51 protein-coding genes, 3 tRNA genes and 1 riboswitch (1 of these 55 only partly in view) are annotated in these 57,671 nt (G+C 40.3%); of the genes, 24 read left to right on the plus strand and 30 right to left on the minus strand.

The window, feature by feature from the left end; translation table 11 throughout:
• Positions 1-62: 62 nt before the first annotated feature.
• Positions 63-464, minus strand: a complete 402-nt coding sequence (locus B5G52_RS11245; RefSeq protein WP_087532740.1) for a thioesterase family protein — start codon at positions 462-464, stop codon at positions 63-65.
• A 23-nt stretch (positions 465-487) separates the two neighbouring features.
• On the opposite strand from B5G52_RS11245, the gene B5G52_RS11250 reads away from it, so the two are divergent.
• Positions 488-1,192: a 2OG-Fe(II) oxygenase gene (locus B5G52_RS11250; protein ID WP_087532741.1), complete on the plus strand. Its 705-nt coding sequence runs from the start codon at positions 488-490 to the stop codon at positions 1,190-1,192.
• A gap of 138 nt (positions 1,193-1,330) precedes the next feature.
• On the opposite strand, the gene B5G52_RS11255 is transcribed toward B5G52_RS11250, so the two are convergent.
• From B5G52_RS11255 to B5G52_RS11290, 8 genes are all read right to left on the minus strand, one after another.
• A complete protein-coding gene (locus B5G52_RS11255) occupies positions 1,331-2,563 on the minus strand; it encodes a cysteine desulfurase-like protein (RefSeq protein WP_087532742.1) in 1,233 nt (410 codons plus the stop codon).
• Between the two features lie 9 nt (positions 2,564-2,572).
• The gene (locus tag B5G52_RS11260; RefSeq protein WP_087532743.1) at positions 2,573-3,205 is read right to left on the minus strand and encodes a 2OG-Fe dioxygenase family protein; all 633 of its coding nucleotides are present in this window, start codon (positions 3,203-3,205) and stop codon (positions 2,573-2,575) included.
• Positions 3,206-3,418: 213 nt separating this feature from the next.
• Positions 3,419-9,091 (minus strand): leucine-rich repeat domain-containing protein, encoded by a 5,673-nt coding sequence (locus tag B5G52_RS11265; RefSeq protein WP_087532744.1) that lies wholly within the window; start codon positions 9,089-9,091, stop codon positions 3,419-3,421.
• 97 nt (positions 9,092-9,188) lie between these two features.
• Positions 9,189-10,187, minus strand: a complete 999-nt coding sequence (locus B5G52_RS11270; RefSeq protein WP_087532745.1) for a hypothetical protein — start codon at positions 10,185-10,187, stop codon at positions 9,189-9,191.
• The gene (locus B5G52_RS11275; RefSeq protein WP_087532746.1) at positions 10,187-11,131 is read right to left on the minus strand and encodes a hypothetical protein; all 945 of its coding nucleotides are present in this window, start codon (positions 11,129-11,131) and stop codon (positions 10,187-10,189) included. The genes B5G52_RS11270 and B5G52_RS11275 overlap by 1 nt, the downstream gene beginning before the upstream one ends.
• Before the next feature lie 489 nt (positions 11,132-11,620).
• Positions 11,621-12,679 carry an OmpA family protein gene (locus B5G52_RS11280; RefSeq protein ID WP_087532747.1) on the minus strand — a complete coding sequence of 353 codons (1,059 nt, stop codon included), beginning with the start codon at positions 12,677-12,679 and terminating at the stop codon, positions 11,621-11,623.
• A gap of 497 nt (positions 12,680-13,176) precedes the next feature.
• On the minus strand, positions 13,177-14,586 hold the full coding sequence (locus B5G52_RS11285; RefSeq protein ID WP_087532748.1) for a YdiU family protein: 1,410 nt from the start codon (positions 14,584-14,586) through the stop codon (positions 13,177-13,179).
• A 17-nt stretch (positions 14,587-14,603) separates the two neighbouring features.
• Positions 14,604-15,308 (minus strand): DNA-3-methyladenine glycosylase I, encoded by a 705-nt coding sequence (locus B5G52_RS11290; RefSeq protein ID WP_087532749.1) that lies wholly within the window; start codon positions 15,306-15,308, stop codon positions 14,604-14,606.
• Between the two features lie 186 nt (positions 15,309-15,494).
• Positions 15,495-15,688: riboswitch (Lysine riboswitch) on the plus strand.
• 135 nt (positions 15,689-15,823) lie between these two features.
• Between B5G52_RS11290 and dapA the strand changes: the two genes are divergently transcribed.
• The 5 genes from dapA (at position 15,824) to B5G52_RS11315 (ending at position 21,069) form a co-directional block, all read left to right on the plus strand.
• Entirely contained in the window at positions 15,824-16,708 is an 885-nt protein-coding gene (gene dapA, locus B5G52_RS11295; protein ID WP_087532750.1) for a 4-hydroxy-tetrahydrodipicolinate synthase, read from the plus strand.
• Positions 16,709-16,723: 15 nt separating this feature from the next.
• On the plus strand, positions 16,724-17,464 hold the full coding sequence (locus B5G52_RS11300) for a 2,3,4,5-tetrahydropyridine-2,6-dicarboxylate N-succinyltransferase (protein ID WP_087532751.1): 741 nt from the start codon (positions 16,724-16,726) through the stop codon (positions 17,462-17,464).
• The gene (locus B5G52_RS11305) at positions 17,464-18,669 is read left to right on the plus strand and encodes a PLP-dependent decarboxylase (RefSeq protein ID WP_087532752.1); all 1,206 of its coding nucleotides are present in this window, start codon (positions 17,464-17,466) and stop codon (positions 18,667-18,669) included. The genes B5G52_RS11300 and B5G52_RS11305 overlap by 1 nt, the downstream gene beginning before the upstream one ends.
• Positions 18,670-18,674: 5 nt before the next feature.
• Complete coding sequence (locus tag B5G52_RS11310) at positions 18,675-19,796, plus strand: succinylglutamate desuccinylase/aspartoacylase family protein (RefSeq protein ID WP_087532753.1); 1,122 nt, start codon at positions 18,675-18,677, stop codon at positions 19,794-19,796.
• A 232-nt stretch (positions 19,797-20,028) separates the two neighbouring features.
• The gene (locus B5G52_RS11315; RefSeq protein WP_087532754.1) at positions 20,029-21,069 is read left to right on the plus strand and encodes a phospholipase A; all 1,041 of its coding nucleotides are present in this window, start codon (positions 20,029-20,031) and stop codon (positions 21,067-21,069) included.
• Positions 21,070-21,132: 63 nt separating this feature from the next.
• Here the strand turns inward: B5G52_RS11315 and B5G52_RS11320 are convergent, their stop codons facing one another.
• Entirely contained in the window at positions 21,133-22,026 is an 894-nt protein-coding gene (locus B5G52_RS11320; RefSeq protein WP_087532755.1) for a bifunctional GNAT family N-acetyltransferase/hotdog fold thioesterase, read from the minus strand.
• A gap of 195 nt (positions 22,027-22,221) precedes the next feature.
• On the opposite strand from B5G52_RS11320, the gene B5G52_RS11325 reads away from it, so the two are divergent.
• Positions 22,222-22,911: a spermidine synthase gene (locus B5G52_RS11325; protein ID WP_087532756.1), complete on the plus strand. Its 690-nt coding sequence runs from the start codon at positions 22,222-22,224 to the stop codon at positions 22,909-22,911.
• Position 22,912: 1 nt separating this feature from the next.
• On the opposite strand, the gene dtd is transcribed toward B5G52_RS11325, so the two are convergent.
• Genes dtd through B5G52_RS11340 form a run of 3 tightly spaced genes read right to left on the minus strand, consistent with a single transcriptional unit; the run spans position 22,913 to position 25,222 of the window.
• Positions 22,913-23,350 (minus strand): D-aminoacyl-tRNA deacylase, encoded by a 438-nt coding sequence (dtd, locus tag B5G52_RS11330; protein WP_087532757.1) that lies wholly within the window; start codon positions 23,348-23,350, stop codon positions 22,913-22,915.
• A complete protein-coding gene (locus tag B5G52_RS11335) occupies positions 23,338-24,291 on the minus strand; it encodes an alpha/beta fold hydrolase (protein ID WP_087532758.1) in 954 nt (317 codons plus the stop codon). Before B5G52_RS11335 ends, dtd begins: the two co-directional genes overlap by 13 nt.
• Before the next feature lie 34 nt (positions 24,292-24,325).
• A complete protein-coding gene (locus B5G52_RS11340; RefSeq protein WP_087532759.1) occupies positions 24,326-25,222 on the minus strand; it encodes a virulence factor BrkB family protein in 897 nt (298 codons plus the stop codon).
• A gap of 88 nt (positions 25,223-25,310) precedes the next feature.
• Between B5G52_RS11340 and B5G52_RS11345 the strand changes: the two genes are divergently transcribed.
• Together B5G52_RS11345 and B5G52_RS11350 are read left to right on the plus strand one after the other, a co-directional pair.
• The gene (locus tag B5G52_RS11345; protein ID WP_087532760.1) at positions 25,311-25,967 is read left to right on the plus strand and encodes a DUF2959 domain-containing protein; all 657 of its coding nucleotides are present in this window, start codon (positions 25,311-25,313) and stop codon (positions 25,965-25,967) included.
• A gap of 173 nt (positions 25,968-26,140) precedes the next feature.
• Entirely contained in the window at positions 26,141-27,232 is a 1,092-nt protein-coding gene (locus B5G52_RS11350) for an MBL fold metallo-hydrolase (RefSeq protein ID WP_087532761.1), read from the plus strand.
• Here the strand turns inward: B5G52_RS11350 and B5G52_RS11355 are convergent.
• A complete protein-coding gene (locus tag B5G52_RS11355; RefSeq protein ID WP_087532796.1) occupies positions 27,227-27,502 on the minus strand; it encodes a hypothetical protein in 276 nt (91 codons plus the stop codon). The two genes, B5G52_RS11350 and B5G52_RS11355, sit on opposite strands and share 6 nt — an antisense overlap.
• 191 nt (positions 27,503-27,693) lie before the next feature.
• Between B5G52_RS11355 and B5G52_RS11360 the strand changes: the two genes are divergently transcribed.
• Complete coding sequence (locus B5G52_RS11360) at positions 27,694-28,422, plus strand: CBM9 family sugar-binding protein (protein WP_087532762.1); 729 nt, start codon at positions 27,694-27,696, stop codon at positions 28,420-28,422.
• A 182-nt stretch (positions 28,423-28,604) separates the two neighbouring features.
• On the opposite strand, the gene B5G52_RS11365 is transcribed toward B5G52_RS11360, so the two are convergent.
• Both B5G52_RS11365 and typA read right to left on the minus strand, forming a co-directional pair.
• A complete protein-coding gene (locus B5G52_RS11365; protein WP_087532763.1) occupies positions 28,605-28,922 on the minus strand; it encodes a hypothetical protein in 318 nt (105 codons plus the stop codon).
• 185 nt (positions 28,923-29,107) lie between these two features.
• Positions 29,108-30,931, minus strand: a complete 1,824-nt coding sequence (typA, locus tag B5G52_RS11370; protein WP_087532764.1) for a translational GTPase TypA — start codon at positions 30,929-30,931, stop codon at positions 29,108-29,110.
• A 505-nt stretch (positions 30,932-31,436) separates the two neighbouring features.
• On the opposite strand from typA, the gene glnA reads away from it, so the two are divergent.
• The 5 genes from glnA to B5G52_RS11395 all read left to right on the plus strand — a co-directional run bounded on the left by glnA (position 31,437) and on the right by B5G52_RS11395 (position 36,538).
• Positions 31,437-32,843: a glutamate--ammonia ligase gene (glnA, locus tag B5G52_RS11375; protein WP_087532765.1), complete on the plus strand. Its 1,407-nt coding sequence runs from the start codon at positions 31,437-31,439 to the stop codon at positions 32,841-32,843.
• 135 nt (positions 32,844-32,978) lie between these two features.
• Positions 32,979-33,491, plus strand: a complete 513-nt coding sequence (locus B5G52_RS11380; RefSeq protein WP_087532766.1) for a DUF4124 domain-containing protein — start codon at positions 32,979-32,981, stop codon at positions 33,489-33,491.
• A gap of 87 nt (positions 33,492-33,578) precedes the next feature.
• Positions 33,579-34,649, plus strand: a complete 1,071-nt coding sequence (gene glnL / locus B5G52_RS11385; RefSeq protein WP_087532767.1) for a nitrogen regulation protein NR(II) — start codon at positions 33,579-33,581, stop codon at positions 34,647-34,649.
• A 16-nt stretch (positions 34,650-34,665) separates the two neighbouring features.
• Positions 34,666-36,051, plus strand: coding sequence for a nitrogen regulation protein NR(I) (ntrC, locus tag B5G52_RS11390; protein WP_087532768.1), 1,386 nt, complete (start codon positions 34,666-34,668; stop codon positions 36,049-36,051).
• Positions 36,052-36,079: 28 nt separating this feature from the next.
• Entirely contained in the window at positions 36,080-36,538 is a 459-nt protein-coding gene (locus B5G52_RS11395; RefSeq protein WP_087532769.1) for a Crp/Fnr family transcriptional regulator, read from the plus strand.
• On the opposite strand, the gene B5G52_RS11400 is transcribed toward B5G52_RS11395, so the two are convergent.
• Both B5G52_RS11400 and B5G52_RS11405 read right to left on the minus strand, forming a co-directional pair.
• Positions 36,535-37,200 (minus strand): hypothetical protein, encoded by a 666-nt coding sequence (locus B5G52_RS11400; RefSeq protein ID WP_087532770.1) that lies wholly within the window; start codon positions 37,198-37,200, stop codon positions 36,535-36,537. The genes B5G52_RS11395 and B5G52_RS11400 overlap by 4 nt on opposite strands.
• 56 nt (positions 37,201-37,256) lie before the next feature.
• Positions 37,257-37,544: a hypothetical protein gene (locus B5G52_RS11405; protein ID WP_087532771.1), complete on the minus strand. Its 288-nt coding sequence runs from the start codon at positions 37,542-37,544 to the stop codon at positions 37,257-37,259.
• 269 nt (positions 37,545-37,813) lie between these two features.
• On the opposite strand from B5G52_RS11405, the gene B5G52_RS11410 reads away from it, so the two are divergent.
• The 4 genes from B5G52_RS11410 (at position 37,814) to B5G52_RS11425 (ending at position 42,050) form a co-directional block, all read left to right on the plus strand.
• Complete coding sequence (locus tag B5G52_RS11410; RefSeq protein WP_087532772.1) at positions 37,814-38,194, plus strand: RNA-binding S4 domain-containing protein; 381 nt, start codon at positions 37,814-37,816, stop codon at positions 38,192-38,194.
• Positions 38,195-38,279: 85 nt separating this feature from the next.
• A complete protein-coding gene (locus B5G52_RS11415; RefSeq protein WP_087532773.1) occupies positions 38,280-38,708 on the plus strand; it encodes a hypothetical protein in 429 nt (142 codons plus the stop codon).
• A gap of 224 nt (positions 38,709-38,932) precedes the next feature.
• On the plus strand, positions 38,933-41,680 hold the full coding sequence (gene acnA, locus B5G52_RS11420; protein WP_087532774.1) for an aconitate hydratase AcnA: 2,748 nt from the start codon (positions 38,933-38,935) through the stop codon (positions 41,678-41,680).
• A 106-nt stretch (positions 41,681-41,786) separates the two neighbouring features.
• Positions 41,787-42,050, plus strand: coding sequence for a hypothetical protein (locus B5G52_RS11425; protein WP_087532775.1), 264 nt, complete (start codon positions 41,787-41,789; stop codon positions 42,048-42,050).
• A gap of 177 nt (positions 42,051-42,227) precedes the next feature.
• On the opposite strand, the gene B5G52_RS11430 is transcribed toward B5G52_RS11425, so the two are convergent.
• The 9 genes from B5G52_RS11430 to nudE form a co-directional block, all read right to left on the minus strand.
• Positions 42,228-42,758 (minus strand): DUF4124 domain-containing protein, encoded by a 531-nt coding sequence (locus B5G52_RS11430; protein ID WP_087532776.1) that lies wholly within the window; start codon positions 42,756-42,758, stop codon positions 42,228-42,230.
• A gap of 183 nt (positions 42,759-42,941) precedes the next feature.
• Positions 42,942-43,682: a phosphoadenylyl-sulfate reductase gene (locus B5G52_RS11435; protein WP_087532777.1), complete on the minus strand. Its 741-nt coding sequence runs from the start codon at positions 43,680-43,682 to the stop codon at positions 42,942-42,944.
• Between the two features lie 43 nt (positions 43,683-43,725).
• Positions 43,726-45,423 (minus strand): assimilatory sulfite reductase (NADPH) hemoprotein subunit, encoded by a 1,698-nt coding sequence (cysI, locus tag B5G52_RS11440; protein ID WP_087532778.1) that lies wholly within the window; start codon positions 45,421-45,423, stop codon positions 43,726-43,728.
• Positions 45,424-45,489: 66 nt separating this feature from the next.
• Complete coding sequence (locus B5G52_RS11445; RefSeq protein WP_087532779.1) at positions 45,490-47,301, minus strand: assimilatory sulfite reductase (NADPH) flavoprotein subunit; 1,812 nt, start codon at positions 47,299-47,301, stop codon at positions 45,490-45,492.
• Positions 47,302-47,957: 656 nt separating this feature from the next.
• A tRNA-Met gene (locus B5G52_RS11450) sits at positions 47,958-48,034 on the minus strand.
• A gap of 149 nt (positions 48,035-48,183) precedes the next feature.
• Positions 48,184-48,260 (minus strand) — tRNA-Met (locus B5G52_RS11455).
• A 160-nt stretch (positions 48,261-48,420) separates the two neighbouring features.
• Positions 48,421-48,497: transfer RNA gene (locus B5G52_RS11460), tRNA-Met, on the minus strand.
• 140 nt (positions 48,498-48,637) lie between these two features.
• Positions 48,638-49,435, minus strand: coding sequence for a 3'(2'),5'-bisphosphate nucleotidase CysQ (cysQ, locus tag B5G52_RS11465; protein ID WP_087532780.1), 798 nt, complete (start codon positions 49,433-49,435; stop codon positions 48,638-48,640).
• A complete protein-coding gene (nudE, locus tag B5G52_RS11470) occupies positions 49,432-50,001 on the minus strand; it encodes an ADP compounds hydrolase NudE (RefSeq protein WP_176372540.1) in 570 nt (189 codons plus the stop codon). The genes cysQ and nudE overlap by 4 nt, the downstream gene beginning before the upstream one ends.
• Before the next feature lie 62 nt (positions 50,002-50,063).
• On the opposite strand from nudE, the gene yrfG reads away from it, so the two are divergent.
• Positions 50,064-50,726 carry a GMP/IMP nucleotidase gene (gene yrfG / locus B5G52_RS11475; RefSeq protein ID WP_087532781.1) on the plus strand — a complete coding sequence of 221 codons (663 nt, stop codon included), beginning with the start codon at positions 50,064-50,066 and terminating at the stop codon, positions 50,724-50,726.
• Here yrfG and B5G52_RS11480 read toward each other — a convergent pair.
• Positions 50,711-51,334, minus strand: a complete 624-nt coding sequence (locus B5G52_RS11480) for a dUTP diphosphatase (RefSeq protein WP_087532782.1) — start codon at positions 51,332-51,334, stop codon at positions 50,711-50,713. The two genes, yrfG and B5G52_RS11480, sit on opposite strands and share 16 nt — an antisense overlap.
• 121 nt (positions 51,335-51,455) lie before the next feature.
• On the opposite strand from B5G52_RS11480, the gene B5G52_RS11485 reads away from it, so the two are divergent.
• Positions 51,456-52,085: a peroxiredoxin-like family protein gene (locus tag B5G52_RS11485; RefSeq protein ID WP_087532783.1), complete on the plus strand. Its 630-nt coding sequence runs from the start codon at positions 51,456-51,458 to the stop codon at positions 52,083-52,085.
• A gap of 39 nt (positions 52,086-52,124) precedes the next feature.
• On the opposite strand, the gene B5G52_RS11490 is transcribed toward B5G52_RS11485, so the two are convergent.
• Both B5G52_RS11490 and B5G52_RS11495 read right to left on the minus strand, forming a co-directional pair.
• Entirely contained in the window at positions 52,125-52,493 is a 369-nt protein-coding gene (locus B5G52_RS11490) for a YacL family protein (RefSeq protein WP_087532784.1), read from the minus strand.
• 96 nt (positions 52,494-52,589) lie between these two features.
• A complete protein-coding gene (locus B5G52_RS11495) occupies positions 52,590-52,814 on the minus strand; it encodes a hypothetical protein (protein ID WP_087532785.1) in 225 nt (74 codons plus the stop codon).
• Positions 52,815-53,123: 309 nt separating this feature from the next.
• On the opposite strand from B5G52_RS11495, the gene uvrD reads away from it, so the two are divergent.
• The 3 genes from uvrD to B5G52_RS11510 form a co-directional block, all read left to right on the plus strand.
• Positions 53,124-55,289 carry a DNA helicase II gene (gene uvrD / locus B5G52_RS11500; RefSeq protein WP_087532786.1) on the plus strand — a complete coding sequence of 722 codons (2,166 nt, stop codon included), beginning with the start codon at positions 53,124-53,126 and terminating at the stop codon, positions 55,287-55,289.
• Complete coding sequence (locus B5G52_RS11505) at positions 55,267-57,357, plus strand: GNAT family N-acetyltransferase (RefSeq protein WP_087532787.1); 2,091 nt, start codon at positions 55,267-55,269, stop codon at positions 57,355-57,357. The genes uvrD and B5G52_RS11505 overlap by 23 nt, the downstream gene beginning before the upstream one ends.
• A 73-nt stretch (positions 57,358-57,430) precedes the next feature.
• On the plus strand, positions 57,431-57,671 hold the start of the coding sequence (locus B5G52_RS11510; RefSeq protein WP_254911191.1) for an ABC transporter substrate-binding protein. The gene runs 773 nt beyond the window's last position; 241 of the gene's 1,014 nt are visible here — the first part of the coding sequence; it begins with the start codon at positions 57,431-57,433; the stop codon falls past the right edge of the window.

Below are 57,671 nucleotides of genomic sequence, written 5' to 3' on the forward strand. Positions count from 1 at the left end.
TGGGCTCTAAACTATTTTTATGATGTTGTTTTTTCAAATGCCAAAATAAAAACTTATAGTTGCTACTTTTGATCAGTAACTAGGTGCTCATTCAGTGCTGATTTTTCCTCACTAGATAACGCCTTCTTTGTTTTCGCTTTAAAGTCATAACGTACTAATACTGTTTTACCTAGTGCACAAAGATTATCTTGCTGATAAGCCTCTTGGCGGATAACAAAAGAGCTAGAACCAATATGTTCTACCACAGTTTTCACTTCAACATCATGACCATAAAAAAGCTCACCCACAAAGTTTACTTCTACTTTGGCGATGATCAACTTCCACTCATGTGGATTTAAGTCAGGGGTAAAAAATCTAAAAATAGGTGCTCTGGCCGCTTCAAACCACACAGGGAGTACGGTATTGTTAATGTGTCCTAGTACATCGGTTTCGCTAAAGCGCGGTGTAATTTTTTCTATAAACATAATAATTCCAATAAAGGCAGCTCATGACGGACTTTATCCGCGTTTACGATAACGCCCTAAGCAATGAATTTTGCGATAACTTTATCACGCTCTTTGAACAAAGCCCGCATCTAAAACAAGGTATGACATCGGGCGGCATTGATTTGGCTAAAAAAGACAGCCATGATCTTTATTTAAATAACCACCCAGAATACACTGAGCAACTAAAACATATCCAACAAACCACCGCTGGTTATATATTTAAATATCTGGAAGAGCATATTTTTATGATGATAGGCGCGTTTGGGCTAAAAGTGTATCATCCAAAAACGGGGGTGCCAACGGACCTAACACAAGCTAACTTTGATGAAATAGGTAAGCCACAACTCCCTTTATTAGTGCAGCAAATCTTTAGGCTGGGGAATATTCAAGCGCAGAAATATCAAACCAATAAAGGTGGCTACCCTTATTGGCATAGCGAAGTTTACCCACAAGCTGGCCATAACGAAGCCCTGCACCGCGTGCTACTCTTTATGTTTTACTTAAATGATGTTGAAGAAGGTGGCGAGACTGAGTTTTACTACCAACAACGTAAAATATCTCCCAAAAAAGGCACAATGGTTGTAGCCCCTGGTTACTTCACCCACACCCATCGCGGCAATAAGCCAGTTTCAAATGATAAATATATCTTAACGTCCTGGATCATGTTTAACCGCGCAGAACAAATATATGGACAGCCTCAATCCTAAGCGGTCAGCGGTCAGCGGTCAGCGGTCAGCGGTCAGCGGTCAGCGGTCAGCGGTCAGCGGTCAGCGGTCAGCGGTCAAAAAAATTGATTAACTGCTGACCACTGTCAAGTATTTACATTAAACACAAAACTGGCAGCTTCAAACCAGTTCATCAAACAAATCAAATAACTTATCAAGCTCTTCGGTAGTGTTGTAGTGCATACAACCAATACGTACAACGCCGCCAGTATTCAATACACCCAATTGCTTGCATAAACCTTGTGCGTAAAAGTTACCATCCCAAACACAGATATGCTGTTTACCTAAAAACGCAGAGACCTGGCGCGGTTCAAGCCCTTCAAATGTCAGTGCGAAGGTAGGTGTACGCTCTGATAAACGCTCTAAATCATCAATACCAAATAGCTTGATTTTAGGATAATTAACCAAACGCGTAAGGAAGTGCTCACTCAACGCCATTTCATACTGTTTCGTTTTAGCAAAAGCCGAAGCTAATTTATCACGGCGTGAATAGCTGCCATCAAGCTCACTAATATCTGCGATATAATCCACAGCAGCAATAAGCCCTGCTAATGCCTCAAAACTTTGCGTACCCGTTTCCCAACGTCCTGGGATCACATCTTTGGCTGGCTCAACTTTGTAAGGCGTAAATCCTTCAAGATGCTCACGCTTACCATAAACCATGCCTAGATGTGGGCCAAAAAACTTATAAGCAGAGCAGGCTAAAAAGTCACAATCTAGCGCTTGTACATCCACCAATTCATGAGGCGCATAATGTACAGCATCAACATAAACTAAAGCACCAACTTCATGAGCCATAGCAACAATACGTTGAATATCGTTAATAGATCCAGTGGTGTTTGATGCGTAAGTTACAGCTACAAGCTTAGTATTGGCATTTAGTAAGCTAGCAAAATGTGCTAAATCTAAGCTGCAATCCGCTTCATTGATACGTGCAGTATTAACCTTCACACCCTTATCTTGTGCTGCTTGCTGCCAAGACGATACATTTGAGAAGTGATCTGCATTGGTCACAATGATCTCATCACCCGCTTGCCAATCACGCGAAATGGCTCGGCTAAAACTAAATGTTAGGCTGGTCATATTAGCGCCAAATACAATTTGGTCGCTCGACGGGGCATTTAATAAATCAGCGGCCGCTTGACGCGCATTTGTCATTAGCTCAACAGTTTTATCACTTGAGAAAAACGCCCCGCCCAAGTTAGAGTTGTAATAGCCTAAATAGGCTGACATCGCACTAAGTACTGATTGTGGCACTTGCGAACCACCTGGACCATCCAAAAATATCGGTGACTTACCCGCCACTTGTTGCATTAATGCCGGAAAATGACGACGAAGTTTAGTTAAATTCATTGCAATTCCTTAAGCCGTCAATACAAAGCAGTCTAGGTAACCGTCTTTACTTGCATCAATTTTATTCATTGGTGTGGCATTGTGCCAAACTTCGCGGTCATTAATAAGTGCAAACATACCGTCTTTAATTTCCATTTTAAAACATGGCTCAGCTTGTTTGTTTTCATATACTAAAAGCTCACCACCTTCTAGATTCTCGTGAGATACACCGCAAATACACACGTGATCAAAACCATCTTGATGAATGCCCTCAGGTGCTGGTGGCGTATCACTTTCGATAGCAAGCATTCTAAATTGATGAATCTCAATATCGCGCTCTTCATCTATCCCTGTAATTGCACGAAACTCATTAACGATACTTTTCATGCCTTCGCTTTGCAGTAAGCTTGACTCTAAGTTCTCATACGTGCGTTCAACATTCCCTTGAAAGGTATTAATTGAATCATCTTGTACAAAGGCTTTAGTGGCTTGTAGTTTTAGTTCGTCACCTTGTGCTTTGATCACTGAATAGCGGCGTTTACGAAAAGCACCATCGGCGTACGGATTAGCCGGAAGATTAGCAAATGATGGCTTTACCGCCTCGATATGAGCTTGGTTTACAAACCGAAGTTGCAATAGGTTCTGGTTGTTTAATGCTGTCATAAAATATCACCTAAAAAATAAGAGACTAACTCATAAATATTGAAAGGGATTTTAATGCAAGTAGAGAGAAATTTTTGCGTCTTTATTTAGTTAAAGGCAAGTAAATGCATAAAATTAAGATCTAAAATCGTGTTTTATTGAATTTTTAATTTAAAAATTAAAACGACCACATGGAGTGGCCGTTTTATCAACTACAAAAGGTATTCAATAAACTTATGGTGTTGTCTCTACAAACTCAACATTTACTTCGCACGACTCTGTGATTGGACCTACCTCATAATAGTCAGTTGAGTCCCAAGTACCATTACAGCCTGTTACGCTTGCAACTTCATAACCACTATCTGGGTATAAATTTATCCCGCGGCTTGCACCATCTGATAATAGAAAGCTAGATTCACTAACACTACCGTTACCAATTACATTCACTGTAACGCTGTAGCTTACTGAATACGAAATATTGTAATAACCTTGGTTATCACGTAAATCATCTAAATAACTAACAGTACCACTGCTTAGCGGATTATTTTCAAAGGACAACACTGCGCTATTAGAAGTAATAGCTTCAACCCCAACCACTGTATGCAGTGGATTATCTATAACACCAGCCCTTTGCAAATTAGCGTTATTAGAAAAGTCCAGATTTGTTACGGCTGTACTTACTAAGATAAGATCCTGTAATGATGTCATTGCGCTTATATCTAACTGGGTTAACGCACTATTTCCCCTGATACTTAACGTCTGTAATTGTTGAGGATTAGCAATTGTTGCAAACTCAGTAATGCTAGAATCAACCACAGAAAGATAGGTTAAGTTGGTAAACGGTGAGAAGTTAAAACTGCTATAACTTTGCCCCCCCATACTAATGCTAGAAACAAGGTAAAGTTGATCCCAAGGCACCAGAGACTCTTCAACTCCCCTTACATTAATAGATGCAAGCGAGTCCAATTTTGAAAAGTCTAAATTGTTAATTAAGGTTTCTCTAATATCTAAACTTACAAGTTCAGTCTGGTTACTCAAATCAATTGAGCTTATACCCATACGACCAATTCTCAACCAGGTAAGTTTTTGTAAATTAGTGATATCAAGTTCAGTTACATTTCCTTGATCCCACAAATATGCATCCCTTAACTCTGTTAAATGACCAATATTAAGCTCAGTTAAGTTACCGCTATTAAGCCTTAAAGACTCTAACTGAGTATTGAACGTTAGGTCTAACTGACTTAACACTGTCCCTTGTAAGTCTAAATTCACTAACTGCGTTTGATTTGATAAGTCGATCTGAATCAACGGAGTATAAAATAAGCTCAAATATTGAAGCGACGTATAAGCAGATAAATCAATAGTTACAATATGTTGATTCCTCAGCTCTAAGCGAGTAATTAAACTAGGATCGTAAAACGTAACATTTTCAATTTGTGCTTGCTGCTCAGAGTCAATATTATAACCGATAGAAAACTCAGTTAACCCCTCTAGACTACTTAAATCCAGATCTGTGCCAACATTGATATTCTCCAGTTCTAGCACTTGTAAGTTAGGTAAAACCTCAAGACCTGATAAAGAAGTGATCTCACCATTATACTGATTGTGACAACGTAACTCTGTCACATCCTCTAAGCTAGTTTGATCAGAGCTATCAACACACATTGCCAGTGCAGGATCTGTAATATTTGCTTGAGCAGATAACGGGATAAACTCTTTAAAGGTTACATCGATTTGGCAGCTTTCTTTCACATAAGGGATTCTATAATCACTGCCATCTTCATAGCCATCACAACCAGAAATCTCATCAAGCTCATAACCTGAGTTTGGATTAATAGATGTCGACCAATTTGAGCCATGAGTAACATTACTATCATCTCCTACAGCTAATGAGCCATTCCCATCGCTATTTACTGTTATCGTGTGCTCTGGCGCATCAAATGATAAATACACTTCATCACCGGGCTGGCAAGTATTACCCTTTAAGTATTTACAGAAGGTAACATCACGACGATTGTTATCCATAAGCTCTATGACGGTATCTTGGCCATCAAGTATTAACTCAAGCTTGCCATCAAAGAGCGTAACATTTACAGGCTCAGTATCATCAATTTGGAAAGTATAATATTGTTTATCTTGCGCTTCGTCGTAATCACCATAAGTAACAAACCAGCGGGCAATGCCATTGCTATCATTTTGATAAAGGCCAATATAATCTAAATCATACTCATAAAATTGATTAACCTCTGTTGAAGGGCTGTAATCATGGATATATAGGTGTGCTGTAGTGCCTTCATCAAAGGAACCATCTCCCAAGGTGCGCTCTATAAAATAACGCTGACCATCAACAGCAACTAAGGTATAGATAAATTCTCCCTCTAGAGTGCAGCTATCTAAAGTGACATCACACCAATCAACTCTTTGTGAACGACCATCAACATACTCAGTATATAGGTCACGCTTTAAATGACCATCTTCAAATCCTCTTTGATAAGCGCTTGTAGTAAAGGTAAAGAAAATCTCGCCATCATCATAAACTTGAATTTCAGACCAATGAGTATCAATGCCATGACCATCTCTAAATTGATGGCGACCAGCAAAATTATCTGCCGTAATAGCTTGCTGATTACGGCGTACCATGATGCCCGAGTCTGTATAATGCTCACCTTCAAACACACCTTGAGTAACCACCTGATAACCGACGTTTAGATCTTTAGTGATATAAAGTGACTCTGTTCCGCCATCCTCAGGAAAGTTAAGCACCATAGTGTTATCGGTTACTTGCCAAGTAAAACTCTCATCAGATAAATCGCTGATATTGTGAGATACACCAGTACCATCGTCACTAAAAGTTACTTTATAAACAGTATCCTCACCTACAAGGTCAACAGACCATTCACCTACAATATCATCGTCGTTAATGACTAAACGTTGGTCTAGATTTGTTTTGTTCACCTCATATGAACTTGTATATTCGTCAACAAGCACATCATCTTGGAATTGCTCAATGTCTCGCGCTAATTCAAACCAATTACTGCCTTTCTCAGGGAGTGGAGTTAAAGTCAGTTTTATTGCAATATCTTTAGTCGCAACATTCATCCCTGTGCTATTAGAGTAGCTTTCATATTCTTGTAAAACAAAATCACTTAAAGGAGTAATCTCTATAACCCCCTCAGCACTTCGACTCCACGTTATATCAACTTTACCGTTGTAAGTTAAAGAGCCAGTATTATCTTCAAGCAACTCTACTGTATAAGCACTTGCATAATAGAGATCTTGGTTCCCAATTATGAAGGAACCAATCGACTCTTGCTGCTCTTTAAACGTAGTATTAATTTCGCAATCTACATTACTAGCAAACGCGATATAATACTCGCCTTCAATATAACCTTCACAGCCTTCGATAGAATCTACAACATAACCATCTGCTGGGATTATTTCAAAGCCTACATTTTGATAAATAAATGACTCTTGAATTACCGGTGATAATTCTCCATTATCGTTCGAATTTGCAGTCAGGGTTACTTTAGGGCGCTTAGCTAAGTAGCTAATCTGTGTTGCAGCTGAACACTCAGTACCTTGCTGGTAATGACAAACAATAATCTCATTCTCATCAGCTGAAACAAGTTCTAGAAACCATGTTATGCCATCAACTTCATAGCTCAATACTCCATCAACAAAAGTTAAGCCTGTAAATTGCTCTCCATTTAGCTCTAATGTGTATCCTTCACTCGTAGGATACAAGAAATCAGTTCCACCATTTTCTCTATATAACTCAGTCCATTGACTCAGCAGTTCCTCTGTAAATTCAGTATAATCAAAACTTTTACTATATTGATATACTAAAACACTTTCAATACTCGATGTAATCTTACCTTCAGGATCAAAGTATTCAAATGTTCTTAAAACATAGTAATAATCATCTTTGACATTCAAAAACTCATGACGCATCTGCGCACTTAAATAGCAGCTATCATCAAACCCAGTACAACTAGTAACTGCATTATTATCATAAAGATATAGCTTTCGAGTAAATTTACCGTCACTAATCTCGCCTTGATATGAAGTATGTCCCAATCCAATCATTACAGTACCATCAGGGTAAACATTCATATCAAATGATTGAGCGGTACCAATATAGCCATGCCAACGACCTATGAAGTCTTCATTTGTTAATGAGACAGGCTCTTTTTTGATCAGCAGTCCCGCCGTAGAGTTAGCTGCTTCATCTGAGTTTGCATCTAGAGTGACTAATTGGTAGCCAGCTCTGAGTGCTTTTGTAAACCAAAAGTCTGTTACTCCAACGTCCCCATCATTGTCATACATAACTGACAACTTAGTGCCTGATAATGACCAAGTGAACGGCTCATTATTATCAGTGACTACTTCACCAGTCCCATCATTATTAAAAATAATAGTTTCAGGGTCGTCTGCATGAAAACCCAAATTCACGGTATCTAAAACCCAGGTTCCGATTAAGTCACCTTCGGTAAGCGTTAATGTTTTTGATTTATGAATTAAATTAGACGTATAAACATAAGGCACTTCAGGTGTCAGTGTTTCTTCACCGGTTACAGTGTTAACTGTTTTACGTGATGTAGTCTCTGTAACATCAAGGGTTCGAAATACATCATTTTCAGCTAGAACTTCAAAACTCAAGGTATTGAGGAAAATGGTATTACTCGTATTTTCCTCAGTATTTGTGTATTCATTATTTACTACAGGGTTTTCGAAACTTAACTTAATAACACCATCTACACTTTCCCAAGTTAATTCACTTTGTGTAATCGAATTAAAAGTACCGCTGCCATCTTCATTTAATAGCAAATGATAAGCTCGGCTGTTGTGATAACGTGGAGAGTTAATAATGTAATCACCCACTAGTGAGGTTTTAGAACCGGTTACCAAATCATCATCTTGCTTGATTTCTTCTTTGGTTTTTTCGATAATTTCAGGGTCTTTTTCATTTACTTCATTTTCAAACTTTTGTGCAACAGCTTCATCTGTAACCAACTCTAGAGTACTGTTAACACCTTCAGGTAATTGGTAATCTGGGTTATCTACAACAATTTTGATTAATGTCGCTAATTGAATTTTTTCATCGGCATCAACGTTCAGCAGTGCAGTATCAAGTTCTTCTTCATTACTTGGTTCAACACCGCCACGAGTTAACAATGCATATTCAGCCGTAGTAACATTAGTAATGTTTACGCCAAAGTTATCCGTGCTATCAAGCGTATTATCATCGCCAGCTTGTGCCAAAAGCTTTTCAACCGAGCTTAATTGAGAAACAAATTCAACACCAGGATTTGAAGCATCTAGACCTTTGGCCTTAACTCTTACCAACTTTTTGCTTGATGATTCATCTATATCTAACAATATATTGTAGCGTCCACTTGCATCCGCTTGAGTAGGAAAAGACTCATCACCAACAACAATTTCAAGCATTGCATTGGCAATAGGTTCATCGGTAACCAGGCCTGTAATAGTCACATTCGACACTTTACGCTTAATAACTATTTCTTGTGTTTTTGAAGCCGTAGCACCTTTATCATCGGTTACTGTAACAGTAAAGTTAACTGTTATATCTTCTGTTATATCAGGGGAAGTAAATGTCGCATTGGCCGCTGACAGGCTATCACTTGTCAACTCGATACCAGCATCATGACTCCAGCTATAAGATGCAATGCTACCATCGTTATCAGTTGCATCAGCTTTGAGTGTAAATGCTTCTTGTTCTATCGCTTCAGTGGGAGCGACTAAACTAATAGTTGGGCTTTGATTTGTTGGATCGACTGGTGTAACTGGTGTTGTCCCACCACTGTCATCACCACCGCCTCCACAGCCAGTTAAAAGTAGTGCACTCGTAAATAAACCAATGCGTAGTTTGCTGTTGCAAAAATCCATTCTATTCCCCTCTTAAATGGATAAAGTTCTGTATATTATTTCGCTCATTAGAAATAGAAAAGCCATAGCTGTACTATGGCTTGTATGTATTTCATTGTTATAACTTTTCTTTGACCTTGTTCAATTGTTCTGAAAACGTTAAATTTCTTAAATCTCCTAACCCTACTTTCTCTGTAAGTTCAGCTAATTCGTTTTCAAATTTAAGCAGCTCATTCTCAATTTCTTTATCATCTAACGCTGTTTTTAAGTTTGTATACTCACTATACAAACTATTAATACGAGCAATCTGGTGCGCGACAAGATCGGCTTTTAGCTTTATACCATCGTATTCACGGTAATTTTGCTGTGCATAAACTTGTCCTTGTTCTAAATGTATTTTTACATCACGGTAAACAGCAGGAAAGACGCTAGCTTTATCTGAATTAGCTAATTTATAAATTTTGTGAATATACTCAGAGAAATAAAACTGCACTACGGCATCTTTTTCTAATGCTGTTAGCTGCTCTAAAAGCTGAGGTACATACTGCTCTACTTGTGCTTCTTTACCATCTATAAGTAACTGTTTTAGTTCTTGGTGTTGCTCATTCAATGTAGAATAGCGTTTTTCAAAATGAATCTTTGCGTCAATTTGAGTCAATACAGCAAACTCTTCTCTAACAGGCTTAAGCACTGCTGTAATACGCTCTTTTGAAACTGTAGCCCCTTCAACCAAGATAATAACTTGCTGACTTTGTTCCATAATTTCATCTGCTACTGTATCTGATGAAAACAATGACGCACTATCAAGGGCGTGACCTGGCGATAGTCTTAATTCAGCAAATTCACTTTCAAGCACTTGCCATACTTCTTTAGCCTCATATACTTTTTCTGTGTCGAAGTCAGCGAGCGCTTCCGAATCTATTAAATTATATGCTGTAAGAGCTTCTTGAAAAGCTTGTTCAGCCTTCTCATAAGCTAACTGTACTTGCTCTGGTGTTGCTTCATCACCAGTAAGCCCTGAGGTAATACTACCTAAATCTTTTTGTACTGATTCAATGGTTTTACAGCCCGTTAAACTCACACTTGCTATAATTGTTGCTAGCAATATTTTTTTCATTAGTAGCTCCATTGCATACCAAGTGTATAAGCGATGTTAGTGTACTCAACTTCAGGTACTCTCAAGCGCTGTCCATTTTCTAAATTTTCAGTTACCACATCTCTAGTTTTATAATTTGCGTCTATACCCGCAACAACTGCAACATGCTGAAGCACCTGGTAGCGCATACCCGCTCTTGCAAAGACCCCCCAACCGTTAAAACTATCAGTCAGTGTCGTAGTTTCAAACTGAGTATTCTGGATTTGCGAATACATCGGCGAGCTTACTTCTCCTTCAATGTACCAACTATATTTGTTGAAGCTATCTTGTAATCGGCTATCATAGCGAGCACCTAAACTTAGCAATATGCCCATTTGATCTTCTGAGACTGAAATAACAGGGCTTAAATTTGAGGTATAGTTTTGCTGTTCACCAGTATGCCCACCATCCATGCCAGGTAAGGTATAACGAGCAGGGTTGTCAGGATCATCAGAGATTGCAATTAATGCTTGGTCAAATGCATCTGCGCCCGGCTGCACAAAAGAAAAGTTTGAACGAGTGAAACTTGAAGTAAAGAATCTAACACCGGCGGTAAACTGAACGGCTTGACTGAAATTATACGCAGCTTTTGCGCCGACTTCGGTCGAACGAATTTTAAACGCATTTTCTTGTACAGCGCCAAACTCCCCCATGCTCCAAGTCTCAGTTTCAATTTCAGGGATAAAAGTACTAGCTGAGTCAATATAATAACCCCAGTCGTCATTTAGGCCACTATAAGAAATCTGACGAATAGTTGTATTAGTTACATCAATAGACTGACTTAGCTGACCAAAACCAGCAACATCCCCTAAGGTTTCACTATAGCCAACACTTTCGAAACCAATTCGGATTTCACTGAATGAGGGGTTAGGGGTTGCATACACTGATGCACTAAATAGGACTGTTGTTAGTAAAGGTAGTTTCATTATGACGCCTTCTCACTGCTATCAAGTCACCTTAATAGGAAAGAGTGAGATGCTCACCGTACCCTCCGTGGTAACAAAAAATAACATATGTTAATTTTATATGCGAAAGAGTTTAGACGATCAGAAGTCATCGTCAAGCGAAAATGAATGAAAACTTAATAAAACCCCGCATAAAGCGGTTTTTTGCAATAATTTGATGCTAAAAAGAAACTAGGCGGCTTGTTGAATAATGATACTATCGGCCTTTTGAGTGTATACGTTGGCATGCGATGGAAGTTTAAATATCGATACGTACCTGCCGTTGTCGCATTGATTTTAGCTGCATACTCTTGATATTTTGCTGGCGTAGGTATTTTATTGCAGCTCTTTTGAAACTAGTATAATAACCATAAATAGCAGTAAGCTACATAAAATCAATGTGTATGAACTTTATTCACTTCAGGCATAAAAAAACCCAGCATATGCTGGGTTTTAACATTTTACTATATATTAACGCTTTACTTTTACACGTTCAATAACAGTTACATGTGCTTCAACACGACGGTTTTCAGCATGAGCTGAAGCCGTGTTAGCTTCATTTTTAAGACGCTCTTCACCTAAACCAACAGTGATGATGCGCTCTTTATCAATACCGTCTTCGATTAAACGAGCCGCAACAGCGTCAGCACGCTTTTTCGATAACCATTTATTGTAATCAGCTTTACCTACAGATGAAGTATGACCTTCAAGAAGTACTTCAGTACCTGGGTGCTCATTTAAGAAAGCAACTGCTTTATCAATATCATCTAAATATTGTTCAGATACTTTTGAAGTATTGTTAGGGAAAGTAATTAGTAAGCTCTTAGTTACTTCACGATCTTCATATAATGTACAGCCAGTACCATCTACAGCATCAGTCATAGGTGTGTTAGCACATTGATCGTCAGCATCAGGGATGTTGTCATTATCGCTATCAGTCGGAGCTACTGCAACAGGTACTACTGCAGCTGTTGGCGCCGCTTCAACCGGTGCTGATGAACCTTGCTTACCAAAAATGTAGCTAAGACCTAATTTACCAGCAACATCGGTGTAACCACGATCAAGACCTTGGTATAAAGCTGCTTCAGCATTAAACGCGAAGTTGTCTGTGAAATAATGCTGGTAACCAGCACCTACATTAGCGAATGTAAGATTTTCAGAAACATCTAATTGCTTAAGACCAAAAAGACCATAAAAAGGACCGCCATTAATATGGTAAAGACCATCAATACCTAAACGATCTCCGTCCATGCTGGTTGCAGTCATAGCTGGATCTGAACTCGAAATATCAAAATCCATATCAGCGTATTCTAAACGTGCGCTCCAGTAATCGTTGAAACGGTAACCTAATTCAGCACCCCAACCTGTTGAATCATCAACATTCATGCCATTAGTACCACGGATATTTTCCCATGATGCGTCGTAATAGTCACCAAATGCACCGATAAAGAAGCCTTCTTTTTCGGCTGCAAAACTTGAAGCGCTAGTTGCAGCTAGTGCTATAGCAATAGTAAGTGATTTTAATTTCATTGTTTCCTTCCCATTTTCACAATTAAATTGTAGCTAAGTGACCCTAGCTTAATAAGTTTGACCAGAGTACAAAATCATTTGTTAATCATTACTTAACGAAAACACTTAAATTGTATTTTTATCAATTAAAGCAGTTTTAATAATAAATCGCAGATTTAGTATAGACTAGATAAAAAACTTTATCTAATCAGCATAGTAATTGCATATTGTAATTACTATGAGTAAAAAAGTAGTTACATAGAGTATTAGCGATTTATCGACTAAGTAATGCAAATTTTAAAGTCCATGAGGGCATTATATTGGTTAATTTTAAATCAACAAGTAGAAACCGTATTTATTTTTCAAAAAAATTAATAAATAACAGTCATTAACTAGCCCGCAGTAAAAAAACATCATCAAAACTCATGAGAGTTGCTGCTTTTTATAGCAATGTCTCCTATTCCCTGCTGTGAATCAAAAAATAATTAAAAGCAAGTTAACAGCCAGCTATGACAAAATTAAGTACCGCAAAAAGTTTTGTAAAGCGCATCGTCTTTAGCTTCTGTATACCAGGTTTCTTTGATTTGCGCTTGATACGGTTTTTGCAACACCTTTAAATACTCTCTCAGAGTAGCGCTTTGGCCTGATTGTACAAAGTCATTTAAGATATTTTCTATAATATGATTGCGCGGGATCAATTTAGGATTGTTTTTACGCATAACTTCATAACTGCTCCTATTGGTGCGCTGCAACCATAACTTCGACCATTGAGTTAAGGTTATTGGTATTTCAGCATTATCTTGTAGTGATTCAGTTAATACATCAAAGGTATTGGTGTAATCAAGCTTATGGTCTTTTAATAAAGCCAATAACTGCGCCACCAGCTCACTATCTGAATCCTGATTTCCATCAAGGCCCAATTTTTCTGCCCACATCTGAGTAAACGCGTAGTTAAATTGCTCAGCGAAGCTATTAATTAAAGGGCTTAATAAAGCAATTGCCTGTTCATCATCTTCGCTTATTAACGGCATTAAACTCTCAGCTAGTCGCGCGCAATTCCAGTTTGCAATATTAGGCTGATTGCCAAAGGCATAACGGCCTTGGCGGTCAATGGAGCTAAACACAGTCTCAAAATCGAAATGATTCATCATCGCACACGGGCCATAATCAATAGTCTCACCGCTAATAAGAGTGTTATCAGTATTCATTACACCGTGAATAAACCCCACCCGCATCCAGCTGATCACAAGTGCGATTTGTTTTTTTATTACTTCACTTAAGAAAGCTAAATAACGCTCAGGGCCTGCGCTTTGTATATAAGGATAGTGTCGCTCAATCGCCAGATCTGCTAAGGCTTTTAAACCAGCAACATCACCTTGCGTGGCTAAGTATTGAAATGAACCAACACGAATGTGGCTTGATGCAACACGAGTCACAATTGCGCCACGTTGTGGTGGTTGCCTGTACACGGTTTCGCCCGTTGCGACGACCGCTAAACATCGGGTTGTCGGCACGCCTAGCGCATGCATTGCTTCACTCATTATGTATTCACGTACTGCTGGGCCAATAGCACAACGGCCATCACCACCACGAGAAAACGGTGTCGCACCAGAGCCTTTTAGCTGAATATCCCAAAGTAATCCTTGTTGATCAGCAACAGCCCCAAGTAAATGCGCGCGCCCATCACCTAAGCGAGGCGAAAAGTGACCAAATTGATGGCCAGAATAGCCCAGTGCAACAGGCGCTATATTTGATGTGAGTTGGTTTCCACTAAACACGCCAGCTTGTTGTTCAGAGGCAACATCAATATTCAATTGCTTAGCCACAGCGTCGTTAAATAACAGTAGCGAAGGTGCGCCTACTGGGCTTGGTCTATCGGCTATAGCAAACTGCTCTGCGATGTCGGTATAGCGTGATACTAATTTCATGAAATTACCTTTCGCCGCTATTGCGGTTCAGTTGTTTGAATACCCACACGATTATCACCCACACTGTAGGCTACAATTAAGCTTAGCTCCTGCAAACTTAAGCCACTTTGTTTGTGCAGTTCATTAAAAAAAGCTTGTGCGGCGGTGAGGGATTTTTTAGTTTGTAAGCCACCGTCTATAATTTTATGCGCGCGTAAGTAACTTTCTACGTCGCGAGAAAGTAAAAACGTATCTTTACCTAAAGTGCGTAATGCATAAGGCCCTGTATTACCACCTAAACGTGCGCCATGCTTTTTTAAATACGCCCATAAGCCAATGATGTCGTCTGTAGGCCAATTGGCAATAAACGCACTAAAGCTCCCGTGCTCTTTAGCGACTTCATGGATCATATACGTGTTTTCAGGAATCGTTTGTACTTTTTTAAAGTTACGAATAATACGTTCATCACTGGCTTTTTGTTCCAACATCTCAGGTGGCATCATCAGTAGCTTTTCTACATTAAAATCCCAAAACACTTCTCTAAAGCCAGCCCACTTACTATTAATAACAGACCAATAAAAGCCACTTTGAAAAACCTTGCGGGTAAACTCTTCAAGCCAAGCATCATCGGGCAACTTTTTAAGCTGTGCCTGTGAAAGTGGCGCATGCAGCAATTGCGCTAACATCGCTTTACCGCCTTTTCGCTGTGCTGCTCGTTGATAAATATCCTGAAACTTTTCCATTAATTAACTACCCTTGCTTTGTCTATTTGCTAGTGTACGAAAAAAGCAGTTAATACGTAACCTCTCACCAACAAAGATCAATACATACTGACATAGTTAGCCTTGACACCTAGACGGCTAAAATGCTTTAATCATTGCCATTACCCCTATTTAAGGTGAGAGTTTACTCGTTTTAAACTCTCTCTATGGGCTAGAAGAGGTGCGTTATTCAGGTAACGTATGTGAGGAGCACACACTCCAATGATCATACGTGAGGGGAATTAACGCCGAGAAATAACACTTTTTGTGAAGGGTTATTTCGGGCGACTGGGTTGAATCCCAGCGACTGTCACCAACAACAGCAATGCTGTTGATATGTTTGGTGGAGAGCTTCTGGTCTTAGTATAATAAGGCCTGTGTGCCTTATTATTTAAGCCCATTCGCTCTTCGAATTTTAATGTTCGACTGATGTAAATGCGGCGTATTTTTAATTCTCCTTCATTTTACTCACCGAACACCTGATAAGTTCGTTGCAGATGAAAAACAACTTTAATTTAAACGACTACCCGTTATGGACCGCTCTCATCACGCCTTTTACTGATGACGGCGAAGTAGATTATGTGGTACTTGAACAACTTGTTGCACAACAACAAGCTGCTAATAATGGCATTTTACTACTCGGTAGTACGGGCGAAGGCCTAGCACTTAGCTTGAAAGAGCAACAAGCCATTGTTGAACATGTATGTCAGTTAAAACCTAGTGTGCCATTAATGGTTGCCGTTGGCGGTATGAACCTAGCACAACAAATTGCGTGGGTAGAGTACTGTAATCAACTGCCTATTCACGGTTATTTACTGGGCTCACCACTGTATGCTAAACCGGGCATTGTGGGTCAAACTCACTGGTTCGAAAGTCTGCTCAACGCAAGCAATCACCCCTGCATGCTTTATAACGTCCCTGGGCGCAGTGCGGTAGATATTCCACCAGCCGTTGTTAGCAATTTAAAAAATCATAAAAATTTATGGGCACTTAAAGAAGCAAGCGGCGATATTGCTAAATTTGAAGGTTTTAGAAAAGCCTCGCCAGAGTTAGCAATATTCAGTGGCGATGATGCCCTTATGCCTTATTTTGCTCAAGCAGGAGCAAAAGGTTTAGTTTCTGTAGCAGCTAATGCATGGCCAGAACAAACCCATGAGTTTGTTAAACGCAGCCTCAGCGGTCAGCACCCAAATTTATTTGCCGATTGGTCACAAGCAATCCAAAGCTTGTTTGCCGTAGCGAACCCTATTCCCGTAAAAGTTTTGATGCATCTACAAGGGAGACTAAACAGCCCGCATTTGCGTCCACCATTAACTCACTTAGAGTTAACCCAAACAGATTGCATTAACAATGCAAATAACACCATTTTATCTTGGCATTAAACACAGGTTTTTATAATGAGCTGGTTAGAACTATTAAATAATTTAGAATCAGGCGCTGTTCGCGCTGCAACACAAGACGACAATGGCCAATGGCATGCAAACGTTGAAGTAAAACAAGGTATTTTAGAAGCGTTCAAAAACGGCACTAACACCGAGTTTTCAGGTGGTTTTGTTGATAAGCATAACTTGGCACCGCAAGAGTTTACTGCCGAAAACGGCGTTCGTATGGTACCAGGTGGCTCAAGTGTTCGCCGTGGTGCTCACGTAGCTCAAGGCACGATTATCATGCCACCAGCGTACGTAAACATTGGTGCTTTTATTGACGAAGGGACTATGGTTGATAGCCACGCTTTAGTTGGTTCGTGTGCACAAGTTGGTAAAAACGTGCATTTAAGTGCTGCTGTGCAATTAGGTGGCGTACTTGAGCCTATTGGTGCAAGCCCTGTTGTGGTAGAAGACGATGCATTCATCGGCGCTGGCTGCGTAATCGTTGAAGGGGTTGTAGTTAAAAAAGGTGCTGTACTTGCACCAGGCGTACGTTTGTCAGCCACTATCCCTGTGTATGACTGCGTTAACGAGCGTCAACTTGATAAAGGTGAGCCAATTCCTGAATATGCCATTGTAATTCCAGGCTCTCGTCCGGCTTCTAACGAGTGGGCACGTGAGCAAGGTCTAAGCATGTCATGCGCGTTAATTGTAAAATACCGTGATGAACAAAGTGATGCGTCATTACTGTTAGAAGAGGTTTTACGTTAATGACCTTTTTGAGCACGCCAGTTAAAACCGCCATTGATGAGTTATCAACAAAGCTCGATACCCCATTTTTTGTCTACGACCTTGATTCACTCAATGCACACCTTAAGCGTTTAGTGGCACAAACCGAAGTGAAACTTTGGTATGCGGTTAAAGCCAACCCCCTATCTAAAGTGATACAAAGCTTAGATGGTGCTGGTTTTAACTTTGATGTGGCAAGTAAAGGCGAACTTGAGCAAGTGCTTGCTCAAGGCATTAACAGCGAGCGCGTGCTCAACACCGGGCCTGCTAAAAGCCCAAAACAAATTAAACATTTTATTGAGCGAGGCGTACGTATTTTTGTCGCCGAAAGTCTCAATCAAGTGCGTTGGCTCAATGAGCAAGCAATTGCAAAACAGTGCCAACTACAAGTGTTATTGCGTGTGCAATTACGTTGGCCTGAAGGTGAAAAAAATCCACTAGGGGGCGACAGCCTTACACCATTTGGCTTAGGCTGCGATGAATGGCAAGCACTTAACACGAGTGATTACTCTGCACTGAACTTTGACGGCCTGCATATTTTTCAATGGGGCAATATGCTTAGTAGCGATAAACTCGCACAGCTTTGGTCACAAATGGTCGCGCCACTGCAACAACTTGCTAGTGATTTAGGTATTCTTTTAAAAGTGCTCGATTTAGGCGGTGGTTTAGGTATTCCTTATACACTTGATGCACCTACCCTAAGATGGGATGCGTTAATAACAGCTCTTGCAAAAATCAAACGTGATGCTGGCGTAGAAGAGTTATGGATGGAACTTGGCCGTTATGCAGTCGGCGAATGTGGTCATTATGCAACTCCTGTTGTCGAGTGCAAATTAAACTACGGACAACAACAAGTTATTCTTAGTGGTGGCATTAATCATTTATTGCGCCCAGCGGTTACGAGCCAAGATTTCCCTGTGCAATTACTCCGTGACTCAACGGCTGAAAACCAAGCGATGAGTTTATATGGGCCATTGTGTACAGCATTGGATTGTTTAGGTGAGCATCAATTACCCAATGATTTAAACGAGCAGGACTGGCTCGCGTTTAGTCAATGCGGTGCTTATGGTTTTACTGAAAGTATGCCGTACTTTTTATGCCATGAATTAGCTGCTGAATATGTTTTACAAAATGGTGAATTAAGCTGTATTCGTCAAGCAGAAGATGCCAGCCACTACTTAAGGTAATTGAGATGAGTAATACAACACCAATCAGCCAAGAAAACATCGTCGTAGGTGAAGTTGCAAATGGCTTACCGCTAACAATTCCTGTGTACCGTTTAAAAGGCGATGGCACCGGGCCAAGCGTGTATGTTCAAGCAAATATGCATGGCGCTGAAGTACAAGGCAACGCGGTCATTTATCAATTGCTCGAACAATTAAAGCAACTTAACTTAAAAGGCGATATCACTTTAGTGCCCTACGCCAATCCCATTGGTTGTAATCAAAAGTCAGGGGAGTTTACCCTTGGCCGCTTTGATCCCATTACTGGCATTAACTGGAACCGCATGTATCATTGTAACAGTGAACTGGCGGCTAAGTTTGCAGAGCAATACAGTGATGCCGATGATCAAACATTAAAAGCTGCTTTCAAAGCGGCTCTTATAGACAACGTTGAACAACAGTTATCAGGTCCTGCTTATCGCTTAACTACCGGTAAACGTATTGCACTTAATTTACAAAAGCTCGCACACCAAGCTGATATTGTGCTGGACTTACACACAGGCCCGATTTCTAGCCAGCATTTATACTGCCCTGACTACGCCAAACAAAGCGCTAGCTATTTTAATATTCCTCATGTACTGCTTATTCCAAATGATTTTGATGGCGCAATGGATGAAGCCAGCTTTTGCCCTTGGTGGCAATTAACTGAACAGTTAGCAAAGCAAGGCCGTGAATTTAACGTGCAAGTAGAAGCGTTTACTGTTGAGCTGGGTAGCCAAGAAAAAATCGATTTAAGCGCAGCACTGGATGACGCCAATAGTATTTTAAGCTACTTAAACTATAAGCACGTTTTTGTTGATGCCCCATTTCAACCAAAACAAATGAAACGCTACGGCTGTAACTTAGATGACTACTTTGCTTACTATGCCCCTATGGGCGGTATGGTCGAATATATTGCCCCTCTGGGCGGCCATATTAAAGCTGGTGACCCGATTGCTAAAGTACTGCGAATGGAGTGCTACCTCAGTGAGCAGCCATTACAAACTCTAACACTTGATTGCGATGCAATCGCAATTTTGCACTTTGCCTCAGCAAGTGTGAATCAAGGTACTGAACTCTACAAATTCTTCACTAACGTATTTGAGCTTTAAATTATTTTAGAGCTCACTCCTTCTCATTGCGTGAGAGTAATATAAGCACAAAGTGCTAATATTGCATTGAATAAGCGGCTAAGGCCGCTTTTTCTCTATAAATATGATCAAAGCCAGTAAATCTGTCGTACCATTAGGAGTATTCTCTTATTAGTTAAGTAAAAGTTCACAGTTACTAAGCTATAAAACTCTGTATACTTTTTTAACATATACGTTTCTCAAAGGAATAATAATGACTTGGCGCAACGGGATCTTACTAACGACTTTGTTATCAACAAGTGTGTTAGCACAACAAGCTGACACTGAAAAGGCAAATGAGCAAAACAGCGACATTGAATTAGTTAAACAATGTATTTTGAATGAAGCCATTGCCGGCGATGGTGAACAAACGCTAGCTCAGCTACGCGAAAAGTGTTCTGCACTTGATGAAAGCAAACAAATTACAGCACTCGATAAGCGCAAAGCGCGTGAAGAAGTTAGCCAAAAAAACCGTAATGTAATTACTCCACACAAGCGTAATTACATATTGCCTTTATCTTATGTGTCAAATCCTAATGTTCGTCCATTTGATGGTCTAAACGAACTAGTTCAAGAAAGTGATGGTGAACCACTTGATAACCTTGAAGCAAAATACCAATTATCAATTAAAGTTCCTATTTTCAATGATTTTGACGATAAAGATCAAGCAGTCTATTTTGGTTTCACATTACAATCTTTTTGGCAAATTTATAATAAAGATATATCCTCTCCTTTTCGTGAAACCAACTACGAACCAGAGATTTTTTGGGTAAATTACCTCGATCCTGACAATGTTCTTTGGGGTGATGAGATGGCGATTGCAATTGGTTTAGTACACCAATCAAATGGTCGCAGCCAACCAAACTCACGTTCATGGAATCGTATTTATGCCGATTTTATTTGGGAGAATGAAGGTTTTGTATTTAGCTTTAAACCTTGGTACCGCATTCCTGAAGATAAAAAAGAAGATCCAATGGAAGCCAAAGGTGATGATAACCCTGACATTTATAAATACATGGGCTATTTTGAATTTAGTGGAGCTTATCGCTATGAAGAGCATGAGTTTAGTTTTATGACGCGCAATAACTTAAACTCTGATAACCGTGGTGCTATTCAGCTAGATTGGTCTTTCCCATTGTGGGGGCGATTACGAGGTTACGCACAGTATTTTAACGGATATGGTGAAAGCTTAATTGATTATAATGCAGATATAGAACGTATTGGTGTAGGTATATTACTAACCGACCTGCTCTGACACTTATAATTTTATATAGCAAAAAGCCAAGCACTGCTTGGCTTTTTTAGTCTGAGTTATAACTTATTTTTTTACAACAAATGTACCTTCAAACTCAGCGACTAATGCTTCACCATCATAGATTTCTACAGGCACTTGATAACTCGCTTTACCTTCTGTTTCGAGCTCGCTCAATTTACCTTTGCAACCACTTAAATCGACACTGCCGCGAGGGTCGTTATTAAGTGGTTTTAGGTATTTTATGTTTGCATCCGCAAGCACAATATTGCCTTCAAAACCCGCTTCTCTAAGCGCTAAGTAAGTCGCCCCCCAACCTGTTAACGTCGCTAAACTATAAATAGAACCCGCAAACATGGTGTTATGTAAATTCAAATTAGCATCTAAATCGGCAGTAGTGGTAAATTGCCAATCAGTATAACTTTCAACTTTTATACCCATTGCATCACTAATTGGAATTGATTCACGCCAAATATTTTGTAGCACTTGGGTCCAATTAGGGTGGCGGAACCAACCTGGTTCTGATGGCTTTTGCTTGATCATTTTAAAGTGCTGCACATCATCGTAAGCTAAATGTGCTTTTTCTTTTAGCTCATAGCCATGACGCTGGTAAAATTCTAATGCACGTTCACGAGCAAATAACACAAGTTCATCTGCATCTTGTGTCCATGCTATTTTTTCAAGTTCGTGTAGTAGTCGGCTGCCAATGTGTTGATTACGATTTCCTTCTGCAACCGCCATATAGCGTACTTGCGCTTGTTGTTGGTTATTAAAATGTAAACGCGCGACGCCTAAGACTTCGCCGACCTTGTTTTTAATAAAGCGGTGTTCAGCATCTTGTTCTAAATCATCTTGCTCAGAACCTCTGGGCTGATCCCAAGGTGCGCGCAATACTTGCCAACGTAATTGATAATAAGCTTGCCAATCTTCACTACTTTGCGGGGTAGTTACCTGAAACATACTCTCTCCTGCCGTACAAATACCACGTTACTTTAATGCGCAGTGGTTAAATAAAACAATTTGGTTCTTTATAATTGCAAACTACCATACGCTATCTTTTAAAAACTTGGAATACGACTTTGGTGAGCCTCTGTTTTTACTGTAAAATTTGCACAACAGACTGGCGCTTTATGTTGACTCGTCTAAGCTACTTATATGGAAAATTTAATTGCAGGCTCCGGCGCCGTAAAGCATAGCTTTATTGAAGATTGCCACCGCATCGGACAGCTTATATATTGGCATAAACATGGCTCTGACAGCATTCAAGTACGCCAGCACAAGCAATTTCGCTGGCTACTGATCAATGAGACGTTACAATCTGTGGTTGAAAAAAGCCGCCCGAGCCATCTATTATTTCCACATTTACAGTATTTAGCTTGTTTGTGGCAGCCTTTACCTGCGCCCAAAACAGTACTAGAACTTGGTCTGGGCGCAGGGGCTATTCGTAACTATCTGCAACATGTTTATCCTGACAGCCAACTCATATCGGTGGAGAAAAACCCAAGTATTATTCATTGCTATAAGCGTTTTTTTGGCGGCGATCATGCTACTAATTTACGCTGTTTTGACGCACAAGAAATATTAGAGCAAGGCCAAGAGTATGATTGGATTATCCTTGACCTATTCAGTCAACTCGATGCACCGGGCTTTTTATATAAACATCTTTTTTATCAAAAAGTGCGTAACGCGCTGTCAGCAGATGGCTATTTATTTATTAACTTCTTATCTGCCCATGAGTCCCAACTTAAACAATTGGAGCATTTACTTATCACAACCTTTGGTAAAATACCCAGTATCGAAAAAATATCGGGATACACCAATCATATTGTCATGATCAAAAAATAGTTTATACGTTTAAATTAAAGGTTACAGGCCCATCGTTGCATAAACTTACTTGCATATCAGATGCAAACTGGCCTGTTGCCACCTTTAATCCCTGTTCTTTCGCTTGACTCACAAAGTACTCATATAATTCATTTGCTTGCTGGGGAGCCGCGGCTGATGAGAAACTTGGGCGCATACCTTTTTTGGTATCGGCAGCAAGCGTAAATTGTGATACGACTAGTAACTCGCCTTTGATATCACGCAAGCTCAAATTCATTTTGTCGTTTTCATCACTAAAAATACGGTAATTACTCACCTTGTGTAATAGTTTTTCCGCGCTTGCAGTATCATCTTGCTTTTCAACACCGAGTAACAATAAAATACCTTGCCCTATTTGCCCTATTACTTGCCCATTAACTTCGACTTTAGCGTGCTTAACCCGTTGTATTAGCCCTTGCATTGATCCCTCGATAATTTGATATACATATGATCGGCAGCTCGCCGTACTGCTGATAAATATACCTGACTATCAACACCATGCCCAATTTCATCCAGCACTAATAACTGTGCATGTAGTTGCTTAGCAAACTTTTGTATCGCGCTAAAGCGGCACACTAAGTCATGTCTACCGTGAATAAACCAAATAGGAATGTGTGCCAATTTCTGGCTATTGTTCAATATAAACTGCTCTTCTATAAAACATTGAGCGCTAAAATAATGCACCATCAGCCGCGCCATATTTAAACCATGTTGCGGACAGTTTAACGTCCAATCGGGACAATCTCGGCTCTGCGATAAAACAGACTCCCACTGACACCATAACTTTGCATAATGGCTCGCTCTAATCTGATCATCAACATTAAGTTGCTGTTGATAGAGCGCGAATATACTTTTAACGTCAGCTTGCTTTTGTGCAAACTGCTCATACAGCTCAGGGTAAAATTGTGCCCCCGCACCGTCAGCGCCATATATCCATTGCAGATCAGAGTTTGTTGCTAAAAACGTACCTCGTAATAATAAACTAGCCACGTTTCTATGATGTTTTATCGCGTAGAGTAAACAAATAGTCGCGCCCCATGATGCGCCACATAGCGACCATTTTTCAAGTCCTAATGATTGCCTTAAGTACTCTAAGTCAGCAATTAAATAATCAGTATTATTGCTTGTTAATTGATGAGGGGTTGATAAACCGCATCCGCGTTGACTATATAAAATAATACGATAACGATTAGGATCAAAAAAGCGGCAGTTATCACTGTGTAGACCAAGCCCGGGCCCGCCATGGCAAATTACAACAGGCAAACCAGAAGGCTCGCCGTATTCTTGTACATGAAGCTGATGACCTTCACCCACACTTAGATGAAAGTCACTATAGGGGGCAATACTTAGGTACAACTGCATAACACTGACTCCTGCCTATCAGTGGTGCTGCTATTTACTGTTTTAAAGTCTCTTCACTATCTAAGATATTATCTGGCATATCTTCAACAACATGAGGGCTTATACATACAGTAAACTCTGCACCTAGTAATACCACTGTCCAAGAAAGGTACACCCAAACAAATAAAATGGGAATTGTTGCCACCGCTCCATAAATTAATTCATAAGATGGAAAGTGACTAATATACAAAGCAAACCCTTTTTTGGTTAGCTCAAACAAAACAGCTGCAAAAATAGCTCCAGGGATTGCCGCCTTAAATGGAACGCGTGTGTTTGGAACTAAAGTATAGAGCAAAATAAAGCCGGCCATTGAAATTATAAAGGGTAAAAGTTTTATCAAAAAGCCACTAAAACCAGGAATGCCTTGATCTGCAAATGAAACTAAAGACACAATATACGAAGATATACCGATACTCGCCCCTAATAAAACGGGACCGAGTGTCAGAATCATCCAATATACAGATAAAGAAATCATCAAAGGACGTTTCTTCTTAATCCGCCAAATACGGTTAAGTGTCGCATCAACATTTTTCATCAATAAAAGCGCTATTGCTGCTAAAAAGCTAACCCCCACCGCAGTCATTTGGTTCGCATTACCAGCAAATGAGCTAATATGCTCTTTAATTACATCGGATGATGTTGGCACAAAGTTGGTAAATAAAAAGTTTTCAATCGCAATTCGCGTTTCTTCAAAACCAGGAAAAGCGGAAAAAATAGCAACCGCTACGGCGATTAATGGCACCAATGAAAGTAACGTAACATAAGCTAAATAACCAGCGTTAACAGTGATTTGATCATCAATACAACGATTAAAATATTGCATCCACCAGCTTGGTTGTTGGCGTAAAAATGAGTCAGCCTGTTGCTTAAAATATGCTACCTTTTCATTCATGGTTTTAACTTTCTGCTAAAATTGTTTTGATTATCATAGCAATCCACCACATAATTTAAAAACTAAACGGGAAGAAAAAGGGATCTCAATGAAAAAAATTACTGCACTAAGCGCACCATTGCTCGCACTCACAATGGCGCTATCTGGCTGCCAATCGGCCTACTATTCTGCCATGGAATCCGTTGGCGTTCATAAACGCGATATTTTGGTGGACCGTGTTGAAGAAACAAAAGAATCACAAGAAGAGTCTCAAGAAGAATTTCAATCGGCTTTAGATCGCTTATCTACACTCATTAACTTTGATGGCGGTGATCTAAAAGAGGCGTACGACCAACTTAATAGTGATTACGAGTCAAGCCTTTCAGCTGCCAATGACGTAACTACTAATATAAACAAAGTTGAAGACGTTGCTGAAGCCCTTTTTGAAGAGTGGGCAGATGAGCTGGAACAGTATTCTAATCCCTCTTTAAAGCGTGAAAGTAATAAAAAGTTAACGTCAACCACACGTGATTTTGACAAATTACTACGTTCAATGCGTAACGCAGAAAGTAAAATGGAGCCGGTATTATCATCACTACGAGATAATGTTTTATACTTAAAACATAATCTTAATGCCCAAGCTGTAACCGCAATACAGGGTGAATTTACTAACCTTAAGCGAGATATTAAAGTGTTGATGGATGACATGAATAAGTCTATCGCTGATTCTAATAAGTTCATTGAGCAAATGAATAAAGCAGGATAAGTTGGCGAGTTGGCGAGTTGGCGAGTTGGCGAGTTGGCGAGTTGGCGAGAAAATCATACATTAAGCCTGCATTTTGCAGGCTTTTTATTGTTATTTTTTGTTACTTTTTAAATATTTATTAAGCACTTCTTTTTGGTACACTTTTATCAAAATAAAATTAAAAAGTTACAATAATGAAGTTAAACATCCTTAGTCTAATCACCCTAACTGGCTTTTTAACAGCGTGCGCGGCCGCTAATCATGTGCAGATCATTGCTGGCCCAGATACAGTTGTACCACTTCATAAAGATGGTGAACGGGCTGGTCGCTATCATAACCTTTACCCTGGCAAAAAGACTTACCCTGTTAGTTGTGAAAGTGACTGCTACCCCAGCAATACCAACTTACAATGTGAAGAAGAAAATGAAAATTGCCAGTATCTTGCTGAACAAATAAAACCACAATCAAATACTGGTTTCGTTGTTCGCTGGCTTGGTCACGCAGGATTTATGGTTAAAACGCCAAACGGACAACAAGTGGTGTTCGATCCAGTCAAAGAGCAATTCGACTCCCCCGTTGATTTAGCCTTTAGACTGGCCTCTGGGTTTTATCGTCAACCTGGTGACTGGCTTACAAAAAGCGAACTAAAGAACTTAGATGCAGTGATGTATTCACACATTCATTATGACCACTTCAATAAAGCAGATATTGAAGAAATAGGTAATAAGCCTCGCTACTTAACCCCACTGGGAATGGCTGATAATTTTCCAACAGGTGCCTTTTATATAAGCGAAATGGCTTGGTATGCCAAAACCACTATTGATGATTTAACCATTCATGCACTGCCTGCTCATCACTTTAGTAGCCGTGTTTTAGTGCCTTTTATTTATGAAGATCACGATAAAGACTTATGGAATGGCTGGCTGCTTGAGCAAAATGGTAAGACACTATTTTTTGCCGGAGATACCGGCTACTCGCAGCATTTTAGCGATATTGGGCAGAAATATGGCGAAATTGATATTTGTTTAATGCCAATTGCCTCGTATTATCATGAAGAAGATGGTGATTGGTATAGATATGTTCATACCACACCAGAAGATGCGCTTACAGCTGCGCAAGATCTCAACTGCAAAGTGATGATCCCATGGGGTTATGGTAATTCAAGTTGGAAAATGGGCGACCACAGTAGTCATTCGGCATTACTTCGCTTATTGCATATGTACGATGAAATGGAGTCAACCATTCCTCTGTATATCTTAAATGAAGGAGAAAGTGTCGCTTTATAAAGCGGCACTTGGGTACTCATGCAATTGCTCCTGCGCCTTACATTCATCATCACCCAGCGAGCGACTTATTGGCCCAAGTAACATTTGCAAGACACCGTTAATTACGTTCATTTCTTGGTTTGTGTCAGAACTATCGAGTGAACTATTTTGCACTTGCCGTTGCTGACTTTGCGCGTTACCAACAACAAAATCACAACCTGATTCCATCACTTGTGAAGAAGTGCAACCTGATAACGACACAGCCATAACTAAAAGTAATGCTTTAGCCAAAATAACTCCTTGAATATGTATTAATGTAAACAACGCAGTTACTTTACCTGTTTTTAACACTCAAGAATGTAAAAATTTGTTTTCCCACCTAAACGTTGCTGCACCTGTTATTTAGCATCTGTACCTCTCTACCTATTGTTTTCAAATAATGTTTCAGACAGTATTAATAAAAATGAATATTTGAGAGTTACATGAAAATACACGCACTAACCTTAAGCATTTTAATGAGCAATGCCGCCTTGGCTATCGATGTAGAGCATACAACAACACCTATAGTTATTGATGGTGTTGCTGAAAGCGCATGGGACAAAACAACATGGCAGCCTATGCCATACCTTATGGATGGATCCTTGCCTAATTCAGATAAAGACTTTAAAGGCCGCTACAAATTACTTTGGGATGAAAACACCCTTTATTTACAGGCCGATATTACTGATGATGTACTGATTGATACGCACCCAGATCCAACGGAAAAATACTGGGATGACGACGCACTAGAAATATTTATTGACAGTGATGCATCAGGTGGTAACCATCAATTTAACCATACTGCATTTGCCTACCATATAGGCCTTGATAACCAAGCTGCCGATTTTGGGTCTGATAAAAAGCCCCATTTATACACAGAGCACTTAGTAAGTAACTGGAAACGAAATACCGTAGCACCTTATAACATTACTTGGGAAGTGGCGATAAAACTCTACCCGAATGATTACCAAGAAGGCGCTAAAAATACACCGCTTAAATTAACGGCAAAACAAGTTATCGGGTTTATGCTCGCCTACTGTGATAACGATGGCAGCAAAGTACGCGAACACTTTATGGGCTCACACGAAGTCCAACCTGTAAACGGCGATAGAAACCGTGGATTTATAGACGCAGATGTATTTGGCAAAATTACTTTGCTATCAAGGAAGTGAAAAAGTTGGCGAGTAAGCTAGAGTAAAGTTAGCGAGTTAAACAAGGTTGGGTTGAGCGCAGCGAAGCCCAACGAAAAAACACCCTTCCAACAAAAGCAGGGGCTTTACATTATCAATTATATAATTCTCACACACGTTTATGCTTAGATAAAGAAACGCTGCACCCTGATAAAAAGCGGATTTTAGCCGCTCTTTTGCTCGTGCTTAATAATTTTAACAAGCAAATCAATCCTGCGATTTGTTTTCTTAGTTCCCTCCCTAATCATGCCCTGCACCATGGCAGAAACCACAAAAATAAAACATATAATTTGAAATAATTCAGTTTCAATATCATAGAAGCTATTAGCGATTGACAACAAAACAAATGGTAAAAGAATTGATATGAGATCTTTCAAGCCCCAATCATTTTTGCCTAGTTTTTCAAATTCATCTTTATACTTTTGTAGCTCAGCAAGATGCTCTATCTCTAGTTTTGCCATAACTTCATTTTCGGTATTCACAATAGCTCACGCACTTTTCTCAAATATAACTTCGATAATAACTCAATACCTTTTTCAGGTTCAACGTTTAAAGGGGTTTAGCAGTATCGAGCTGACTGCCCTTCTCTTGCTCACTAATATCCACTAAAAAGCCGCTGTATCTTTCAATACAGCGGCTTTTAAAATCATTGTTCTAAATTAATAGATTATGATTTAGGAGCACGACCCGCACGTTTACGCTCATTTTCAGTTAAATGACGTTTACGAATACGAATGTTCTCAGGTGTTACTTCTACTAGCTCATCATCAGCAATAAACTCAAGCGCTTGCTCAAGTGAATAGTTAAGTGCTGGTGTAAGGGTTTGTGCTTCATCAGTACCAGATGCACGAACGTTAGTAAGTTGCTTACCTTTAAGCGCATTAACTGTAAGGTCGTTATCGCGGCTGTGAATACCGATAACCATACCTTCATATACTTCAACACCGTGACCGATAAATAAACGGCCGCGCTCTTGTAAGTTAAATAATGCGTTAGTCAGTGCTTTACCTGTTGCATTTGCAATCATTACGCCGTTCTTACGCACACCTAGCTCGCCACCTTTATGTGGACCGTAGTGATCGAACGTATGATAAAGTAAGCCAGAACCTGAAGTTAATGTCATGAACTCAGTTTGGAAACCGATTAAGCCACGGCTTGGGATCATAAAGTCCATACGCATACGGCCTTTACCATCTGGTGCCATATCAGTAAGTTCACCTTTACGAAGACCAATTTGCTCCATGATAGAACCTTGGTGCTCTTCTTCACAGTCAATAGTTAGTGTTTCATATGGTTCTTCTAACACGCCATCAACAGTGCGTAAGATTACTTCTGGACGAGATACAGCAAGCTCGTAACCTTCACGACGCATGTTCTCGATTAAGATACCTAGGTGTAATTCACCACGACCCGATACACGGAAGCTATCTGGGTTATCAGTATCTGCAACACGAAGTGCAACGTTGTGTACTAATTCTTTGTCTAAACGCTCACGTATATTACGTGATGTAACAAACTTACCTTCTTTACCACAGAACGGAGAGTTATTTACAGAGAACGTCATTGTTACTGTTGGCTCATCAACACTTAGTGGTGGTAACGCTTCAACATTGTTAGGACAACAAACAGTATCTGAAATCTTAAGTTCGCCAAGACCAGTAACGGTTACGATGTTACCAGCGTAAGCTTTATCTGTGTCAATACGCTCAAGACCTAGGTAGCTTTGAACTGAACCAATTTTACCGTTACGAGTAGTACCGTCAGCACCAATAATTGTTACTTGCTGGTTAGGCGCAACAGAACCACGTTTGATACGGCCTATACCGATTACACCTTTATAAGAGTTGTAATCAAGCTGTGAGATCTGCATTTGGAAGTCACCTTCAGGATCTGCATCCGGTGGTGATACTTCGTCAACGATCATCTTGAACATAGGTTCCATGTTGTCTGATGGCTCGTCTAAATCTAATGTTGCCCAGCCGTTGATAGCTGATGCATAGATTACTTTAAAGTCTAACTGTTCGTCAGTTGCGCCAAGGTTATCGAATAAATCAAAGATTTGATCCATAACCCAATCTGGACGTGCGCCTGGTTTATCAATTTTATTGATAACAACGATTGGTTTTAAGCCTTGCGCGAATGCTTTTTGCGTTACGAAACGCGTTTGCGGCATTGGACCTTCTTGAGCATCAACAAGTAGTAATACTGAGTCAGCCATCGAAAGTACGCGTTCAACTTCACCACCGAAATCGGCGTGTCCCGGGGTATCTACGATATTGATATGGTAGTCTTTCCAAGAAATAGCTGTGTTTTTAGCTAAAATGGTAATACCACGTTCTTTCTCAATGTCGTTTGAGTCCATCACGCGCTCTTCGTTACCGCCGCGTGTTTCTAATGTACCTGATTGCTCAAGTAGTTTGTCAACCAAAGTGGTTTTACCGTGGTCAACGTGCGCGATAATCGCTATATTTCTTAACTGTTCGATGCTCATATATTTACTCAGAGAAGTTTATTCTCATTGATCCTGCAAGATCTACGCACTCATCTGCGTTTTCACCAGATGTCCCAGCATAGGATTTAAAAGGGCGCATATTATCCCTCATTAATGACATGGATGAAAGTTTATCCAATATAAATTTGAAAACTTTCTCAATACTTTTACTAAGTATCTGTTTTATATATGACAAATAAATGAATTAAATTTCATTTATTTCCTAAAAATCAATTTTTGAGCTATTTTGAGGATATTTTTGGCACTATTTTGCAATTGGGTTATGCTGATTTGAGCGTTTAAAATATCAGCTAAATGAAACCTGTAAAGATTGCACCAATATGAAAATACTTCGCACCAAAATGGTGCTTTAATGTATATTTATTTACTTTGCTTATATTTTTTAACAGTGCAAACAGCTAGTTACAAACATGGCACAGAATCAGCTTGCTAGAGAACAAAAGCAATTATGCAGCAATAATAAAACCCAACAGTTGGAGGACACATGTCACAATCGGTTTTAGATTTTATTAAAGAAAATGACGTTAAGTTCATTGATTTACGCTTTACTGATACAAAAGGTAAAGAGCAACATGTTTCTATTCCTCATCACCAAGTTGATGAAGACTTTTTTGAAGACGGTAAGATGTTCGACGGTTCTTCAATCGCGGGCTGGAAAGGCATTAACGAATCAGACATGGTATTAATGCCAGTTCCTGAATCAGTAAAACTAGACCCTTTCACAGAAGAAGCAACACTAATCGTACGTTGTGACGTGGTAGAGCCTTCTACACTACAAGGTTATGAGCGTGACCCACGCTCTGTTGCTAAGCGCGCTGAAGAATACATGCGCTCTACTGGTATCGCTGACACTGTATTATTTGGTCCAGAGCCAGAGTTCTTCCTATTTGATGACGTGAAATACAAATCAGATATGTCTGGTTCAATGTATAAAATTGATGCAGAAGAAGCGTCATGGAACTCAGATAAAGAATACGAAGGCGGTAATACAGGTCACCGTCCAGGTGTTAAAGGTGGCTATTTCCCATGTTCACCAGTTGATTCTTCACAAGATTGGCGTTCAGCAACGTGTTTAGTTCTTGAAGAACTAGGTCAAGTTGTAGAAGCACATCACCACGAAGTTGCAACAGCAGGTCAAAACGAAATCGCTACTCGCTTTAATACTATGGTAATAAAGGCAGATGAGATCCAAGAAATGAAATATGTTATCCATAACATGGCTCACTTATATGGAAAAACAGCGACGTTTATGCCGAAGCCAATCGTTGGTGATAATGGTTCTGGTATGCACTGTCACCAGTCTTTAGCTAAAGACGGTGTTAACTTATTCGCAGGCGACAAGTACGGCGGTCTTTCTGAAGATGCACTTTACTACATCGGTGGTATCATCAAACATGCTAAAGCAATCAATGCATTTGCTAATGCATCAACTAACTCGTACAAGCGTTTAGTTCCAGGCTTTGAAGCGCCAGTAATGCTAGCCTACTCAGCACGTAACCGCTCTGCTTCTATCCGTATTCCAGTAGTACCATCTGAAAAAGGTCGTCGTATTGAAGTACGCTTCCCAGATCCAACTGCTAACCCTTATCTTGCATTTGCATCAATGCTTATGGCTGGTCTTGACGGTATCAAAAACAAGATCCACCCTGGCGATGCAATGGATAAAGATTTATACGATTTACCAGCAGAAGAAGCAGCTGAAATTCCAACAGTTGCAGCGTCACTAGACGAAGCACTAGCAGCACTAAGTGCTGACCGTGAGTTCTTAACTCAAGGTGGTGTATTCACTGACGACCTAATCGATGCTTATATCTCGCTTAAGTCTCAAGAAGTTGAAAAGCTTAACATGACAACTCACCCTGTTGAGTTTGAAATGTACTACAGCGTTTAATACGTTGTAGCTAAAATTGTCTAGTTATAGATAATATATGTGTGTTCTCAAGGCCCGTTTTACGGGCTTTTTTTATGGCAAAATGTTTCATTCTCCACTAAAGTTTAATTAGTGCAAAAAACACAGGGTTCAAGAGTGAAAACAAAGATTTTGGTATTGCTAACGATAATTTTATTCAGCTTTTATGGTTATTCAGGTGATAAAAAAATTTATACTTGGAAGGATAAAAATGGCGCTGTTGTTTTTTCTGACACACCTAAAGTGGGTGCGCAGGAAGTTAAACTAACAAGTCAAATTCTTGCTATGCCTACCACTGACACCAGTATCTTAAATGAAGCCAAACCTGCCGCCGCCAAAAGCTTTAAAATTGTCGTCGCATCTCCAGCCCATGAAGAAACTGTTAGAGAAAATACCGGCTCAGTGTATGTGACCAGCCGAATTTCACCACGCTTTGAGAATGGCTTTACAATTCAATTATTCGTTGATGGCGTAGCCTACGCAGAGCCAAGCAACACTAGCACCTTTGCACTTCGTAACGTTGACCGCGGCGAACATTCCTTACAAGTTAAATTATTTGACCCAAAAGGCAATGTACTATCGGCTAGCCCCAAGAGTGTATTCTTTATGCATCGGCAGTCATCATTATAGCCTACGCTATTTTTTATAATGACGCTCTGATTATAAATATATGTGCTAAGCTGCTAGCTATCATCAACGCACTAAAATGGTGCAACAATGTCCAATAATAAAAAATTCAGCCCTGAACTATTAACCAGTATTTGGAAAAATCTAACAACTGCGGTTATTTTACTCGATAAAAATTTCACTTTAGTTTATGTCAATGACAGTGCAAGTGAACTATTAGGGCTCGGCCCCAAACGCATTCTTAATCAGCCTTTTGATAACCTGTTTAACTACCATTCCGTAGACTTAGAACGCATTGCTAAATACGCTTTAATGGACGGTGTAGATTGCCATCAACATAGAGCTGACGTGGTTTTCGTCGATTCTCGCCATGCAAAACTCGCTATTAGTGCAAGGCGGGTAAAACTCGATGATGAGTATTATATTTTATTTGAGTGTCGACAAACAGACGATGAAATTCGCCATGATCAAGCATCCAATCAAATGCATCAATATCAAGCTGCACGAAACCTCATTCGTGGGCTTGCACACGAAATTAAAAATCCCCTTGGCGGAATTCGCGGAGCGGCGCAATTATTGCAGTATGAGGTTGATCAGCAAGAGCGCGATCAATGTGCAGAGCTAATTATTGAGCAAGCAGACCGTTTAAGAGAGCTTGTGGATAGGCTTCTTGGCCCGAATCAATTACCACAGAAGTCACACGGTAATATTCACCAAACATTAGAATCTGTTGTAAAGCTTAGTATGCTCGACAGCAATGCCAATATTAGCCTAGAAAAAGATTACGACCCAAGTATACCTGACGTATTTATAGACCAAGGTAAAATTCAGCAAGTCGTATTAAATATTATTCGTAATGCACAACAAGCACTAGTCGATGGCGGGGTAATTAAGCTCAAAACACGTATTAGCCATCAACAGCGCCGCCCAGGTAAAGCACCTAAGAAAGCTTTGCTGATCCAAATATCAGATAACGGACCAGGTATTGATAGCAATATTAAAGAAACCTTATTTTATCCAATGATCACCAATAAAGAAGGTGGCTCAGGTTTAGGGCTCTCAATAGCGCAAACGTTGATAGATCAACACAATGGCTATATCGAATGCGATAGCTGGCCTGGTCATACAGAATTTAATATATATCTGCCTTTTGTGGATTAATTAATGTGGAGTGCCCATGAAAACAGTTTGGCTTGTTGATGACGATGCATCTATTCGCTTCGTATTAGAAAAAGCGCTTTCTCGTGCCGGGTTTAATACAGAAAGTTTTGCCAATGCACAAGATGTATTGAGCGCACTAAAATTTAGCCAACCAACGGTACTTGTCTCTGACGTACGTATGCCTGGCATGGATGGTATGGCATTACTAGAGTTAATCGCAGAGCAAAACCCTGGCTTACCTGTGATTATAATGACCGCTCATTCAGATTTAGACTCTGCGGTTAATGCCTTTCAAAAAGGGGCGTTCGAATATCTGGCCAAACCGTTTGACTTAAATGAAGCCGTTGCTTTAGTTGAAAGTGCCTGTCGTGCAAATTCTGCGAAGAAGACTAAACGCAAGGCTGCTCCGCCTAAAAGTGCACATATCATTGGTGAAGCCCCCGCAATGCAAGAGGTGTTTCGTGCTATTGGTAAGTTATCAGCTTCGAGTATGAGTGTATTGATTAATGGAGAGTCAGGCACAGGTAAAGAGCTTGTCGCAAGTGCCTTACATAATCACAGCCCGCGTAAAGAAAATCAATTTATCGCGCTTAACATGGCCGCCATACCTAAAGAACTAGTTGAGTCTGAGTTGTTCGGACATGAAAAAGGCGCTTTCACTGGGGCAGATAGTGTTCGCAAAGGTCGCTTCGAGCAGGCTAACGGCGGTACTCTATTTTTAGATGAAATAGGCGATATGCCATTAGATGTACAAACTCGCTTATTACGCGTATTAGCGGATGGTGAATTTTATCGTGTGGGTGGCCATCAAAGCATTAAGGTTGATGTACGTATCATAGCCGCAACACACCAAAACCTTGAAGACCTAGTTAAACAAGGTAAATTTAGGGATGATTTATTTCATCGTTTGAATGTTGTTCGCCTTCGACTCCCTGCTTTACGTGAACGTACCGAAGATATTGAACGGTTAGCACAGCACTTTTTACACAAAAGCGCTAAAGATTTACAAGTAGAAAGCAAAATACTGAGTCCTAAAGCAACTGAACAGCTACGCCTATTCGGCTGGCCAGGCAATGTGCGTCAATTAGAAAACACCTGCCGCTGGTTAACTGTAATGGCTCCGGGTGAGCTTATAAGTGAGCAAGATTTACCACCCGAAATTCTCGAAGCCGAAGTTTCTCAACAAGAGGGTGACTGGTTAGATTCGTTCCAACAATGGTTAAATCAAGAGCTGAAACAAGGTAAACAGAACATTTGGCCAAACGTACAGGCACAACTAGAAACCCGCTTAATTAAAACGGCTTTAGCTAACTGTGCTGGACACAAGCAAGAAGCGGCAGTTAAGATTGGCTGGGGGCGCAATACATTGACCCGTAAATTAAAAGAGCGCAATATTAGTTAAACAAGATGACTAACGGTATTGATGCGCCATGAAGCTGATCGAGCACATTCCATTAATAAAACAGATGGAAATTATCAATAGACTGAATTTTTTTAAAGAGTTTACCCTTAATGAGCGGCAGGTATTACTTGAATCATTCAGTCATTTATATTTAGTTCATCAAAATCGGTTTCTATTTAAACAATACGATAACGATAAGCAACTCTATATTGTTCTTAGTGGCGCCATTATGGTCTTTAAACATAGCCATCTAGTGGATTTAGGTACTATAGAACCTGGTGAGTTTATTGGCGAAGGTGCATTTATTAATAACCGAGAGCGCAGCACCAGTGCCCGGGCAAAAAGCGACACCATTGTACTTGCCATTACGGCTGAGGCACTGACACGCTTACCTAACGTCATCCGCGAGAAAATTAAAGACCGCATTATTGAAGGTATGAGCGAGCGTATTGCTAAGCTTAGTGCGCATATTGAAAACCACCCTTAATCCATATACACGACCTGCAACGAACAGTTTAGCCAACTTGGCTTATTAACATGCGCTGTGATTGTGTATGTATCTGATGACTTAAGGCCAAAAGGAGTCGCAACCAATGGCTTTGAATGAGTATAAGTTTGTGAGTAATTACTGTAATAGATAACCAAATAACCATATAAGTACTCCCACTGCAAAATCACCTTTGCTCCGCTGGCTAACGTGAACTGGGCATGTTGAGAAGTAAAACTCACCGCTAAATCGTTATCCTCATCCTTTTCACATTCGCTGGTACGTACAGTTTTCGGCATAGTAAATGTTTTATCTGGATCTACATTTTTTAGATAAAAACCAATATTACCATCACCATAAAAATGATTTGCGCGTGTTGTATAACTTATTTCAGGTTGGTATCCCAGCGCTTGCATAATGGCCGCTAACTGCTGCGTTTGTGTGCGTAAAATCTTGTCATTTGCTAACATCAATGTCGCAGCACCAAACTCTCTTGGCACCTCAAGCTCGACATACTCATAAGGTAGTGATTGTGCTTTTAGAGCCACATCAAGCTGCTGACGTTGTTCATCCTGCAAGTTTTCGCTAAAAATATAAACGGTGGGTTGTTGGCATGCAGCCAAAAATGCGAGCAAAATAAATATTAAAAGTCCATTTTTCATGATCACCTCCAAATGATTACACTTGTAGTCTATTGGAGGTGATTATTAAAAGCAACTTAATTCATTTGACTGTTTAACCACGCATCGACACTTTGGCGGGTGTATAACACATCTTTAAACAAGCGATGACGTTCGAACTTAAGCAAACGCTCTTTGTTATTATCCCCACTTACTAATTGACTATGGTTATCGTTAAATTTTGAAATAACCGAAAAGCCCTTTTGTGTACTTTGCGGTTGTTGCTTCACTATTTTTGTAAGGTGTGTCCTGACATCATCGGCAGTTAACATATCCGAGTTATTTAAACCCATTAACTCTTTTCGCATTGCTAATCTTACGCCCATTTTCTACTCCATTTCAATGTAATAGCACTTACATTTGGTTACTGCTATCTAGCGTTGATAAAATTTGAATCATGTATTGGCAAATAACCGGCCAGATTTAAGAGCTGCAGCTTAACCTTCAATTACTGCAGTTTTTTTAAAGACCCAGAAAAAACTAAAAAAGTTTAAAATAAAATTCAGCTTAATTTTTTTCACTGCACAAGGTGTGATGCAAAATTCGCTCTAAGTCTTTATAATAAAGGCTATGCCCTACCTCACTGAGACCAAATATGAACGATGAATACATTGAAATAGAATTAGAAGAAGAACCCATTGAACTATGCAAGTTACTCAAAGTTCTTGATTTAGTTGAAGGTGGTGGCCAAGCAAAGAACCTAATTAGTGAAGGCTACGTGGGTGTTAACCATGAAATATGTACAATAAAGCGGAAAAAATTATACAGTGGCGATGTACTTGAGTTTGATGGTGAATGGTTTCAATTAACGTTAAGTGAAGATGCTACTCCGGCTCAAAGACCAGTACAAAATACGCAACCTGAGGTAACAAAAACAAGCACTACAGAAGCAACACCGGCTAAAAGTAAGCGCAAACGCACTAAAAAGCCAAAAGTAGATGAAAAAACAGGTCGTCGGCCTATTTCATTTGGTTAATTGATTTAAGCCCACGCCTTAGCTTGTAAATTAACTCACCGTCGTCTTTAATTACCTTTTTAAAATAATAATTAAGAAGGTAATTATGGCGAACCCTCCCCCGCCAAACTGGCTAAAAAGCACCGCTTGGGCAGCGCTTGTTTGGAATTTATTAGGTGTTATTGCCTTTATCATACAGATGCTGATGACACCTGAAATGATAAATAAACTTCCTGTAGAACAACAAGCTGCATATTCTAACATTCCTCTTTGGTCAACAGTTGCATTCGCAATTGCGGTATTTGGAGGCACCTTTGGCTCGATACTTTTAATTCTTAAGCGCTCCCTTGCTCGCAGTGTATTTGCATCATCGTTGGCGGCTATTGCCGTACAGCAATTTTATAACTTTATTATCATCAACAGTATAGAACTGCTTGGCGCAAGTGCCGTTTTTATGCCTATGTTTGTCATTATCATCGCGATATTACTTCTGTTAGTCAGTCATAAAGGCGTTAAACAAGGCTGGTTAAAATAATTTTATTGAGAGTCTCCTTCCTGATACTGACTACTTGAAATATGAAAATTAAGGACCAGATCAATTAAATAAAGTGTATTAAAATAATACAATTTTATTTTGGTATGCACTTTGCAATTGATTAAATAATGAAGAGGTTACGCTATTAAGTAAGCGAGTAAGCGATTAAATTTACAATTTAAGGATATTCACCATACCTAACCGGTACCATAAAGGGGCATATAATGAGCAATAGTTTTGACACCCAAAAACAACTCACAATTAACGGTGAGCAATTTCACATTCATTCATTACAAGGACTCGGGGATAAAGCCAAGCGACTACCTTTTTCGCTCAAGATTTTGCTTGAAAACTTGTTACGTAATGAAGATGACGTCAATATAAAAAAGCAAGACATTGAAGCTTTACTTGATTGGGACCCTCAGGCTAAACCCAGCGCCGAAGTGGCATTTACTCCCGCGCGTGTGGTAATGCAGGATTTTACAGGTGTGCCAGCAATTGTTGATTTAGCCGCAATGCGTGATGCCATGGAAAAACTCGGTGGTGATCCGGCGAAAATAAATCCGCTTTCTCCTGCGGAACTTGTTATCGATCACTCAGTACAAGTTGATGGTTACGGCGATGATGGCGCATTTGATTTAAATGCCAAACTCGAATATGAACGCAATAAAGAACGTTATGAATTTTTACGTTGGGGCCAAACTGCTTTTGATAATTTAAAAGTAGTGCCACCAGCTACAGGTATCGTTCACCAAGTAAACTTAGAGTATTTAGCCCGTGTCGTATTTAATGAAGAGCGCAACGGCCAAAAGTTTGCCTACCCTGACACGCTCGTTGGTACCGACTCCCACACGACTATGATCAATGGCTTAGGCGTGCTTGGCTGGGGGGTAGGTGGCATAGAAGCCGAAGCGGCTATGCTTGGTCAGCCTATAAGCTTATTGATCCCACAAGTGGTCGGTATGAAGCTTGACGGTCGCCTACCTGAGGGAACCACAGCAACTGATTTAGTGTTGACTGTGACTGAAATGCTGCGCAACCATGGCGTTGTAGGTAAATTTGTTGAATTCTATGGTGATGGCCTTGCTGATTTACCATTAGCTGATCGCGCGACGATCGCTAACATGGCACCGGAGTATGGTGCTACCTGCGGTATATTCCCAATTGATGACGAAACAATTAATTATTTACGCTTAACTAACCGTGATGAAACGCAATTAAAGCTCATTGAAGATTACGCCAAGCACCAAGGTTTATGGCGTAATGCTGGTGACGAAGCTAATTACACCGATAAGCTAGAATTAAAACTTGATGACGTAGTGCCGAGTTTAGCTGGCCCTAAACGCCCACAAGACAGAATCGCTCTTGATAAAGCTGGCGATATAATTGGCGAGCACTTAAAAGGCTTTCAAGATGAGCGAATAGCCTCTCGAGATAAAAGCGATGAACAACAGGCTCGTATCGAAAGTGAAGGGCCAACTACAAACCCAGATGAACCGGTTGATGAAGCGCAATTTATGGGTGCTGCAAAAGTTAGTTTTAAAGGCCAAGAATTTGAGCTGAATGATGGTGCATGTGTAATTGCAGCCATAACTAGCTGTACTAACACCTCTAATCCAAGTGTAATTTTAGCTGCCGGTTTAGTCGCACAAAAAGCACGCCAATTAGGCATTAATGTAAAACCTTGGGTCAAAACCTCACTAGCACCGGGCTCACAAGTAGTCACAGACTACTTGAAAAGCGCTGAGCTAATGGATGATTTAGAAGCATTAGGGTTTAACCTTGTTGGCTATGGCTGTACTACATGTATTGGTAATTCAGGGCCACTACCTGATGAAATTTCTGAAGCAATTCAAAAACACAAGTTAGTGGTAAGCTCTATACTATCGGGTAACAGGAACTTTGAAGGACGGATTCACCAAGATGTAAAGATGAACTTTTTAGCGTCTCCACCTTTAGTAGTTGCTTATGCAATTGCAGGGCGTACCAATATCGATGTATACAATGAGCCTTTAGCGCAAGATAGCAACGGCAATGACATTTATCTTAAAAATATTTGGCCAAGTGTCAGTGAAGTAAACGAGCTTGTGAAGAAGACAGTTACAAAAGAAATGTTTGCTAGCAGCTACGGTAATGTTTACAAAGGTGATGAACGCTGGCAACAAATTAAAATACCTGATGGCAAATTATATGACTGGAATGATGCTTCTACCTACATCAAAAAAGCGCCATTTTTTGATGGTATGAGTGTTGAACCACCGGGTATTCCAAACATTAGCGGCGCACGCTGTTTGGCTAAACTAGGTGACTCAGTGACCACCGATCATATTTCACCTGCTGGTGCGATTAAAGCTAGTGCACCTGCTGGCGAATACTTACAACGCCATGGAGTTGAAAAATCACAGTTCAATTCCTACGGTTCTCGCCGTGGTAACCATGAAGTGATGATGCGCGGCACTTTTGCCAATGTAAGATTAAAGAACTTACTTGCACCAGGTACTGAAGGAGGCGTTACACGCACGCAACCCGATAATGAACTTGCTAGTATTTTCGACGCAGCAATGGCATACCAAAAACAAGGTATACCTTTAGTCGTTCTTGCTGGGGCTGAGTATGGCACGGGCTCATCGCGAGATTGGGCTGCTAAGGGCTCTTTATTATTAGGTGTTAAAGCCGTGATTGCACAGAGTTACGAGCGCATTCACCGCTCTAATTTAATAGGTATGGGCGTATTACCTTTACAATTTAAAGATGGTGAAAGTCATGAGTCACTGGAGCTTACAGGTCAAGAGCAGTTTGATATTGAAGGCTTGTATGACAAAACGGATGAAGTAAGCGTTATTGTCACCAATAGTGAAGGTAAGCAAGTGAGCTTTAGCGCCGATGTGCGTATTGATACACCAAAAGAGTGGGACTACTACAAGCATGGCGGCATCTTACAATATGTATTAAGAAATATGCTGCAAGAGTAAATAAACAAATGGGGTTGCCTAAAATCAACCCCAGTTTGATTCAAAACAAATCACATTTCATATTATTGGCTACACTGAGTTACATAAAAGCTAGGATAACGAGTGTATGCCTGATCTATCCATCATCAAAATACTTAAAGTATTTATCATCTCAGGGCTGTGCCTAATATTATTAGGTCACTACTTGCTTATGTCTGACTTGTTTGATGCTATTAATAGCGTCCAAAGAATTACAATCAGTGCAATATGTATCGCTATCGGGATTTTATTCTCATTACCAACAAAGATTTACTTAACTATTTACCTTATGCACCTTGAAGCTAAGCATAAGAAACTGAAAAAGATTGAGCTCACCGTTAAAGATAATTAAACACTTTAGGGTCTTTATTCAGCTATTGCTATGTGTGTATTACATCTTAAGTCATATTAAACAAAGTATTACTTATCGCTTCGGACAACAGAAAGCCTCCATCAAAAATTAGCACAAAGTATGATATTAAGCACCTATGAAATGCTGAGCTATGCACCTTAAGGTCGTTTAGGTATATTAACGCGATTGTTCGAGGGCGTTATTACGCAGTTCTAATTGTGACTTTACTTGCTCTGCGTCGTCAAACAGCTTTTTAATAACGATGGGATCATAAGCACTTGTCGGCGCTTTTTTCAGTGGTGTACCGCCCGATTTAGCACTACCTTTAAGTATTGATGTGTCTTCAGCCGCAACCATGGTGACATCATTTGGGTCTAATACCATTTGCTCACTATTACCATTGGGGTTGGGTTGATCTGAATAATGCCATTGCCCAGTCTCATCTTGCCATTTATATATGACAGTTGTAGAAGGCTTTGCACTAGATGTAACCTTTTCCACTACCTTACTACTAGTGTCCGTAACTAACTTTACAGCTTGATCAAGCGTATCACTTGAAAGCGCAACCATTTGTTCTTTTAAAGCGCCAGACTTATTTGTTACTTGCTCTGTAGTTAGCCACGCTTGCCCATCCGGACGCTTCAAGTAAAATAGTGCTACAACACTTATAAGCAATACCATCACAGCTAGATATGCAAAGTACTTCATTTTCAATCCTTTGAGATAAGTTGATATGAACTAAAAAACTACCGTCATTGGTAGCGAGTAATAATTCTACCAAGCTCATCACTATCTTTCAGCTTTTTTAAAAAAATATTAAATGCACCGGCGTTAATAAAATGAAAAACGCAGCCAGGCTGCGTTTTAGAATATTCAGAGAGCTATTTAGGATTAAATCCCATCACCATCAATATGTAGTCCACATTCACGGTTTAAACCAAAGAAGCGCGTTTCTTCTTCCGTCATACCAGGTTCTAGTTTTCGGGTTGTATGGACATCGCCCATAGACACATACCCTTGCTCCCAAAGTGGATGGTAGGGTAAATCATGCTTAGTTAAATATTGATACACATCGCGGTTAGTCCATTCAATAATTGGATAAACCTTCACTGTTCCTCGGCTGATTTCAACAATTTGTTTATCTGCACGAGTAGACGCCTGATCACGGCGCAGGCCACTAAACCAAGTACCAGCATCAATCTCTTTTAAAGCACGGGTCATCGGCTCGACTTTATTAAGCTGATTATATTGCTTAATGCCCGCCTCGCCTTGCTCCCACAATTTACCAAATTTAGCTTCTTGCCATGCAGGACTTAGCGTTGATTTATACACTTTTAAATTAAGTGATAAACGCTCCGTCATCTGCTCAATAAACTGGTAAGTCTCAGGGAATAAATACCCTGTATCAGTCAGTACTACAGGTATATTTGGGCGCTGTGTTGTTACTAAGTGCAACATCACAGCAGCTTGAATACCAAAGCTTGATGATAAAAACTGTGTATCGGGCAAATTATCCAGCGCCCATACAACACGCTGCTCAGCGCTCATATCTTTCAATATACCGTTAGCATCAGCAAGTAAAGCAACTTGGCTTTCTTTATCGAGCTGTAATATGTTTTTAAATTCACTCATAGTAAATTCCAAACCTCAGCAAGCGTTACCGCTTGCTTTTAAATTAAGCGTGAAAATCGGTGACTGACACTTTAACTTCAGCAACAATGCCTTTACGAATCACAAAGTCACCAAAACATTCGCCGTCGTTACGCTCACTTGCCCATTGACCAATTAGCTTGTCAAAGGCATCTAGGTACACGTCTTCGCCGACATTTTCTAAATACAATTTAGGAATACGTGTGCCTTCAAGGTTACCCCCTAAGTACACGTTATATTTTCCAGGTCCTTTACCCACTAAACCAGCTTCAGCCAACATTGCACGACCACAACCATTTGGACAACCGACAACACGCATTATAATGCTGTCATCAGGGATACCATGCTTGGCTAGCAGTGCTTCGGTCTTTTCAACTAAGTTTGGTAAGTAACGCTCAGCTTCTGCCATTGCAAGCGGACAAGTTGGCAATGCTACACACGCCATCGAGTTTTTGCGTTGCTCAGTGTCTTTGTCGTCAATTAATCCGTGATTACGGGCAATTTCTTCGATCACTGCTTTTTGATCGGCTGGCACACCGGCAATAATTAAATTTTGGTTCGCCGTCATGCGCATATCACCTTGGTGAACTTCGGCAATTTTACGACAACCTGTCTTCAGTGGCTTATCTGGGTAATCTAAAATACGGCCACTTTGAATAAATAGCGTTAAGTGATGTTTGCCATCAATCCCTTCAACCCAGCCAATACGATCGCCACGGTGAGTGAATTCAAATGGGCGGCTAGGAGCAAAGGTAACACCTGCACGTTTTTCTACTTCAGCTTTAAATACATCTGAACCAACACGGTCTAAAGTGTATTTAGTTTTTGCATTTTTACGGTTTGAACGATTACCCCAATCACGTTGTACTGATACCACATGCTCAGCAATTTTTAACGTGTCTTCTATGGCAATAAAACCAAAGTCATCCGCTTTACGTGGATACGTAGCAGTATCACCGTGAGTCATAGCAAGACCGCCACCGACTAACACATTAAAACCAACTAGCTTTCCATTTTCTGCAATTGCCACAAAGTTTAAATCATTTGCATGAACGTCCACTTCATTATTAGGTGGGATCGTCACAGTTGTTTTAAACTTACGCGGTAAGTAATTAGACCCTAAAATCGGCTCTTCAGTGGTTTCTGCTTTTTCGCCATTTAACCAAATTTCTGCATACGCTTTGGTTTTTGGTAACAAATGCTCTGAAATTTTTGCTGCCCAATCGTATGCTTCTTGATGAAGCTCAGACTCAACTGGGTTCGTGGTACATAGTACGTTACGGTTCACATCACCTGCTGTTGCAATTGAGTCGATACCCACGCTATTAAGCATTTGGTGCATGCCTTTGATATTTGGCTTTAATACACCATGAAACTGAAACGTTTGACGCGTTGTTAAACGGATACTGCCGTAGCTGGTTTTCTCATCGGCAAATTTATCAATCGCAAGCCACTGTTCAGGTTTGATAATACCGCCAGGCATACGTGCACGCAGCATTACATTGTGTAGTGGCTCAAGCTTTTGCTTAGCACGCTCACCACGAATATCGCGGTCATCTTGTTGATACATACCGTGGAAACGAATTAACTGAAAGTTATCCGCGGTAAAACCACCGGTGATCTCGTCTTTTAAATCTTGCTCTATAGTGCCACGTAAAAAGTTACTTTCTCTTTTCAAACGCTCGTTATCAGAAAGCTTTACGTTTTTATCTTGTTCGCTCATGTTTAATCCTAAATTTGTTACAGTGACGGCTGTTAGCGTTGCTTTTATAAAGTAAGCAATGTGTACTTAGTACACGTCTTTCTGATAGCGATTTGCGCTACGTAAGTCTTTTAAATACTGATCTGCATCTTCAAAGCTCTTACCTGTATTTTCGCTGATGATATCAATCAAAGCATTGTGTACGTCTTTCGCCATACGGTTTGCATCACCACAAATGTAGATGTGTGCGCCCGCTTCTAACCATGCAAAAACGTCTTTACTGTTTTGGCGAAGCTTATCTTGTACATAGACTTTATCAGCTTGGTCGCGACTAAATGCCACATCAACTTTGTTCAATAGGCCTGATTTTAAATAACCTTGAATCTCTACTTGATACAAAAAGTCTTGAGTAAAGTGTGGATTACCGAAGAACAACCAGTTTTTACCCGATGCTTCTCGCGAATCACGCTCTTGTAAAAATGCACGGAACGGCGCGATACCCGTACCAGGGCCGACCATAATCACTGGTGTTTCGTCATTGCTTGGTAAACGGAAATTATCGTTGTGCTCACTAAATACTTTTACTTTGCAGCCTTCTTCAGCACGACGTGCTAAATAACCAGAGCAACCACCTAAATGTTCGCTGCCAAAGGCGTCAAATTCAACAAGGCCAATCGTTAAATGAACTTCGTCTTCAACCTCAGCTTGGCTTGACGCAATTGAATACAAACGTGCTTGTAATTTACGTAGGCAATCAACGAGTGTTTGTGCTTCAATTTTTGCTGGATTTTGGCGGATCACATCAAATATTTGGCGTGGTTCAATGTATTCACGCATTGCCGCTTTATCTTCCACCAGCTTTAATAACTCAGGTGTCCCCGTTGCTACTGCGTACTTTTCAACAAAGCCTGGGTAAGATTGCGTTAGCTCTAATTTTTCAATTAATGCATCACGGATGCTTAGCTCTTCATCACCAATCTTAACTAGGCTTGCAGCATCTATTTGTGTCAGTTCAAGTACTTCGTCGACCAATGCTTCATCATTTAAGAAATACACACCCAGAGAGTCACCAGGCGTATAAGTAATATCGGAGCCCTCAAGAGAGATTTCAACGTGACGAACATCTTTGGTTGAATCACGACCGGTAATCTTTTGCACTGTGCTAAGCTCTGCCGCAAATGGCTTTTGCTTAGTGTATTGACTAGCAGCCGCTGCTGGTGCGCCAAATGGCATAGAAACAACTTGGCCACCTGTATCTTGCTGTGCTTTTAAATCCGGTTCAAAGGCATCTAATGCGCCAGTGATCCAAGTAGCTGCTTCATCATCGTAATCAACATCTAAATCAGCGCGCTGATAGATAGTCTCTGCGCCAAGCTTAGTTAAGCGCTCTTCAAAGTCTTTAGCTGTCTGGCAGAAAAACTCATAGCTTGAGTCACCTAAACCAATTACCGCAATTTTAACGCCATCAAGTTTAGGAGCTTTCTTGGTGGTTAAGAATTCATGTAGTGTTTCTGCATCTTCAGGCGGCTCACCTTCACCGTACGTAGACACAACAACAGTTAAGAACTTTTCTTTTTTCAACGCCGTTGGTTTGTAGTCGGCCATGCTCACTAATTTAACAGCCAAACCGCGTGACTCAGCTTGCTCTTTCAGCTTAGTTGCTACACCTTTTGAGTTACCGGTTTGCGAACCATATAAAATAGTTAATGCAGCTGCTTCACCTGCACTCGGTGCTGCCCCCACAACACCACCTAGGGCTGCAGTATTTGCATTCGCAGCAAGGTAACCACTCACCCAAGCTTGCTGAATTGGATTAAGCTCAGCCACTAAACCTTGTAGCTTTTGTACTTGCTCTTGCGATAGCGGGCTTGCCGCTGCATTGAGTTGACCTAACAACATGAATTCGTCCCCGTAACCCTAAAAATTAACTACAAAATGATTACTTTTATGAGTAAATCAGTTTGCCTAAAATTTATTTCTACTTTAAAGCGTAAATGCCCACTCCAAAGATTTCTCTGAGAGTGAAGAATAACGGGGTATTGGCGAATAAAAAAAGAATAGAATCTGCTTTGTTATTCCATTTAGTTATGGAATTAGATTATTTCCTTCAAAAACAGATTAAAGAGGAGTTTTGAGTTTCTGTATTACACTTGCTCTTCAGCTTGCCTATTAAAACATCTCGCTAATTGATTCCACTGAATTTCAGGCATACAAAACACGCTTTAGGCGTATCGATTTAATAGAACTTGTTATTTCAGTGGTTGCGGGAGCCAGAGTTTATGAAGAGTGAGTGCCTCACGCAGTGATGACGACCTTCGGGTTATGAGTAGCATCAACAAGATATTCACTGAATTTTAGGCACAAAAAAACACTCGTATAGAGTGTCGATTCATTATTACATTTTATTTCAGTTGGTTGCGGGAGCCAGTGTTTATGAAGAGCGAACCGACGACCTTCGGGTTATGAGCAGCATCAACAAGATATTCACTGAATTTCAGACATAAAAAAACACGCTTTAGGCGTGTCTGTTTAATATTCTATATTGTAATTTCAGTTGGTTGCGGGAGCCGGATTTGAACCGACGACCTTCGGGTTATGAGCCCGACGAGCTACCAGGCTGCTCCATCCCGCGCCTGAAATTGTAGATTTATTTATAGTTGCTATACATGACAACTTGGCTTTCAACTCTGATAAGAATTGGTTGCGGGAGCTGTGAAAGGTGAAGAGTGAAGCGACGACCTTTGAAAACTACCAACAGTAACCTAAATTCTCTTAGAATATTGGTTGCGGGAGCCGGATTTGAACCGACGACCTTCGGGTTATGAGCCCGACGAGCTACCAGGCTGCTCCATCCCGCGCCTGTATATTTTAAGTCTATCGACTAGTTAATTTTCACTCTAACCAAGAGTTTACAGTAACCGTTTCTTTAAAAGAATTGGTTTCGGGAGCTGTGAAAGGTGAAGAGTGAACCGACGACCTTTTAAACTACCTGTTGCACCAAATCCTAACTAAAAGAAATGGTTGCGGGAGCCGGATTTGAACCGACGACCTTCGGGTTATGAGCCCGACGAGCTACCAGGCTGCTCCATCCCGCGCCTGTAATTTCCTCTTAACAGTTTCGTATTATTTACGAGCCTGTTTCGAAGAGAGCGCTATAATATAGGAATAAAATTAGAATGCAAGGCCTAAACTACTTAAAGCTGTTCAACCGAACAAAAAGCAGGCAAAGCGCTGATTAAAGCGCTCTTTGGTGCGGACTTATCATTTTCTGGAACTCCCAATCTGGGTGCCCCATCACGATAAAGTCAGGGTTTTCTGTACTCTCTCGTTGATTATATGTAAGCGGATTAAATTCAGCATCTGTTATACATCCTCCCGCTTCTTCAACAATAATTTGTGAAGCACCGGTATCCCACTCACCCGTTGGGCCAATACGTAAAAAGCAATCGGCTTTACCTTCAGCAACAATACATGCTTTTAAAGAACAAGAACCCACAGCAACCGTAGTAAACTGCGTATTTAAATATTGGCTCACCGCCTCTATCTTCTGGCGACGACTAACGGCTAACGTAAGACTGTCTGGGGTAGCAACATTAATCTGTTCATCAATGTCATTGCTACGCTTAAATGCGCCGTTCTGATAACTAGCAAAGTAAGTAACCCCTTTGGCAGGCCAATAAATAACACCCAATACTGGGCGGTTATTTTCTACTAGGGCAATATTTACGGCGAAGTCACCACTTTCAAGAATAAACTCGCCGGTACCATCCATTGGATCAAGTAGCCAGTAACGCTGCCAATCTTGTCTATCTGCAAGCGCTGGTATCGGTGTTTCTTCAGACATAATAGGTATATCAGGAGCAAGTGCTTTTAACCCAGCCACCAATACATCATTGGCGGCTAAATCTGCCTTTGTCACTGGTGTATGGTCGGACTTTTGTTGCTGGCCAATATCATCTTTTTTATAAATTGCCATAATTGCTGCACCTGCACTTTGTGCAAGTTCAATACATGGCTCAAGTAAATTATTCATTCGCAGCTCCCCGATTCAATGCGCTTCATTAATAATAGCAAAGCTGCAACGCTTCGTGCTTCAGTAAAGTCATCTTGTTGTAATAATGACTGCCATTGGGTTAATGGCCACTTAACCACCACTAAAGGTTCTGGTTCGTCACCTTCAAGTGTTTGTGGGTAAAGCTGCTGGGCAAATAGGATATGCATTGTGGCGTTAAAGTAACTGGGCGCCATAGAGACCTTTTTGAGTGGCTCTAATTGCTCAGCACCAAAGCCAACCTCTTCTTTAAGCTCACGGTTTGCCGCTTGCTCTGGAGTTTCACCGGGATCAATTAAGCCTTTAGGAAAACCAAGTTGATAATCGTTTGTGCCTGCACAGTACTCACGTACAAGCAGTAATTCATTATCAACTGTTAATGGCACTATCATCACAGCACCTCGGCCGCCACCGCGGATCCGTTCGTACTGACGTTGTTCATTATTTGAGAACTTTAAATCTAAAGACTCAACTGTAAATAAACGACTTTTAGCAACAACATTGTTGCTAAGTATCTGCGGTGGTGTTGGGTGCTTTTTCTGTGTCATTGGCATTAATTTGCTATCATGGCTTCTTACTACAATCATAAATCTTTTATAGAGAAATGCCTATGCTAAATTGGTCAAAAATCGATACTGTACTATTAGATATGGATGGTACTTTACTTGATCTGCATTTTGATAATCACTTTTGGCTTAATGTTATCCCAGAGCAACTTGCGATTGCGCAAAATATTAGTTTAGCCGATGCCAAAGCTGATATACATAACCGATATCAAGCTGTCCATGGGCAAATTCAGTGGTACTGTTTAGACTATTGGCAGCAACAGCTTAATTTACCTATTATGGAACTTAAACGCCAAACTCAGCATTTAATTAAAGTACGCGAAGATGTACCTGCTTTTTTAACTGCCATGCGTAAAGCAAACAAAGAGCTAATATTACTAACCAATGCGCACCCAGGAAGTGTGATGCTGAAGTTTGAACAAACAGATATAGATAACTATTTAGATGGTGTGGTCTCTACCCACCAATATGGTGTGAGTAAAGAAAGCCAAAGCCTTTGGCAGCAAGTGCAAGCTGATTTAGGGTTTGATAAGCAGCGCACCTTATTTATTGATGACAGTTTGAGCGTATTAAACGCTGCAAAAGAGTTTGGCATAGGCCACTTATTGGCGGTTGCTAACCCTGATAGCAAGCAACCACACAATGAAATCAACGACTATTTAAGTATCACCGATTTTAGCAACGTACACCCTCAACCTTTAGGGTAACGTGCCTCAAGGCCTTGGTATACTAGCTTAGCAAAGTCTGCTTGCTCAGTATCAATGCTTTTTACTACTTCAACTAAGTGCTCGTTGTCTTCTTTACCATGCCATACTTTAATATAACTGCCATCTTTATAGCCATGATCTTGGCGAAAGAAGTTAAGCGTATTTTTACCCACATAACCACGGTATAAATCGTCAATATTCATACCGATTTGTACCATACAACCAGCGAATGCTTCTGCATTAAACACTTTATCGGCAACAGCTGATGCAGCTAGAATTTCAAGGGTTTGTTTGAAGTCATCAGCTGTTTTTGGCGAATTTAGCTGCTTTTCTAGCTGTTTAGCCAACTCTAGATAGCTTGTCTCTCGGTCAATGCGCAGCGATAAACCAAAATGAAAAATATCTACAAGTTCAAGGATTACTTGTTCTGTATCTGGAGTTTGTTTTTTCCACCATTTCCAACCGTAGTGATCTAGCATTTCAGCACATTCAACCCAAATTGCGCGGTTCCACTCAAAACCTTGGCTAAACCATTGCTCATGAACTTTGGTATTCATAGCGTTTTGCATTTCTAGCATCACCACTAGTTTATTTAAATTGGCAGACATGTCTCTTCCAGTTGCTATTTTAATTAACGCTAATAATACAGATAAATTCAGTTTGATGAAATTGTTTATCTTGCTAGCCTGTCTTGTAACCGAACGTTTAAACAATCAATAAGGGAATGAAATGCTAAAACCTATTCTACTCGCTTGTTCCGTACTCATTAGCACAGTTGTATCTGCTGCAACAGCTACAAACATCGCCAATGAAGCTGAAAAAGTCAGCCCACTTATGCCGGGGTTAATGGTTCCTGCTACAACATTAAAAGATAAAGATGGGAACAATGTTGTTTTAAGCAAACGCTTCGCAGAAAAAACAACCGTGCTTATCGTTTACCGTGGCGGCTGGTGCCCGTATTGTTCAAAGCAATTAGCTAGCATTCAAAATATAGAGCAACAAATCGCTGATTTAGGTGCGCAGATTATTGCAGTATCACCTGACAGCCCAGAAAAATTAGCTGAGAGTAAAATAGACTCACCTAATTACCAGCTACTTTCTGATGATAGCCTTACACTAAGCCAAGCGCTTGGCCTTGCATTTTATTTAGACGATAAAACAGCGACTATCTATCGTAACAAACTAGGTGTGAACTTTGTGTCGTTAGATGGCAAAGCTAAGGTAGCACTGCCTGTACCTGCGGTATTTGTAGTAGATAAAAAGGGGCTAGTTAACTTTCAATACGCTAATCCAAACTATAAGGTGCGCTTAACTGAAAACTTACTATTGGCAGCAGTAAAGTCAGTCGCTGAACAATAACCCCCTTTATGATTGACTAGCAGGACCTCTATGCCCTGCTTATCTTCCTGAGGTAAATTCTTGCCAAGAGTTAATTAAATCAACAAAGTCTTCAAAGCCACAGCCACTGCTAAGCCCGTTTTCTTCAAGCATGAGTTCATCATCTTGATAAGCGATTAAATCTTCTGAATCTTGGTGCAATGCATGGGCTTCAAAAATGGCTTCGTCTTTATTTAAGATCAAGTCTATTTCTTGGCCTTGTAAAGTCAGCGGCTCAAAGCTGCTGGCAACTGACGTAATTAAAGCTTGCACCATGGCTATTTTATCTTTGCCGATCTCTTCATTTAACCAGCGGCCAATCACTGCGTGTTCACTGCTAATTTTAATACGCAGCCCACTGATAGGGTCGCGTATAAATTGATATTCCATAATTATAGTCCAGTACTACTTATGCGAAGAATTATAACAAAAGTCAGATACAAAAATAGCGCTATAAAGCGCTATTTTTATCTTTCGGTAAACCTACTACCGGTAGGTTCTAAAGCGTGCGGCATCAATGATCGCCCACAAATGAAATATTGCACCTATGATAGGAGGGATTACCAAAAACCATAGCGCATAACCGCCAAAAACAATTATTGCGAAAACAAGAGCTGCCAAAATTCGCCCTTGTACTAGCTGCCCTAGACCTGGAAAAAATATATTACAAATTGCTGCGATTACATTACCGCCTGAACCTTGCTCTGCCATGTTAACCTCAATTATTAATTTGATTTTCTTATTAGATACTTACACACTTCATGCCAATTATTTAATTCATTAATAATCAATACTTTAAAACTATAGTGACAAAAACAACTTATCTTAAATCGTGATTTTTACTAAATATCAGTCAAATTGGCTACAGCAAATATTGTTTATGACACTAGCTTAGCTAAAAAGCCTTATGAATAAAATAAAGAACATTTTAAAATTAACTGTTTATAAAAACAGTATTTTATTTAGCCTAACAAAAACACCTGTTATACTGCCTGCAATATTGATTGAAAAGGCGTGATGATGGACGTTTCAGAATTACTCGATGGCTTAAATGACAAACAACGGGATGCCGTAGCTGCTCCACTGCAAAATATGCTGGTGCTCGCAGGCGCTGGCTCTGGTAAAACTCGAGTATTAGTTCATCGTATTGCGTGGTTAATGCAAGTAGAACAAGCATCTGCTTACAGCGTTTTCGCGGTAACCTTTACCAATAAAGCAGCAAAAGAAATGCGCTCTCGGGTTGAAGAAACACTCGGCGCACCAGTCGGCGGTATGTGGATAGGTACATTCCATGGTTTATCGCATCGCATTTTACGCGCACATCACCGTGAAGCTAATTTACCTGAAGCATTTCAAATCTTGGACTCTGACGACCAACTAAGAATGATCAAACGCTTATTAAAAGCGATGAACATCGATGATAAAAAATGGCCTGCTAAACAATTTGGTTGGTACATCAGCGCGAAAAAAGATGAAGGTCTTCGCCCAAAAGACATTCAAGCTTATGATATTAATGAGCAAATGATGCTTAAGGTTTATACTGCTTACCAAGAGGCTTGCGATCGTGCCGGTTTGGTTGATTTTGCCGAAATTCTGCTCCGCAGTTTTGAAGTCTTAAAAAATAACCCAACCTTACTGCGCCATTATCAGCAGCGCTTTGCCCACATGTTAGTAGACGAATTCCAAGATACCAACACCATTCAATATGCATGGCTTAAGCTACTTGCTGGCGATACCAATAGCATTATGATTGTTGGTGATGATGATCAAAGTATTTATGGTTGGCGTGGTGCAAAAATTGAGAACATCAAACGTTTCTTAACTGATTTTGAAGCCGAAACAATTCGCCTTGAACAAAACTATCGATCAACAGCCACTATTCTTAAAGCATCCAATGCGTTGATTCAAAACAACTCAGACCGTATGGGTAAAAGCTTGTGGACTGATGGCAATGAAGGTGAGCCAATCTCTATCTATGCTGCGTTTAACGAATTAGATGAAGCACGTTTTGTTAGCAGTAAACTACGTAGTTGGCTTAATGCGGGTAATGCATTACAAGATGCGGCTATTTTATATCGTAGTAATGCGCAATCGCGGGTACTTGAAGAAGCCATGTTACAAGAAGGCTTAAAATACCGCATTTATGGCGGTATGCGATTCTTCGAACGTCAAGAGATCAAAGATGCTTTGGCTTATTTACGCCTTGTTGGTAACCGTCAAGATGATGCTGCATTTGAACGTGTCATCAACACCCCTGCCCGTGGTATTGGCGATAAAACCCTAAGCCATATACGAGATTGTGCTCGTGCTGAATCGTTACCTCTTTGGTATGCGGCAAAAGCCGTTGTTGAACAGCAGCACTTATCTGGCCGTGCAGCTAGCGTTGTTAGTAAGTTTGTAGAGCTTGTTGAGCATATAGAAGAAAAAATTGGCGAGCTTACACTCGAAGAGCAAGCCAAGTACGCAATTCAAACATCGGGCTTAATGGCCATGTACCAAGCAGAAAAGGGCGAGAAAGGCCGTGCCCGAGTAGAAAACTTAGAAGAGCTTATTAGCGCGTGTGGTCAGTACGAATTACCCGAAGACGAAGAGTTTAGTTCACCACTGCAAGGCTTTTTAGCCTACACCTCGCTTGAATCAGGTGATGGCCAAGCAGAAGAACATGAAGACGCTGTGCAAATGATGACACTTCACTCAGCAAAAGGTTTAGAGTTCCCGCTAGTATTTATGGTGGGTGTTGAAGAAGGCATGTTCCCTTCTCAGCAGAGTAATGAAGAATCTGGCCGTTTAGAAGAAGAGCGCCGCCTGTGTTATGTAGGCATGACACGTGCAATGGAAAAGCTTTATATTAGCCATGCCGAAAGCCGCCGTTTATACGGCCAAGAAAAATACCACAGCCCGTCACGCTTTTTACGTGAAATGCCTGAAGATTGTGTTGAAGAAATCCGCATTAAAACTCAAGTCTCTCGCCCACCTGCAGCAGGGCGCTTTAGCTCATCGGTTAGCCATGCAGCATTTGAAGATAGCGGCTTTAATTTAGGGCAACGCGTTGTACATGCAAAATTTGGTATTGGTACTGTGTTAAATTACGAAGGTGCTGGTGCTCAATCACGAGTACAAGTGAACTTTGACGATGTAGGCAGTAAATGGCTAGTAACCCAATATGCACGACTTCAAGCAATTTAACACTGAGCTAAACAAAGTATTATCACAACTTGCCTATGCTAAGCATAGGCAACTATTACTGATCACCGGTGAACAAAACTGGTGCTATTTAGCTGCCCAGCACCTGCTCCACGAGCTAAATGATTCCAAGATCAATGTATTATCCAAAAGCACAGAGCTATCCCCTAGCTTTTGGCCAGAGCACTCTCATCAAATTTTAGGTCAAGAGTTTGATCATGCTATTTATGATAGCTTTAGTGGTATTTTACCCGACAAACTCGCAGCATTAAGCGGCACCGTTAAAGCAGGTGGTTTATTGGTGCTGCTTTTGCCTGAGTTGAGTAACTTAAAAAATTGGTGCGATCCTGCTTTAACCTATTTTCAATCCTATGGGCAAAATCAACCCAGAAGCTTTTTTAACCAACGCTTAGCAAGATTACTAACACAGAGTAAGGCCCTGCATTTTAGCCAACCAAACGGCTACACAGACACTCAAAATAATGCTGTCGAAGCGGGAGTTATTGATTTAACTGAGCAACAAACGTGTATTGAGCAAATTGTAAAAACAGCTAACGGACGAGCAAATCGCCCATTATTAATAAGTGCGGATAGAGGTCGAGGCAAGTCATCAGCGCTGGGCTTCGCTGCTGCACAGCTGTCAGATAAAAAAATAGTGATTTGTGCTCAACAATTTACTGCTTTACACAGTTGTTTTAAACATCTCTCACAAGCACGCAATTTAAGCTACAACGCCTCAGATAAACAACTGGCAAATTTACACTTTAGTCCGCCTGATCAATTACTGAACGAACTTCCAGAATGTGATGTATTGTTTGTTGATGAAGCTGCCTCTATCCCCGTGCCTGTGCTTATAAAAATGCTCACCCATTACCCACGTATTATATTTGCAAGTACCATGGTGGGCTATGAAGGAAATGGCCGAGGCTACACATTAAAATTTAAGCGCTATTTACAAGCCCATTATAAAAACATGCGCAGCATTGAATTAACGCAACCGATTCGGTTTGCTGCTAATGATCCTCTGGAAAATCACCTATCCACCTTACTTGCACTAGGTGCTGACTATCAACAGATCAACATTAGCAGTGACAAAGTTGAGTTTTCGCAATTAAGCCGCGAGCAGCTGGCACACGATGAAGAATTACTAAAGCAAATTGTCAGCTTACTTTCGCTAGCGCATTACCAAAACAGTGTGAATGATTTACGCCATCTGTTAGACGCCCCTTCACAGAGAGTGTTTATTGCATCATTACAAAACAAAGTGGTAGCAGTTTGCTTAGTGGCTATTGAAGGTGGTTTAACAACAGATATTAGCGAGCAAATAGTAATAGGGAAGCGCAGGCCACAAGGGCACTTGATGGCGCAAACACTCGCGCAACTTAGTTTTGACTCAACTATTCTGAACAAATACTGTGCGCGGGTAGTACGTATTGCCGTTTCACCTTCGTTACACCAAAAAAATATTGGCTCACAACTACTAAGGTACTGTGAAAATAAACTAACGCTTGAATGCGATTACTTTGGTGCCAGTTTTGGTGCAAACGCCACATTACTAAAGTTTTGGCAAAGTAACGGCTTTAAATTAGTAAAACTAGGATTTCAACAAGATAAAGCGACAGCAGATCACGCCGCACTAGTCGTAAAAGGCTTAGCTAATGGTAATTTAATAAACCAGCTTGAACAGCAGTTTCAATCAGATTTTGCACTTCAACTACTCGATCAATTCAAATTATTAGATCATCAATTAGTAGAAATTGTGATTACTCAGTGCAGCAATAAACAAGCTATTTCACCCCAAATAAAGCGCCTAGATGCTATTTTAGCAACTGCCTATCAACTATTTACAGTAAAACCGATATTATGGCGTGTATTCTGGCAATCCCCCTCCACCCTAAAAAATTGCGAGACACGTACCAAATACCTATTTATTAGACTAATATTACAAAACTGGTCGTTGCAAGAAGTAAAAATAGCATTAAAGATCAGCGGGAAGAAAACATTAGAGCAACAATTTAAACAGGCAGTAATAAATTGGTATGAAAAACTCACACACACAATTTCTACTTAGTTTTCCCCTTTTATTTTTTATAACCTACAGCTTCACTGCAAAGGCAAACAACCAAACTGTCATAAAATTAGGTATGTCTACTGCCTTAACAGGACCTGCAAAAAAAATTGGCACACAACTTCATTTAGGCAGTGAAGTTTACTTTGAAAAAATAAACAAAAATGGCGGAATAAATGGCGCGCAGATAAAGTTACTTGTTGCTGATGACGGCTATGAACCGAAAAAGACAGTAACAAATACGCGTCATTTTATTAGTAATGAAAACGTTGTAGCATTATTTGGGGCAATGGGCACCCCTACCAGTCATGCTGTTA

The organism is Pseudoalteromonas sp. A601 (assembly GCF_002165575.1).
Lineage (GTDB): Bacteria > Pseudomonadota > Gammaproteobacteria > Enterobacterales > Alteromonadaceae > Pseudoalteromonas.

Bases quoted from the DNA above. Each gene is read 5' to 3' on its own strand.
- B5G52_RS11245 (WP_087532740.1), bottom strand. From the start codon at position 464: ATGTTTATAGAAAAAATTACACCGCGCTTTAGCGAAACCGATGTACTA.
- B5G52_RS11250 (WP_087532741.1), top strand. From the start codon at position 488: ATGACGGACTTTATCCGCGTTTACGATAACGCCCTAAGCAATGAATTT.
- B5G52_RS11255 (WP_087532742.1), bottom strand. From the start codon at position 2,563: ATGAATTTAACTAAACTTCGTCGTCATTTTCCGGCATTAATGCAACAA.
- B5G52_RS11260 (WP_087532743.1), bottom strand. From the start codon at position 3,205: ATGACAGCATTAAACAACCAGAACCTATTGCAACTTCGGTTTGTAAAC.
- B5G52_RS11265 (WP_087532744.1), bottom strand. From the start codon at position 9,091: ATGGATTTTTGCAACAGCAAACTACGCATTGGTTTATTTACGAGTGCA.
- B5G52_RS11270 (WP_087532745.1), bottom strand. From the start codon at position 10,187: ATGAAAAAAATATTGCTAGCAACAATTATAGCAAGTGTGAGTTTAACG.
- B5G52_RS11275 (WP_087532746.1), bottom strand. From the start codon at position 11,131: ATGAAACTACCTTTACTAACAACAGTCCTATTTAGTGCATCAGTGTAT.
- B5G52_RS11280 (WP_087532747.1), bottom strand. From the start codon at position 12,679: ATGAAATTAAAATCACTTACTATTGCTATAGCACTAGCTGCAACTAGC.
- B5G52_RS11285 (WP_087532748.1), bottom strand. From the start codon at position 14,586: ATGAAATTAGTATCACGCTATACCGACATCGCAGAGCAGTTTGCTATA.
- B5G52_RS11290 (WP_087532749.1), bottom strand. From the start codon at position 15,308: ATGGAAAAGTTTCAGGATATTTATCAACGAGCAGCACAGCGAAAAGGC.
- dapA (WP_087532750.1), top strand. From the start codon at position 15,824: ATGAAAAACAACTTTAATTTAAACGACTACCCGTTATGGACCGCTCTC.
- B5G52_RS11300 (WP_087532751.1), top strand. From the start codon at position 16,724: ATGAGCTGGTTAGAACTATTAAATAATTTAGAATCAGGCGCTGTTCGC.
- B5G52_RS11305 (WP_087532752.1), top strand. From the start codon at position 17,464: ATGACCTTTTTGAGCACGCCAGTTAAAACCGCCATTGATGAGTTATCA.
- B5G52_RS11310 (WP_087532753.1), top strand. From the start codon at position 18,675: ATGAGTAATACAACACCAATCAGCCAAGAAAACATCGTCGTAGGTGAA.
- B5G52_RS11315 (WP_087532754.1), top strand. From the start codon at position 20,029: ATGACTTGGCGCAACGGGATCTTACTAACGACTTTGTTATCAACAAGT.
- B5G52_RS11320 (WP_087532755.1), bottom strand. From the start codon at position 22,026: ATGTTTCAGGTAACTACCCCGCAAAGTAGTGAAGATTGGCAAGCTTAT.
- B5G52_RS11325 (WP_087532756.1), top strand. From the start codon at position 22,222: ATGGAAAATTTAATTGCAGGCTCCGGCGCCGTAAAGCATAGCTTTATT.
- dtd (WP_087532757.1), bottom strand. From the start codon at position 23,350: ATGCAAGGGCTAATACAACGGGTTAAGCACGCTAAAGTCGAAGTTAAT.
- B5G52_RS11335 (WP_087532758.1), bottom strand. From the start codon at position 24,291: ATGCAGTTGTACCTAAGTATTGCCCCCTATAGTGACTTTCATCTAAGT.
- B5G52_RS11340 (WP_087532759.1), bottom strand. From the start codon at position 25,222: ATGAATGAAAAGGTAGCATATTTTAAGCAACAGGCTGACTCATTTTTA.
- B5G52_RS11345 (WP_087532760.1), top strand. From the start codon at position 25,311: ATGAAAAAAATTACTGCACTAAGCGCACCATTGCTCGCACTCACAATG.
- B5G52_RS11350 (WP_087532761.1), top strand. From the start codon at position 26,141: ATGAAGTTAAACATCCTTAGTCTAATCACCCTAACTGGCTTTTTAACA.
- B5G52_RS11360 (WP_087532762.1), top strand. From the start codon at position 27,694: ATGAAAATACACGCACTAACCTTAAGCATTTTAATGAGCAATGCCGCC.
- typA (WP_087532764.1), bottom strand. From the start codon at position 30,931: ATGAGCATCGAACAGTTAAGAAATATAGCGATTATCGCGCACGTTGAC.
- glnA (WP_087532765.1), top strand. From the start codon at position 31,437: ATGTCACAATCGGTTTTAGATTTTATTAAAGAAAATGACGTTAAGTTC.
- glnL (WP_087532767.1), top strand. From the start codon at position 33,579: ATGTCCAATAATAAAAAATTCAGCCCTGAACTATTAACCAGTATTTGG.
- ntrC (WP_087532768.1), top strand. From the start codon at position 34,666: ATGAAAACAGTTTGGCTTGTTGATGACGATGCATCTATTCGCTTCGTA.
- B5G52_RS11395 (WP_087532769.1), top strand. From the start codon at position 36,080: ATGAAGCTGATCGAGCACATTCCATTAATAAAACAGATGGAAATTATC.
- B5G52_RS11400 (WP_087532770.1), bottom strand. From the start codon at position 37,200: ATGAAAAATGGACTTTTAATATTTATTTTGCTCGCATTTTTGGCTGCA.
- B5G52_RS11405 (WP_087532771.1), bottom strand. From the start codon at position 37,544: ATGGGCGTAAGATTAGCAATGCGAAAAGAGTTAATGGGTTTAAATAAC.
- B5G52_RS11410 (WP_087532772.1), top strand. From the start codon at position 37,814: ATGAACGATGAATACATTGAAATAGAATTAGAAGAAGAACCCATTGAA.
- B5G52_RS11415 (WP_087532773.1), top strand. From the start codon at position 38,280: ATGGCGAACCCTCCCCCGCCAAACTGGCTAAAAAGCACCGCTTGGGCA.
- acnA (WP_087532774.1), top strand. From the start codon at position 38,933: ATGAGCAATAGTTTTGACACCCAAAAACAACTCACAATTAACGGTGAG.
- B5G52_RS11425 (WP_087532775.1), top strand. From the start codon at position 41,787: ATGCCTGATCTATCCATCATCAAAATACTTAAAGTATTTATCATCTCA.
- B5G52_RS11430 (WP_087532776.1), bottom strand. From the start codon at position 42,758: ATGAAGTACTTTGCATATCTAGCTGTGATGGTATTGCTTATAAGTGTT.
- B5G52_RS11435 (WP_087532777.1), bottom strand. From the start codon at position 43,682: ATGAGTGAATTTAAAAACATATTACAGCTCGATAAAGAAAGCCAAGTT.
- cysI (WP_087532778.1), bottom strand. From the start codon at position 45,423: ATGAGCGAACAAGATAAAAACGTAAAGCTTTCTGATAACGAGCGTTTG.
- B5G52_RS11445 (WP_087532779.1), bottom strand. From the start codon at position 47,301: ATGTTGTTAGGTCAACTCAATGCAGCGGCAAGCCCGCTATCGCAAGAG.
- cysQ (WP_087532780.1), bottom strand. From the start codon at position 49,435: ATGAATAATTTACTTGAGCCATGTATTGAACTTGCACAAAGTGCAGGT.
- nudE (WP_176372540.1), bottom strand. From the start codon at position 50,001: ATGACACAGAAAAAGCACCCAACACCACCGCAGATACTTAGCAACAAT.
- yrfG (WP_087532781.1), top strand. From the start codon at position 50,064: ATGCTAAATTGGTCAAAAATCGATACTGTACTATTAGATATGGATGGT.
- B5G52_RS11480 (WP_087532782.1), bottom strand. From the start codon at position 51,334: ATGTCTGCCAATTTAAATAAACTAGTGGTGATGCTAGAAATGCAAAAC.
- B5G52_RS11485 (WP_087532783.1), top strand. From the start codon at position 51,456: ATGCTAAAACCTATTCTACTCGCTTGTTCCGTACTCATTAGCACAGTT.
- B5G52_RS11490 (WP_087532784.1), bottom strand. From the start codon at position 52,493: ATGGAATATCAATTTATACGCGACCCTATCAGTGGGCTGCGTATTAAA.
- B5G52_RS11495 (WP_087532785.1), bottom strand. From the start codon at position 52,814: ATGGCAGAGCAAGGTTCAGGCGGTAATGTAATCGCAGCAATTTGTAAT.
- uvrD (WP_087532786.1), top strand. From the start codon at position 53,124: ATGGACGTTTCAGAATTACTCGATGGCTTAAATGACAAACAACGGGAT.
- B5G52_RS11505 (WP_087532787.1), top strand. From the start codon at position 55,267: ATGCACGACTTCAAGCAATTTAACACTGAGCTAAACAAAGTATTATCA.